The 56467-nt window shown below is 66.4% G+C and carries 55 protein-coding genes (2 of these 55 running past the window's edge); 33 read left to right on the forward strand and 22 right to left on the reverse strand.

Annotated features, from left to right (window positions below):
* On the forward strand, positions 1-718 hold the 3' portion of the coding sequence (locus tag AC1RPL_RS02635; RefSeq protein ID WP_493067699.1) for an FAD/NAD(P)-binding protein. Its footprint begins 629 nt before the window's first position; only the last 718 of its 1347 coding nucleotides appear in the window; the start codon falls outside the window, past its left edge; the stop codon is at positions 716-718.
* Position 719: 1 nt separating this feature from the next.
* Here AC1RPL_RS02635 and AC1RPL_RS02640 read toward each other — a convergent pair whose 3' ends face one another.
* A complete protein-coding gene (locus AC1RPL_RS02640) occupies positions 720-1007 on the reverse strand; it encodes a hypothetical protein (protein WP_493067700.1) in 288 nt (95 codons plus the stop codon).
* Between the two features lie 198 nt (positions 1008-1205).
* On the opposite strand from AC1RPL_RS02640, the gene hppD reads away from it, so the two are divergent.
* From hppD to AC1RPL_RS02660, 4 genes are all read left to right on the forward strand, one after another.
* On the forward strand, positions 1206-2243 hold the full coding sequence (gene hppD / locus AC1RPL_RS02645) for a 4-hydroxyphenylpyruvate dioxygenase (RefSeq protein ID WP_493067701.1): 1038 nt from the start codon (positions 1206-1208) through the stop codon (positions 2241-2243).
* Positions 2244-2452: 209 nt separating this feature from the next.
* Entirely contained in the window at positions 2453-3730 is a 1278-nt protein-coding gene (gene hmgA / locus AC1RPL_RS02650; RefSeq protein ID WP_493067702.1) for a homogentisate 1,2-dioxygenase, read from the forward strand.
* Positions 3731-3882: 152 nt separating this feature from the next.
* Positions 3883-4236, forward strand: coding sequence for a Rieske (2Fe-2S) protein (locus tag AC1RPL_RS02655; protein WP_493067703.1), 354 nt, complete (start codon positions 3883-3885; stop codon positions 4234-4236).
* A gap of 79 nt (positions 4237-4315) precedes the next feature.
* Positions 4316-5467 carry an isovaleryl-CoA dehydrogenase gene (locus AC1RPL_RS02660; RefSeq protein WP_493067704.1) on the forward strand — a complete coding sequence of 384 codons (1152 nt, stop codon included), beginning with the start codon at positions 4316-4318 and terminating at the stop codon, positions 5465-5467.
* 138 nt (positions 5468-5605) lie between these two features.
* On the opposite strand, the gene AC1RPL_RS02665 is transcribed toward AC1RPL_RS02660, so the two are convergent.
* Complete coding sequence (locus AC1RPL_RS02665) at positions 5606-5821, reverse strand: hypothetical protein (protein WP_493067705.1); 216 nt, start codon at positions 5819-5821, stop codon at positions 5606-5608.
* Positions 5818-6126, reverse strand: coding sequence for a DUF1579 family protein (locus AC1RPL_RS02670; RefSeq protein ID WP_493067706.1), 309 nt, complete (start codon positions 6124-6126; stop codon positions 5818-5820). Before AC1RPL_RS02670 ends, AC1RPL_RS02665 begins: the two co-directional genes overlap by 4 nt.
* A gap of 117 nt (positions 6127-6243) precedes the next feature.
* Here AC1RPL_RS02670 and AC1RPL_RS02675 point away from each other — a divergent pair, with 117 nt between their 5' ends.
* Positions 6244-7062, forward strand: a complete 819-nt coding sequence (locus AC1RPL_RS02675; RefSeq protein ID WP_493067707.1) for a helix-turn-helix domain-containing protein — start codon at positions 6244-6246, stop codon at positions 7060-7062.
* A 51-nt stretch (positions 7063-7113) separates the two neighbouring features.
* Here the strand turns inward: AC1RPL_RS02675 and AC1RPL_RS02680 are convergent, their stop codons facing one another.
* The gene (locus AC1RPL_RS02680; RefSeq protein ID WP_493067708.1) at positions 7114-9183 is read right to left on the reverse strand and encodes a M13 family metallopeptidase; all 2070 of its coding nucleotides are present in this window, start codon (positions 9181-9183) and stop codon (positions 7114-7116) included.
* Between the two features lie 127 nt (positions 9184-9310).
* Between AC1RPL_RS02680 and AC1RPL_RS02685 the strand changes: the two genes are divergently transcribed.
* From AC1RPL_RS02685 to AC1RPL_RS02715, 7 genes are all read left to right on the forward strand, one after another.
* Positions 9311-10927, forward strand: coding sequence for a carboxyl transferase domain-containing protein (locus AC1RPL_RS02685; protein ID WP_493067709.1), 1617 nt, complete (start codon positions 9311-9313; stop codon positions 10925-10927).
* Positions 10928-11076: 149 nt separating this feature from the next.
* Complete coding sequence (locus AC1RPL_RS02690; protein WP_493067710.1) at positions 11077-11436, forward strand: endonuclease domain-containing protein; 360 nt, start codon at positions 11077-11079, stop codon at positions 11434-11436.
* Between the two features lie 9 nt (positions 11437-11445).
* Positions 11446-11949: a nuclear transport factor 2 family protein gene (locus tag AC1RPL_RS02695; RefSeq protein ID WP_493067711.1), complete on the forward strand. Its 504-nt coding sequence runs from the start codon at positions 11446-11448 to the stop codon at positions 11947-11949.
* A complete protein-coding gene (locus tag AC1RPL_RS02700) occupies positions 11946-12254 on the forward strand; it encodes a DUF3088 family protein (RefSeq protein ID WP_493067712.1) in 309 nt (102 codons plus the stop codon). The genes AC1RPL_RS02695 and AC1RPL_RS02700 overlap by 4 nt, the downstream gene beginning before the upstream one ends.
* Positions 12255-12378: 124 nt before the next feature.
* On the forward strand, positions 12379-14304 hold the full coding sequence (locus AC1RPL_RS02705; RefSeq protein WP_493067713.1) for an acetyl/propionyl/methylcrotonyl-CoA carboxylase subunit alpha: 1926 nt from the start codon (positions 12379-12381) through the stop codon (positions 14302-14304).
* Positions 14305-14400: 96 nt separating this feature from the next.
* A complete protein-coding gene (locus AC1RPL_RS02710) occupies positions 14401-14856 on the forward strand; it encodes a MaoC family dehydratase (protein WP_493067714.1) in 456 nt (151 codons plus the stop codon).
* On the forward strand, positions 14853-16067 hold the full coding sequence (locus AC1RPL_RS02715) for a flavin monoamine oxidase family protein (protein WP_493067715.1): 1215 nt from the start codon (positions 14853-14855) through the stop codon (positions 16065-16067). The genes AC1RPL_RS02710 and AC1RPL_RS02715 overlap by 4 nt, the downstream gene beginning before the upstream one ends.
* Before the next feature lie 228 nt (positions 16068-16295).
* Here AC1RPL_RS02715 and AC1RPL_RS02720 read toward each other — a convergent pair whose 3' ends face one another.
* The 10 genes from AC1RPL_RS02720 to AC1RPL_RS02765 all read right to left on the reverse strand — a co-directional run bounded on the left by AC1RPL_RS02720 (position 16296) and on the right by AC1RPL_RS02765 (position 30673).
* Positions 16296-17765, reverse strand: a complete 1470-nt coding sequence (locus AC1RPL_RS02720) for a flavin-containing monooxygenase (RefSeq protein ID WP_493067716.1) — start codon at positions 17763-17765, stop codon at positions 16296-16298.
* Between the two features lie 52 nt (positions 17766-17817).
* Entirely contained in the window at positions 17818-22038 is a 4221-nt protein-coding gene (locus AC1RPL_RS02725) for a translocation/assembly module TamB domain-containing protein (protein ID WP_493067717.1), read from the reverse strand.
* Complete coding sequence (locus AC1RPL_RS02730) at positions 22038-24347, reverse strand: autotransporter assembly complex protein TamA (RefSeq protein WP_493067718.1); 2310 nt, start codon at positions 24345-24347, stop codon at positions 22038-22040. Before AC1RPL_RS02730 ends, AC1RPL_RS02725 begins: the two co-directional genes overlap by 1 nt.
* 109 nt (positions 24348-24456) lie before the next feature.
* The gene (locus AC1RPL_RS02735) at positions 24457-26490 is read right to left on the reverse strand and encodes a malate synthase G (RefSeq protein ID WP_493067719.1); all 2034 of its coding nucleotides are present in this window, start codon (positions 26488-26490) and stop codon (positions 24457-24459) included.
* A gap of 78 nt (positions 26491-26568) precedes the next feature.
* On the reverse strand, positions 26569-27018 hold the full coding sequence (locus tag AC1RPL_RS02740; protein ID WP_493067720.1) for a MarR family winged helix-turn-helix transcriptional regulator: 450 nt from the start codon (positions 27016-27018) through the stop codon (positions 26569-26571).
* 203 nt (positions 27019-27221) lie between these two features.
* Positions 27222-27458 carry a hypothetical protein gene (locus AC1RPL_RS02745; protein WP_493067721.1) on the reverse strand — a complete coding sequence of 79 codons (237 nt, stop codon included), beginning with the start codon at positions 27456-27458 and terminating at the stop codon, positions 27222-27224.
* A gap of 4 nt (positions 27459-27462) precedes the next feature.
* On the reverse strand, positions 27463-28878 hold the full coding sequence (locus AC1RPL_RS02750) for a coniferyl aldehyde dehydrogenase (RefSeq protein ID WP_493067722.1): 1416 nt from the start codon (positions 28876-28878) through the stop codon (positions 27463-27465).
* Positions 28875-29627 (reverse strand): SIMPL domain-containing protein, encoded by a 753-nt coding sequence (locus AC1RPL_RS02755; protein ID WP_493067723.1) that lies wholly within the window; start codon positions 29625-29627, stop codon positions 28875-28877. The genes AC1RPL_RS02750 and AC1RPL_RS02755 overlap by 4 nt, the downstream gene beginning before the upstream one ends.
* A gap of 28 nt (positions 29628-29655) precedes the next feature.
* The gene (locus AC1RPL_RS02760; protein WP_493067724.1) at positions 29656-30423 is read right to left on the reverse strand and encodes a prepilin peptidase; all 768 of its coding nucleotides are present in this window, start codon (positions 30421-30423) and stop codon (positions 29656-29658) included.
* Complete coding sequence (locus tag AC1RPL_RS02765) at positions 30413-30673, reverse strand: hypothetical protein (protein ID WP_493067725.1); 261 nt, start codon at positions 30671-30673, stop codon at positions 30413-30415. Before AC1RPL_RS02765 ends, AC1RPL_RS02760 begins: the two co-directional genes overlap by 11 nt.
* An 85-nt stretch (positions 30674-30758) precedes the next feature.
* Here AC1RPL_RS02765 and AC1RPL_RS02770 point away from each other — a divergent pair, with 85 nt between their 5' ends.
* Both AC1RPL_RS02770 and AC1RPL_RS02775 read left to right on the forward strand, forming a co-directional pair.
* Positions 30759-31946: an acetyl-CoA C-acyltransferase gene (locus AC1RPL_RS02770; protein ID WP_493067726.1), complete on the forward strand. Its 1188-nt coding sequence runs from the start codon at positions 30759-30761 to the stop codon at positions 31944-31946.
* An 80-nt stretch (positions 31947-32026) separates the two neighbouring features.
* On the forward strand, positions 32027-32314 hold the full coding sequence (locus AC1RPL_RS02775; RefSeq protein WP_493067727.1) for a hypothetical protein: 288 nt from the start codon (positions 32027-32029) through the stop codon (positions 32312-32314).
* Here the strand turns inward: AC1RPL_RS02775 and AC1RPL_RS02780 are convergent.
* Positions 32311-32706: a lysozyme inhibitor LprI family protein gene (locus AC1RPL_RS02780; protein WP_493067728.1), complete on the reverse strand. Its 396-nt coding sequence runs from the start codon at positions 32704-32706 to the stop codon at positions 32311-32313. The two genes, AC1RPL_RS02775 and AC1RPL_RS02780, sit on opposite strands and share 4 nt — an antisense overlap.
* A 279-nt stretch (positions 32707-32985) precedes the next feature.
* The gene (locus AC1RPL_RS02785; RefSeq protein WP_493067729.1) at positions 32986-33462 is read right to left on the reverse strand and encodes an SH3 domain-containing protein; all 477 of its coding nucleotides are present in this window, start codon (positions 33460-33462) and stop codon (positions 32986-32988) included.
* Between the two features lie 112 nt (positions 33463-33574).
* On the opposite strand from AC1RPL_RS02785, the gene AC1RPL_RS02790 reads away from it, so the two are divergent.
* Positions 33575-34573 (forward strand): 2-hydroxyacid dehydrogenase, encoded by a 999-nt coding sequence (locus tag AC1RPL_RS02790; RefSeq protein WP_493067730.1) that lies wholly within the window; start codon positions 33575-33577, stop codon positions 34571-34573.
* 162 nt (positions 34574-34735) lie between these two features.
* Complete coding sequence (locus AC1RPL_RS02795) at positions 34736-35155, forward strand: PilZ domain-containing protein (protein ID WP_493067731.1); 420 nt, start codon at positions 34736-34738, stop codon at positions 35153-35155.
* A 53-nt stretch (positions 35156-35208) separates the two neighbouring features.
* Here AC1RPL_RS02795 and AC1RPL_RS02800 read toward each other — a convergent pair whose 3' ends face one another.
* From AC1RPL_RS02800 to AC1RPL_RS02810, 3 genes are all read right to left on the reverse strand, one after another.
* On the reverse strand, positions 35209-36612 hold the full coding sequence (locus AC1RPL_RS02800) for an NAD(P)H-dependent flavin oxidoreductase (protein WP_493067732.1): 1404 nt from the start codon (positions 36610-36612) through the stop codon (positions 35209-35211).
* Positions 36613-36676: 64 nt separating this feature from the next.
* On the reverse strand, positions 36677-37810 hold the full coding sequence (locus tag AC1RPL_RS02805; protein WP_493067733.1) for a glycosyltransferase family 4 protein: 1134 nt from the start codon (positions 37808-37810) through the stop codon (positions 36677-36679).
* Between the two features lie 173 nt (positions 37811-37983).
* Positions 37984-38853 carry an alpha/beta fold hydrolase gene (locus AC1RPL_RS02810; protein WP_493067734.1) on the reverse strand — a complete coding sequence of 290 codons (870 nt, stop codon included), beginning with the start codon at positions 38851-38853 and terminating at the stop codon, positions 37984-37986.
* Positions 38854-38871: 18 nt separating this feature from the next.
* Here AC1RPL_RS02810 and AC1RPL_RS02815 point away from each other — a divergent pair, with 18 nt between their 5' ends.
* From AC1RPL_RS02815 to AC1RPL_RS02865, 11 genes are all read left to right on the forward strand, one after another.
* Positions 38872-40248 carry a protein adenylyltransferase SelO family protein gene (locus tag AC1RPL_RS02815; protein WP_493067735.1) on the forward strand — a complete coding sequence of 459 codons (1377 nt, stop codon included), beginning with the start codon at positions 38872-38874 and terminating at the stop codon, positions 40246-40248.
* Between the two features lie 151 nt (positions 40249-40399).
* Positions 40400-41815, forward strand: a complete 1416-nt coding sequence (astD, locus tag AC1RPL_RS02820; RefSeq protein WP_493067736.1) for a succinylglutamate-semialdehyde dehydrogenase — start codon at positions 40400-40402, stop codon at positions 41813-41815.
* Positions 41816-42047: 232 nt separating this feature from the next.
* Entirely contained in the window at positions 42048-42755 is a 708-nt protein-coding gene (locus tag AC1RPL_RS02825) for a Bax inhibitor-1/YccA family protein (protein ID WP_493067737.1), read from the forward strand.
* A 6-nt stretch (positions 42756-42761) separates the two neighbouring features.
* Entirely contained in the window at positions 42762-43040 is a 279-nt protein-coding gene (locus AC1RPL_RS02830; RefSeq protein ID WP_493067738.1) for a TFIIB-type zinc ribbon-containing protein, read from the forward strand.
* A 150-nt stretch (positions 43041-43190) separates the two neighbouring features.
* The gene (locus AC1RPL_RS02835) at positions 43191-44480 is read left to right on the forward strand and encodes a glycoside hydrolase 5 family protein (protein ID WP_493067739.1); all 1290 of its coding nucleotides are present in this window, start codon (positions 43191-43193) and stop codon (positions 44478-44480) included.
* A gap of 64 nt (positions 44481-44544) precedes the next feature.
* Positions 44545-45048 (forward strand): PilZ domain-containing protein, encoded by a 504-nt coding sequence (locus tag AC1RPL_RS02840; protein ID WP_493069070.1) that lies wholly within the window; start codon positions 44545-44547, stop codon positions 45046-45048.
* Between the two features lie 80 nt (positions 45049-45128).
* Positions 45129-45914, forward strand: a complete 786-nt coding sequence (gene cobA, locus AC1RPL_RS02845; RefSeq protein WP_493067740.1) for a uroporphyrinogen-III C-methyltransferase — start codon at positions 45129-45131, stop codon at positions 45912-45914.
* Positions 45911-46207 (forward strand): DUF2849 domain-containing protein, encoded by a 297-nt coding sequence (locus tag AC1RPL_RS02850; protein ID WP_493067741.1) that lies wholly within the window; start codon positions 45911-45913, stop codon positions 46205-46207. The genes cobA and AC1RPL_RS02850 overlap by 4 nt, the downstream gene beginning before the upstream one ends.
* 1 nt (position 46208) lies before the next feature.
* Positions 46209-47840 carry a nitrite/sulfite reductase gene (locus AC1RPL_RS02855; protein WP_493067742.1) on the forward strand — a complete coding sequence of 544 codons (1632 nt, stop codon included), beginning with the start codon at positions 46209-46211 and terminating at the stop codon, positions 47838-47840.
* 126 nt (positions 47841-47966) lie between these two features.
* On the forward strand, positions 47967-48392 hold the full coding sequence (locus AC1RPL_RS02860) for a DUF934 domain-containing protein (RefSeq protein ID WP_493067743.1): 426 nt from the start codon (positions 47967-47969) through the stop codon (positions 48390-48392).
* Entirely contained in the window at positions 48385-49149 is a 765-nt protein-coding gene (locus AC1RPL_RS02865; RefSeq protein WP_493067744.1) for a phosphoadenylyl-sulfate reductase, read from the forward strand. Before AC1RPL_RS02860 ends, AC1RPL_RS02865 begins: the two co-directional genes overlap by 8 nt.
* 152 nt (positions 49150-49301) lie before the next feature.
* Here AC1RPL_RS02865 and AC1RPL_RS02870 read toward each other — a convergent pair whose 3' ends face one another.
* Positions 49302-51782, reverse strand: a complete 2481-nt coding sequence (locus tag AC1RPL_RS02870; protein WP_493067745.1) for an ATP-binding protein — start codon at positions 51780-51782, stop codon at positions 49302-49304.
* A 79-nt stretch (positions 51783-51861) separates the two neighbouring features.
* On the reverse strand, positions 51862-53355 hold the full coding sequence (locus AC1RPL_RS02875; RefSeq protein WP_493067746.1) for a replicative DNA helicase: 1494 nt from the start codon (positions 53353-53355) through the stop codon (positions 51862-51864).
* A gap of 83 nt (positions 53356-53438) precedes the next feature.
* Here AC1RPL_RS02875 and AC1RPL_RS02880 point away from each other — a divergent pair, with 83 nt between their 5' ends.
* The 5 genes from AC1RPL_RS02880 (at position 53439) to AC1RPL_RS02900 (ending at position 56399) form a co-directional block, all read left to right on the forward strand.
* Complete coding sequence (locus AC1RPL_RS02880) at positions 53439-53924, forward strand: UPF0262 family protein (protein WP_493067747.1); 486 nt, start codon at positions 53439-53441, stop codon at positions 53922-53924.
* 2 nt (positions 53925-53926) lie between these two features.
* A complete protein-coding gene (locus tag AC1RPL_RS02885; protein WP_493067748.1) occupies positions 53927-54619 on the forward strand; it encodes a GH25 family lysozyme in 693 nt (230 codons plus the stop codon).
* Positions 54616-55056 carry a cytidine deaminase gene (locus AC1RPL_RS02890; RefSeq protein WP_493067749.1) on the forward strand — a complete coding sequence of 147 codons (441 nt, stop codon included), beginning with the start codon at positions 54616-54618 and terminating at the stop codon, positions 55054-55056. The genes AC1RPL_RS02885 and AC1RPL_RS02890 overlap by 4 nt, the downstream gene beginning before the upstream one ends.
* A gap of 196 nt (positions 55057-55252) precedes the next feature.
* Positions 55253-56017 carry an SDR family NAD(P)-dependent oxidoreductase gene (locus AC1RPL_RS02895; protein WP_493067750.1) on the forward strand — a complete coding sequence of 255 codons (765 nt, stop codon included), beginning with the start codon at positions 55253-55255 and terminating at the stop codon, positions 56015-56017.
* A gap of 13 nt (positions 56018-56030) precedes the next feature.
* On the forward strand, positions 56031-56399 hold the full coding sequence (locus AC1RPL_RS02900) for a VOC family protein (protein ID WP_493067751.1): 369 nt from the start codon (positions 56031-56033) through the stop codon (positions 56397-56399).
* Here the strand turns inward: AC1RPL_RS02900 and AC1RPL_RS02905 are convergent.
* Positions 56396-56467, reverse strand: partial view of a glycosyl hydrolase 115 family protein gene (locus tag AC1RPL_RS02905; protein WP_493067752.1) — the end only. 2505 nt of this gene lie beyond the right edge of the window; only the last 72 of its 2577 coding nucleotides appear in the window; its start codon lies off the right edge, out of view — the gene reads right to left on this strand; the stop codon is at positions 56396-56398. The two genes, AC1RPL_RS02900 and AC1RPL_RS02905, sit on opposite strands and share 4 nt — an antisense overlap.

Consider the following 56467-nt stretch of genomic DNA (forward strand, 5'->3'; position numbering starts at 1 on the left):
CGTCGCTCTCTCCCGCCGCGGCCTGCTTCCCCGCAGCCATGCGCCCGGCAGCGACTGGCAGAAGCTCGCCGAGCGCCCCGCGTCCACCGCCTCGAAACTGCTCCAGGCGGTACGCGAACGCGGCGAGGCGATCGGCTGGCGCAACGCCGTCGACGAGCTACGCCCCTTCACCCAGGCGATGTGGGGCAATGCCAGCGAGGCCGAGCGCGGCCGCTTCCTGCGCCATCTCCGCCCCTGGTGGGACGTCCACCGCCACCGCCTCGCGCCGGAGGTCCATGCGCGCCTGATGGCGGTGATCGAGCGCGGCCAGCTCGACGTGATCGCCGGCAAGACGCTCGGCTTCACGGAAAAGCCCGACGGGATTGAAGTGACGCTGCGACGTCGCGGCGGCGATACGGTCGAGACGATCAGCGCCCAGCGCATCGTCAACTGCACTGGTCCCCTGGGCGACCTCGCCCGCACCGAGGAGCCCCTGCTCCAGAAGCTCGCCGCGCGCGGGATGATCCGCCCCGACGCGGCGCATCTGGGCATCGATGTCGACAATCAGGGCCAGACGATCGATGCGCTGGGCCGGCCCAACGGCACGCTCTATGCGCTCGGGCCGATGACGCGCGGCGCCTTCTGGGAAATCGTCGCGGTCCCCGACATCCGCACCCAGACCTGGAGCGTCGCGCGCCGCCTGTCGAATGCGCATTGGGTGGGCGGCGAGGGACTTTAATCTAGTCGATCGCAGTCACGAATTTGAGCTGAAAACCGCGCGGCACGTTGATCCGGTATTGAATGCCGTTGGCACCGCCGGCGACGCGCACCCATTGCGCATTGGGCAGCGGGATCCAGCTGCCGCCTGCGTTGGTGGAGACTTCCGCGACCGTCAGCGACGTGCTCTGCGACGGCGAGACATAGAAGCTAGCCATGTTCGAGTTGACCACGCCTTCGAGGAAGCCCTCGACCTGCGGTCCGATCTGGAACTGCCAGTTTGCCGGCGCGTCCACGTTCACGATGTCCATTTCACCCTCCCTTGATCGACGCATGCGTCACGCATTTTCTAACGGAATTGGTCTTGCCTTTGGGCGGCAGTCTGATCGAAATTGGAGGATTGGCCGGGCCATCCGCTCCGAAGTGGCGAGGCCTCGGATAACTAGTATCAATTGACACTAACTGCACTTCGGACTAGCCCGCGCATTCCATTCTCGGAGCGTGCATCCATGACCGATCCTGCAAACCCGCTCGGCCTCAACGGCTTCGAGTTCGTCGAATTCACCTCGCCCGATCCCGAGGCGATGGGCAGGCAGTTCGAGATGCTCGGTTTCGTCCCGACGCACCGCCACCCGACCAAGAACATCACCCGCTACAAGCAGGGCCGCATCAACCTGATGCTCAACCGCGACGAGGCCGGCCGTGTCGCTTCCTTCCGCGGCGAGCACGGTCCCTCGGCCAGCGCGATGGCCTTCCGCGTCTCCGATCCCGCCAAGGCAATGGAATGGGCGCTCGCGCACGGCGCCAAGCGCACCGATGAGGACGACACCGTCATCCAGGGCATCGGCGGCTCCTACCTCTATTTCATCCAGGACGGCATCGACCTCTATGCCGACTGGGCGGCGTTCGACGGCTGGGAAGCCGCCGAAGCAGCCAACAATGTCGGCCTCGACCTGCTCGACCACCTCACCCACAATGTCCGCCGCGGCCAGATGCGGGTGTGGTCGGAGTTCTACAAGACGCTCTTCGGCTTCGAGGAGCAGAAGTATTTCGACATCAAGGGCCAGGTGACCGGCCTGTTCAGCCAGGCGATGATCGCCCCCGACAAGGCGATCCGCATCCCGCTGAACGAGAGCCAGGACGACAAGAGCCAGATCGAGGAGTTCATCCGTGAATATAAGGGCGAAGGCATCCAGCACCTCGCCCTCACCACGCCGGACATCTTCGACACGGTCGAGCGCCTGCGCGCCCGCGGCGTCAAGCTGCAGGACACGATCGAGACCTATTACGAGCTTGTAGACAAGCGCGTGCCCGGGCACGGCGAGGACCTGGAACGTTTGCGCAAGAACCGCATTCTCATCGACGGCAATGTCGGCGACGAGGGCATTCTTCTGCAAATCTTTACCGAGAACATGTTTGGTCCGATTTTCTTCGAGATCATCCAGCGCAAGGGCAATGAAGGCTTCGGCAACGGCAACTTCCAGGCGCTGTTCGAAAGCATCGAGCTGGACCAGATTCGCCGCGGAGTAATTAAGGTTGACGCATAGCCGTCACCCCGGCGAAAGCCGGGGTCTCGTGCCACGGGCCGCTCGCATGCAGCCTGAGATCCCGGCTTCCGCCGGGATGACGAAATTGAGTTTGGAGAGGGGAGCCGGGATCAACCTGGCCCTAAAGCCGCAGAAGGATGAGGGGGCGCCGCAGGGCAGCCCCCTCATCCAACTCCACCGAAAAGCCAATAAGGTCTAGGGAACGGCGCATGCCCGACTATTTCCCCGGTTTCGGCAATCATGTCTCGACGGAAGCGGTGCCCGGCGCGCTCCCGGTCGGCCGCAACTCGCCCCAGAGGCCCGCCTTCGGCCTTTATGCCGAGCAGCTCTCGGGCACCGCCTTCACCGCGCCGCGCCACGAGAACCGCCGCTCCTGGCTCTATCGGCTGCGCCCGAGCGCCGAGCATCCGCCCTTCATCCGCTACGAAGGCGCCGCGCGCTTCGCCCCGGGCACGGTGGACGATCCCCTGCCCCCCAACCGCCTGCGCTGGAACCCCGTCGAGGCGCCCGCCCCCGGCACCGACCTGATCGACGGCATGACCACCATGCTCGCCAACCGCGACCCCGCCGACCTCGAGGGTGTCGCCGTGCATGTCTACGCGGCGAACAAGGACATGGAGACCCGCGTCTTCTTCGACGCGGACGGCGAGCTGCTGTTCATTCCCCAGGCCGGCCGCCTGACGCTCCTCACCGAGCTGGGCAAGATCGACATCGCCCCCGGCCAGGTCGCCCTCGTCCCCCGCGGCGTCCGCTTCCGTGCATTGCTGCCCGATGGCTTGGGCTCCGGCTATGTCGCCGAGAACCATGGCGCGCTGTTCCGGCTGCCCGACCTTGGGCCCATCGGCGCCAACGGCCTCGCCAACCCGCGCGACTTCGAGACCCCCGTCGCCTGGTTCGAGGATCGCGACGAGCGTTTCGAGGTAATCCAGAAGCATCTTGGCTCGCTTTGGACCACGACACTCGACCACAGCCCCCTCGACGTCGTCGCCTGGCATGGCAACTTGGCCCCCTGGCGCTACGATCTCGCCCGGTTCAACACGATGAACAGTGTGAGCTTCGACCACCCCGATCCCTCGATCTTCACCGTCCTGACTTCCCCATCGGATGGGCCCGGACGCGCCAATGCGGACTTCGTGATCTTCCCGCCGCGCTGGATGGTCGCCGAGGACACGTTCCGCCCGCCCTGGTTCCACCGCAACATCATGTCCGAGGCAATGGGCCTGATCACCGGCGCCTATGACGCCAAGGCCGAAGGCTTCGCCCCCGGCGGCCTGTCGCTCCACAATCTCATGGCCGGCCATGGCCCCGACGTGGCCAGCTGGCAGGGCGCGTCGAACGCCGACCTTAAGCCGCACAAGATCGACGGCACGATGGCCTTCATGGTGGAGACCTGCTGGCCGTACAAACCGACGCGCTACGCCCTCGACCGCGCCCAGCCGGATTACGACGCGGCCTGGGAGGGGTTCCCGAAGGCGAAGCTTCCATGAAAGTCCTCCCCGAGCTTGCCTCGGGGAGGGGGATCGCTCGCGAAGCGAGTGGTGGAGGGGCCGGCGCGGAACGCGGCGGTAACCCGCCGCGCCCCTCCACCACCGGCTGCGCCGGCGGTCCCCCTCCCCCAGCGAGCTGGGGGAGGAATTAAGTGGAACGCCTCACCGCCACGCCCCCCAACGTAACCCTCGGCCCGATCGACCTGATCCCCGACGGCACCGCCCGCAACTTCGTCCTCGAGATGCGCGCCGGCCGTTTCCACGGCTTCGTCGTCCGCCAGGGCGAGGCCGTGCGCGGCTATGTCGATCTGTGCGCGCACATGGCGCTGCCGCTCACCAACACGCTCGACGACTATCTCACCCCCGATGGCAGCCATATCCAGTGCAGCTGGCACGGCGCGCTCTACCGGATCGAGGACGGTGTCTGCGTCGGCGGTCCGTGCACCGGCGCGCGGCTCCGCCCCTGGCCGGTGACGGTGGTCGAGGGCAGGATCGTGACCGCCTGATCGCCCTTGCGCCCTCACTCGAAATGCGGGATTAGAAGCGCAAATAGGTCAGCACTACTGACTATCTCGGAGAGAGCCCATGGACCCCAATCTCGACTTCGGCCTCGGCGAAACCGCCGACATGATCCGCGAGACCACGCAGCGCTTCGCCAAGGACCGCATCGAGCCGCTGGCCGCCAGGATCGACGCCGAGGACTGGTTCCCCCGCGACGAGCTGTGGCCGGCGATGGGCGAGCTCGGCCTGCACGGCATCACCGTCGAGGAGGAGTTTGGCGGCCTGGGCCTGGGCTATCTCGAACATGTCGTCGCGCAGGAGGAAGTCGCCCGCGCCTCGGCCTCGATCGGCCTGAGCTACGGCGCGCATTCGAACCTCTGCGTCAACCAGATCCGCCGCTGGGCGAACCCCGAGCAGAAGGCGAAATACCTTCCCAAGCTGATCTCGGGCGAGCATGTCGGCTCGCTCGCCATGTCCGAGGCCGGTGCCGGCTCCGACGTGGTCAGCATGAAGCTGCGCGCCGAGAAGACCGACCGCGGCTATGTGCTGAACGGCACGAAATTCTGGATCACCAACGCAGCTTACGCAGACACCCTCGTAGTCTATGCGAAGACCGGGGAAGGCTCGCGCGGCATCACCACCTTCCTGATCGAGAAGGACATGCCCGGCTTCTCGATCGGCCAGAAGATCGACAAGATGGGCATGCGCGGCTCGCCCACCGCCGAGCTGGTGTTCAACGATTGCGAAGTGCCCGAGGAGCAGGTGATGGGCCCGCTCAACGGCGGCGTCGGCGTGCTGATGAGCGGCCTCGATTATGAGCGCACCGTGCTCGCCGGCATCCAGCTCGGCATCATGCAGGCCTGTCTCGACGTGGTCCTGCCATACATCCGCGAGCGCAAGCAGTTCGGCCAGGCGATCGGCCATTTCCAGCTGATGCAGGCCAAGGTGGCGGACATGTACGTCGCGCTCAACAGCGCTCGCGCCTATGTCTACACGGTGGCGAAGAATTGCGACGCAGGGCGTACCACCCGCTTCGACGCCGCCGGCGCGATCCTGCTCGCGTCGGAGAATGCCGTGAAGGTCTCGCTCGAGGCTATCCAGGCGCTGGGCGGCGCCGGCTATACCAAGGACTGGCCGGTCGAGCGCTTCGCCCGCGACGCCAAGCTTCTGGACATCGGCGCCGGCACCAATGAAATCCGTCGCATGCTGATCGGCCGCGAGCTGATCGGAAACTAATTCCCTCTCCCATTGGGACAGGGAAGGAGCGCGAAGGCGCGGAAGGCTGAGGCTCGAGAGGCAAGATCACCCTCACCCTTCCCACTCGGCTTCGCCTCGCGGGCCCCTTCCCGCTCCCTTGGAAGCGGGGGCAAGCTCTCACCGCCGGCTATATTCCAGCCGCACCATCAGCATCTCCTTGCCGTCGCGCGGCTCGAAATACTCATAGGTGAAGTGATCGGCATCGGCGATGCGCAGCACTTCGCGCACCGGGATCGCCCGCTTGCCCTGCCCCACCGCCATGCTGCCGCGAAACGCATAGACACCCGAGGCATCCCGCCCGCCCTCGGCGACGATCAGCCCGGGGAAGTTCACGTCATCCAGGTGCTGAAATAGCGCCCGGTGGCGTTGTCATAGCCGATATAGCCCAGCCCCTCGAACGGCTTGGCCGGGTCCGGAATGCGCAAGGTCTGGCGCAGCTGGCGGCCGAGCACCACCGCGAAGCTGGCGCTGCCTAGGTCGACCTTGGGCGCGGCGCCAGGGGCGGTCCAGAAGGACTGGCGCACCGACCATTCACCCACCAGGCGGGCAAGCGCTTCGTGCTCGGGATCGGGCGCGGTCTGCGCCTGGGCTGGCGCGAGCATCAGGGCGGCGATCGGCAGGATCAGGGCAATGCGCATTCTCGGCTCCTCGACAGGCCGGAGCATCTGGCAACTGCCCGCGCGCAGGATCAACTACCTCGCAGGTCATTGTTCCAAACCCCGCATCATCCGCTATCGTGCGGGGAGGAGGGTTGGATGGCACCGGCAGCGAAGGAAGACCGCCCCCCGCTCGGCGTGCTGCTGCGCGAATGGCGTGGCGCGCGGCGGATGAGCCAGCTCGACCTCGCGCTCGAAGCGGGGCTGTCCACCCGCCACCTCGGCTTCATCGAGACGGGCAAGTCCCGGCCGAGCCGCGACACCGTCGCCCGCCTTGCCGATGCGCTGCGCGTGCCCTTGCGCGAGCGCAACGCCCTGCTGCTCGCCGCCGGCTATGCCCCCCATCACCCGGAGAGCCCGCTCGCCACCCCGGCGCTCGAGCATATGCGCCAGGCGATCGACCTGATCCTCCAGCATCAGGAGCCCTATCCCGCCTTCGTGCTCAACCGGCATTTCGACGTGCTCGGCGCCAATGAAGCCGCGGTGCGGATCAACACGCTGGTGATGGGCGACAGGCCCAGCGTCCACGCCAATCTGCTCCACCAGATCTTCGACCCCGCCGACTTCCGCCGCGTGATCCTCAACTGGCCCGAAGTCGCCGCGCGCTTCATCCGCCAGCTGCACGAGGAGCTGGTCGCCGCTCCCTTCGACGCACGCGCCCGCGCGCTGCTCGACCAGGTGCTCGCCTATCCCGACGTCCCGCAGGGCTGGCGGGTCCGCGACATCGCCGCCGAGCCCGCCCCGATCGTGACCCTTGCCTTTGCCAGCCCCGAAGGGCCGCTGCGCTTCTTCGAGACGATCACCACCTTCGCCGCCCCGCGCGACGTCACGCTCGACGAGATCCGTATCGACTGCGCCTTCCCTGCCGATGCGCACACCGCCAAGGTCTGCGCGCGGCTGGCCGGGCACGCTACCTGAGCAGCGAACGCGGGACCGCCTCCCCGAGACACGCTCGAGGACCCGACCCTATCACCAGATCTTCACGCGCTTGTCCGGCGCCAGATACAGCTTCTCGCCCGACTGGACGTTAAACGCCGGATACCAGGCGTCCAGGTTGCGCACGGTCAGCGCGCGCCAGCGCCCCGGCGCGTGCGGATCGGTCGCCACTTCGGCGCGCAACGCTTCCTGGCGCTGCTTCTCGCGCCAGCTCTGGGCGAAGGCGAGGAAGAAACGCTGGTCGCCGGTCAGCCCGTTGATCACCGGCGCTTCCTTGCCGTTCAGCGACGCGTGATACGCCTCATAGGCCGCGGTCAGCCCCGCCACATCGGCGATATTCTCGGCCAGCACCTGGTTGCCGTTGAGCTTGAGCCCCGGCAGCACTTCGTAAGCGCTGTACTGCGCCGCCAGTGCCGCGCTCGCCGCCTGGAAGTGCTTAAGGTCCTCGGGCGTCCACCAGTTGCGCAGCTTGCCGGCGCTGTCGAAGCTCGATCCGGTATTGTCGAAGCTGTGGCTGATCTCATGGCCGATCGTCGCGCCGATCGAGCCATAGTTCGACGCCGCATCCGCTGCCGGATCGTAGAAGGGCGCCTGCAGGATCGCCGCCGGGAAGTTGAGCGCGTTCTGCAGCGGCAGGTTGACCGCGTTGACCGTCTGCGGCGTCATCCACCACTCGCCCTTGTCCACCGGCTTGCCGATCTTGGCGAGCTGGTGCCTGGTCTCGGCAAGGTCGGCGCGCAGCAGATTGCCGACGGGATCATCGGCCTTCACTTCGAGCGAACCGTAATTCCGCCAGGTTTCCGGGTACCCGACCCCCACGCGCATCGTCTCGATTTTCTTGCGCGCCTCGGCCTTGGTCGCCTCGTCCATCCAGCTGAGCCCGGAGACGCGCTTGTCGAACGCCGCCTTGATGTTCGCGACCATGTTCTGGATGTCGGCCTTGGACGAGGCCGGGAAATAATCCTTCACATAGAGCTGGCCGACCGCGTCGCCGAGATTGTTGTTCACACTGGCGATGGCGCGCTTGTCGCGCGGGCGCATCACCTGCTGGCCGCGCAGCTGCTTCGAGAAGAAGTCGAAGCTCGCCTGGTCGAACTTGGTCGGCAGCACCGCAGTGACCTGGTTGATCTGGTGGAAGGTCAGCCAGTCCTGCCATGCCTCGATCGGCTCGCCGGCGACCAGCTTGGCCAGCTTCACCGTCGTCTCGGGATGCCAGACGATGAACTCCTGCTGCCCGCCAAGCCCGGCGGCGGCCCAAAAGCCGTCCCAGTCGATCCCCGGCGCCTTGGCGGCGAAGTCCGCCTTCTTCCACCAGTTATCCGCCTTGTGGACGTCCTGGCTGGCGACGATGTCGGTATGCGCGGTGGCGATCTTGGTCTCCAGGTCGAAGACACGCGCCGCGCGGGCGGCGGGATCGCTCATGCCGGCGAGCGTGAAGATCTTGAGCAGATATGCCTTATAGCCCTCGCGCGCCTTCTTCATCTCGTCCGTCGCGGAGAGATAATAGTCGCGGTCTTCCAGCCCCAGCCCGCCCTGCAGCACGTACGGCACCGTCACATCGGGCTTGTCGAGCGCCTGGCTCACCCACAGGCCGAACAGGTTCTCGGTATGGAAATTGGTCGCGTTGAGCGGATCGACATCGACGCGGACATTGCCGCCCAGCGCCTTGGAAAGCGCCGCCCGATCCTTGATCGCCGCGATCGCATCGAGCTGCGGCTTGAGCGGCGTCAGCCCGCGCGCCTCGATGCCGCCCGTGTCGGTGAAGCCCTTGTACCAGGCGGCGATCTGCCCCTGGTCGGTGCCGGCAGCCGCGTTCGCCTTCAGCGCCGCATCGATGATCGCGCGGTTGTTGGCCTCGGCCTTGTTGAACACGTCGAGGAACATGCCCGTCGCGGTGCGGTCCGCCGGGATCCCGGTCTTGGTCCGCCAGCCGCCATTGGCGTATTCCTCGAAATCATCGCCCGGCTTCACCTGCTTGTTCAGGCCGACCAGGTCGACGCCGACGCCGGTGCCTGCCGCCGCTGTGGTGCCGCTGCCTGAACCGGAGGGCGTGCAGGCAGCGGTCGCGAGCAGCGCCGCGACAAGGAGGATATGGGTCTTCAAGGCGACTCTCCTGTGTTGCTGTATGGCTGGGGTGCTACTCCCGCTTCGGGCTTTTCGCCAGCACCTTCCCATGCCAGTCTCCTGGGTGTATCGAGAGGAAAACTAGGACAGGAAGGATGCCCTATCTATGAGCGCCCCGGTGCTCGATTCGAGGGTTGCGGCGGACGCTGAGGATTTCCGCGCCCGCGCCGCACATAACCGCGCCCTGGCGGACAAGCTCCGGGCCGATGTCGCGCAAGCCGCGCTCGGCGGCAGCGAGTCTTCCCGTGCGCGCCACACCGCCCGCGGCAAGCTCCTGCCCCGCGAGCGCGTCGAGCGCCTGCTCGATCCGGGCAGCCCCTTCCTCGAGATCGGCCAGCTCGCTGCCTGCGACATGTACGAAGGCCCAGACGGAACACCGGAAGTCCCCGGCGCCGGCATGATCGCCGGCATCGGCCGCGTCTCGGGCCGCACCGTGATGATCGTCTGCAACGACGCCACGGTGAAGGGCGGCACCTATTATCCGATGACGGTCAAGAAGCACCTCCGCGCCCAGGAGATCGCCGAGCAGAACCGCCTGCCCTGCATCTACCTGGTCGATAGCGGCGGCGCCAACCTGCCCCACCAGGCCGAAGTCTTTCCCGATCGCGATCATTTCGGCCGGATCTTCTTCAACCAGGCCAACATGTCGGCCAAGGGCATCCCGCAGATCGCCTGCGTGATGGGCAGCTGCACCGCCGGGGGCGCCTATGTCCCCGCGATGAGCGACGAGAGCGTGATCGTCCGCGAACAGGGCACGATCTTCCTCGCCGGCCCGCCGCTGGTGAAGGCCGCGACGGGCGAAGTCATCTCCGCAGAAGAGCTGGGCGGCGGCGACCTCCACGCCCGCAAGTCCGGCGTGGTCGATCATCTGGCCGAGAACGACGAGCATGCGCTGACCATCGTCCGCGACATCGTCAGCCACTTGCCCGCCGATCGCACGCCGGACATCGCCCTGCTCGATCCGCGTCCGCCGAGATATGATTCCGAGGAACTCTACGGCATCATCCCCGAAGACGTCCGCGCGCCCTATGACGTGCACGAGGTCATCGCGCGGTTGGTCGACGGCAGCGAGTTCCACGAGTTCAAGGCGCTCTACGGCACCAGCCTGGTCTGCGGCTTCGCGCATATCTGGGGCATGCCGGTCGGCATCATCGCCAATAACGGCATCCTGTTCTCGGAAAGCGCGCAGAAGGGGGCCCATTTCATCGAGCTCGCCTGCCAGCGCCGTATCCCGCTGCTGTTCCTCCAGAACATCTCGGGCTTCATGGTCGGCGGCAAGTATGAGGCCGAGGGCATCGCCAAGCACGGCGCGAAGCTGGTCACCGCCGTTGCCACCGCGACCGTTCCCAAGCTTACCGTGCTGATCGGCGGCAGCTTCGGCGCAGGCAATTATGGCATGTGCGGCCGGGCCTATTCGCCGCGCTTCCTGTTCAGCTGGCCCAACAGCCGGATCTCGGTAATGGGCGGCGAACAGGCGGCTTCCGTCCTGGCTACCGTGCATCGTGACGCCGAGAAATGGACGCCGGCGGAAGCCGAAGCCTTCAAGGCTCCGATCCGCCAGCGCTACGAGGACGAAGGCAACCCCTGGCACGCCACCGCCCGGCTATGGGACGACGGCATCATAGACCCGGCCCAGACCCGCGACGTCCTCGGCCTGGCCCTGGCGGCAACGCTCAACGCCCCGATCCCCGAGCGCCCGGCGTTCGGCGTGTTCCGGATGTGATGGCCGCGTCGGTACTGCCTCCAATTCCTCCCCGGAACGGGGAGGGGGACCGCGCGGCGAAGCCGCGTGGTGGAGGGGGCCCACGCCAGCCCAAGATCCTGCGCGCCCCCTTCAAGGACGTGCGGAAGGCCCGCGCGGACCGGAAGAAGATGTCGCTTCCAGAAGCATTGCTCTGGCAACAGCTCCGCAAGGAACCCGGTGGCTTCCTGTTCCGTCGCCAGAACCCGCAAATCGGTTACCGTCTCGATTTCGCGTGCCTCAAGGCGCGCCTCGCCATCGAAGTGGATGGCGAATATCACGGTCGTGGTGACCGACCGCAACGAGATGCCATCCGGGATCAGCGTCTGGCAGAAATCGGCTTCCACACGCTCCGCATCCCGGCGACCGAAATCCTGAAAGACCTCGATGACGTCATCACCGGCATCGTCCATGCCTGCCGCGCGCGGGCCCCCTCCACCACCGGCCTCGCGGCCGGCGGTCCCCCTCCCCGTTCCGGGGAGGAATTGTAAGGAAAGCCCATGCGCAATCTCCTTCTGCCCCTCGCCCTCCTCACCCCCCTCCCCGCCCTCGCGCAAACCACCACCGCTCCCAAGCTCCCGCCCGCCAACCCGCTCCCCTACGAGGACGCCGAAGCCGCCGCAGTGCTTGCCCCGATCAATGCGATGTTCGCCGGTCTCACCGCGCGGGACGCCGCCGCGATCCTCGCCCAGACGCGGCCCGAAGGCGGCGGCACCGTCGCGATCGAGCAGGTCGATGGCGCGCGCACGCTACGCCATCTGAGCTGGGACGAGTTCACCGCGGGCATCAAGCCCGGTCCGGAGAAGATGGAAGAGCGCCTGACCATGCCCGCCATCGAAGTCGACGGCGACATCGCGATGGTCTGGTCGCCCTATGTCTTCCTGATCGACGGCAAGGTGCAGCATTGCGGCGTCGATCATTTCGACCTCGTCCGTGAAAAGGGCGCGTGGAAGGTCCTCAGCGTCACCTGGACCCAGCGCAAGACGGGCTGCCCCACCCAATGAGCCGCGACACGCTCTTCCTGCTCGACACCGAATGGGCCGACCCCGCCTATGGCGGCGAGCGGACCTTCTACTGCAAGGAATGCATGATCGTGGAGGGCCTGCTCGCCACCTTCCCAGAGCGCGCCGCCAATATCGATATCGTCCGCGTCCCCTGGCCCCGCCCGCGCGCTGCAGTGATCGAAGCGCTCGGCGCGGAAAACCAGAACCTGCCGGCGCTCATCTGGAACGGTGGCTTCGCCAACGAGATCGAGGCCCTGCTCGCCGCCCTCGCCACCCGCCACGGTTTTCCGGAGCGCCACCCATGAGCACTGGCAATGTAGGATTTTCCATGCTGGAACGCGTCTCGGGAGCCCTCGGCGCCGGCCTCCCGAGACGCGTTGGGACTATCAAGAGATTCAAGATAATGCACAACCAGTTGGTTGAATGTCGATGATCCAGTCGCTCCTCATCGCCAACCGCGGCGAGATCGCCTGCCGCATCATCCGCACCGCCCGCGCCATGGGCATCCGCACCGTCGCCGTCTATTCGGACGCCGACGCGAAGGCGCTGCATGTCCGCCAGGCCGACGAGGCGGTCCATATCGGCCCGTCGCCGGCGCGCGAGAGCTATCTGGTCGGCGAGAAGATCATCGCCGCCGCAAAGCAGACGGGTGCCGAGGCGATCCACCCCGGATATGGCTTCCTTTCCGAGAACGCCGATTTCGCCGAGGCCGTGATCGCCGCCGGCCTGGTCTGGGTCGGCCCCAGGCCCGACTCCATCCGCGCCATGGGCCTGAAGGATGCCGCCAAGGAGCGGATGATCGCCGCCGGCGTGCCCGTCACCCCCGGCTATCTCGGCGAGAACCAGGACCCCGCAACCCTCCAGGCCGAGGCCGACAAGATCGGCTATCCCGTGCTGATCAAGGCCGTCGCGGGCGGCGGCGGCAAGGGCATGCGCCGCGTCGACGCGGCCGCGGACTTCCTCGACGCCCTCACCTCCTGCAAGCGCGAAGCCGCATCCTCGTTCGGCGACGACCGCGTGCTGATCGAGAAATACATCCTCTCGCCGCGCCACATCGAAGTGCAGGTATTCGGCGACAGCCACGGCAACGTCGTCCACCTGTTCGAGCGCGACTGCTCGCTCCAGCGCCGCCACCAGAAGGTGATCGAGGAAGCCCCCGCTCCGGGCATGGACGAGGACACCCGCGAGGCGATCTGCGCCGCCGCCGTCCGCGCCGCCAAGGCGGTGGACTATGTCGGCGCCGGCACCATCGAATTCATCGCCGACGCCAGCGAAGGCCTGCGCGCCGATCGCATCTGGTTCATGGAAATGAACACCCGGCTGCAGGTCGAGCATCCGGTGACCGAGGAGATCACCGGGCAGGACCTGGTCGAGTGGCAGCTGCGCGTCGCCTCCGGCGAGCCGCTCCCGCTTGCGCAGGACGAGCTGGAGATAAACGGCTGGTCGATCGAAGCGCGGCTCTACGCCGAGAACCCGGACAATGGCTTCTTGCCCCAGACCGGCGTGGTCGGCGAGTTCCGCCCCTTCGGCTATCCGCGGATCGATGCGGGGGTCGTTGCCGGCGATTTGGTCACGCCCTTCTACGACCCGATGATCGCGAAGATAATCGGCAGAGGCGGCGATCGCGAGTCGGCGCGCGCCGATCTTCTTTCGGGGCTCGACAAGCTGACCACTTGGCCGCTTCGTAACAACGCGGCCTTTCTGTACCGTCTCGTCGACCATCGCAGTTTCGCCGAAGGCGACGTCCATACCGGTTTCATCGCCCAGCATCTCGACGCGCTGACCGCGCCGCCCGAACCATCGCGCCGTTTGCTCGATGCCGCAGCGAGCAGCCTGGCGGAGCGCACCGGCATGTTGCCGGACCTGGAGCATGTGTCTCGCCCCGATGCGCTTGTCAGCCCATGGACGATCTGTGTCGGGCTGCGGCTTAACGCACCCGATCGCCGCGACGTGCGCTTGTGGGATGACTCGAACAGCTATGCGGGCCGGATCGGCGTCGGTGACGGCTCCGCGGCGCACTGGACGCGGGGAGACGGAATTCTCGCAGTCGAGCACGGCAGGACCTATTATTTCTCACTGGATGCGCCGCGCCATGCCGGCGCGGGCGCCACTGCGAACGGCGCGATCCTCGCTCCGATGCCGGGCCGCGTCACCGCAGTCGAGGTCGCCGCCGGCGACACCGTGACAAAGGGCCAGCGCCTGGTCACGCTCGAGGCGATGAAGATGGAGCATGGTCTCACCGCCCCGTTCGACGGCAGTATCGCCGAACTCAACGCGACGCCGGGCGCGCAGGTGAGCGAAGGCACGCTGCTGGTGAAGGTCGAACGGTACAACGAAACCAACCCGTCACCCTGAACTCGTTTCAGGGTCCAACCCTCCACCGGGGATACCGCTTGTGGCGCATTGGATGCTGAAACAAGTTCAGCATGACGAGGTATGAGGCGAGAGAAAATGGCAGGCAGGTTCTACGACGAATGGCAGGTCGGCGACATCATCGCCCACGAACTGCGCCGCACGGTGACGGAGACGGACAACCTCCTCTTCTCGACGATGACGCACAACACCCAGCCGCTGCATCTCGATGCGGAGGCGGCGCGGGCGAGCGAGTTCGGCCAGATCCTCGTTAACGGAACCTTCACCTTCAGCCTGATGGTCGGCGTCACCGTGGGCGACACCACCGCCGGCACGCTGGTCGCCAATCTCGGCTATGACGAGCTGCGCATGCCCAAGCCCGTCTTCATCGGCGACACGCTGCGTGCGGAGAGCGAAGTGACCGAGTTGCGCCCCTCCAAGTCCCGTCCTGGCCAGGGCATCGTCACCTGGAAGCACCGCATGCTCAACCAGCGCGATGAAGTGGTCTGCGAGTGCCTGCGCTCGGCCCTGCTCAAGAGCCGGCCGGCGGCGTGAAGGACCATGCCGACATCGTCGTGATCGGCGGCGGTGCGGCCGGTGTCGGCGCGCTGCGCACGCTGGCCGATGCCGGCAAGGACGTGCTGCTGCTCGAAGCGCAGGACCGACTCGGCGGCCGTGCCCATACGGTCCATATCGCCGGCATGCCGATCGACATGGGCGCGGGCTGGCTCCATTCGGCGACCAAGAACCCTTGGGCAGCCATCGCCGAGGCGCGCGGTTTCGCCATCTATCGCTCCCCGGCGCGCTGGGGCGAGCAGTGGCGCGGGCTCGGCGCCAGCAAGGAAGAGCAGCAGGCGCTCTGGGCGGCGTTCGAGAGCTTCATGGAGGCGATGCACAACCCGCCGCCAAACGACTGCGCCGCCGACCTGCTGCCCCCGGACAGCGAATGGAACCCGGCGCTCGATGCGCTTTCGGGCTATATTAACGGTGCTCCGATGCGCGAGATGTCGGTGACCGACTGGCAGGCTTATGAAGAGGCGTCGCTCGACATCAACTGGCGCATTTGCGACGGCTATGGCGCGCTGGTCTCCTCGCATGCCGCCGCGCTGCCGGTAGCGCTGGCAACTCCGGTGACGGCAATCGACACCTCGGCCAAGCAGCTCCGCATCGAGACGCCGCGCGGGGTCATCACGGCCAATGCGGTGATCGTCACCGTCTCCAGCAACGTCCTGGCGAGCGGTGCGATCAGGCTGCCGGGCCATGATGCGATCCTCCACGCCGCCGCGCAACTGCCCCTCGGCCTCGCCGACAAGCTGTTCTTCACCCTGGAGGATTCCGACGAGGTGGACGACAACGCCCACCTGCTCGGCAATCCCCACAGCGCCGTCACCGGCACCTACACGCTCAAGCCCTTTGGCCGCCCGCTGGTCGAGTGCATGCTCGGCGGCGACGGCGCGCGGGCGATGGAGAAGGAAGGGCTGAACGGCGCCGCGGAGTTCGCCATCGGCGAGCTGGTGAACCTGCTCGGCAGCGACTGGCGCAGGAAGCTGCGCTTCGTCGCGGGCTCGGCCTGGGGGCGCGAAACCTATGTCCTGGGCGGCTACAGCCACGCCCGCCCCGGCCAGCACGGCGCCCGCAAGGTTCTGCGCGAGGGCATGGATCCTCGCATCCGCTTCGCCGGCGAAGCCACATCGGACGGTGAATTCTCCACGGCCCATGGCGCGTACAACACCGGCGTCGCGGCGGCGAAGGCGTGGCTGTCCTGATCCCCGCGAAGGGGAAGCCTGAACGGATCGACGACCAACGCTTGTAATGTAGGATTTCGCCTGCTCCATACTGGTGGATGCAGGCCCGCTTCCCTTGCCCAGCCGATCGCGTGCGCCGTGCGCACCCGTGCGGGAAGGGAACGGTCCCCCCGTAGTGTATGCTTCGTAAACTTCCGCGCGCCGCGCAGAGCCCGAATCAGCTACGGCCCGCTGCCGGAGAGGCGGAAGTCACGCCGCTTTCTTCGCCGCCTTCGGCACGGGGTTGGAGAATTCCATCTCCTGGTCGATCCCGCCGAACCGCAGCGCCATCACGTCGCGGGCATAGTTCTGGTTGAGCCGCCATGGCTTGCGCTTGCCCTGGCGCGGCAGCTTGTCCGCGGCACGCTGGACATAGCCCGAGGTGAAGTCGAGGAACGGCATTTCCTCCACCGGCGCGGCGATGCGGGGCGTTACCTGGCGCATGCCCCGCTTCTTCATCGCGTTGAGCAGGCGAGTGACATAATTGGCGGTCAGGTCGCTCTTCAGCGTCCAGCTGGCATTGGTGTAGCCGAACGAGATCGCGAAATTGGGCACGTCGGCGAACATCATGCCCTTGTAGGTCATCGCGTTGCCGGTCTCGAACAGCTTGCCGTCGACGGTGATCGGCATCCCGCTGAACAGCTGGATCTCCAGCCCGGTCGCGGTGATCACCAGGTCCGCCGGCAGTGTCTTGCCCGAGCCGAGCTGGATGCCGTCCGCGGTGAAATGGTCGATCGTGTCGGTCACCACCTCGGCCTTGCCGCCGCGCAGCGACGCGAACAGGTCGGCGTCCGGCACCAGGCAGACGCGCTGGTCCCAGGGGTTGTAGCTTGGGGTGAAATGCGTGCCGACATCATAGTCCGCGCCCAGTTCGTCGCGGACCATCTGGACGATCCGCTCCCTGGTCTTCTCCGGGTTGTTGCGCGCCAGGCGGTAGAAGAATTGCTGGAGCAGCACATTCTTCCAGCGGGTGAGCCCATAGGCGGTCATCGCCGGCAGCCGCTTGCGCAGCCAGTTGGCGACTTTGTCCTCGGACGGGCGCGAGACGATATAGGTCGGCGAGCGCTGGAGCATGGTGACGTGCTTCGCCTGCTTGGCGAGCTCGGGTACCAGGGTCACCGCCGTCGCGCCGCTGCCGATCACGACGACGTTCTTGTCCTTGTAGTCGATATCGTCGGTCCAGAATTGCGGATGGACGATCCGTCCCTTGAAGTCCGCCACTCCGGCGAAGTCCGGCGTGTGGCCGCGCTCGTAGTTATAATAGCCGGTGCACAGGAACAGGAAGCCGCAGGTGAAGGTCAGCGTCTCGCTGCCCCGCTCCGCCGTGACTGTCCACAGCGCCTCTTCGCTCGACCAGCTCGCGCTCGTGACCTTGGTCGAAGTGCGGATATGGTCGCCGATCCCATGATCGCGCACCGTCTCGTCGAGATAGTTGAGGATCGCGGGCCCGTCGGCGATCGCCTTGCTGTCGGTCCAGGGACGGAAGGAGAAGCCCAAGGTGAACATGTCCGAGTCCGATCGGATGCCCGGATAGCGGAACAGGTCCCAGGTCCCGCCCAGCCGCTCGCGTCCTTCCAGGATCACATAGCTGCGGTCCGGGCTGTTCGCCTGGAGATGCCAGGCCGCACCGACGCCGGAGATGCCGGCTCCTACGATCACGACGTCGAAATGCTCGGCCACGTGCCTCTCCCGCGGTTCTGTTTACACCACTGTAAGCAGAAAACGCGCGGGCTCAATAATCCCGTGAGTATTTGAGGCTGACGCTCGATCCGCCGAACGTCCCCGCCGAGGAGAGCAGGCTGAGCGTGCGGCTTAGCGAGATCTCGAGCTGGGTGGCGGTGAAGCCGCGCGCATCGGTGATGATCTCCACGTAGATGTCGTTGGTGATGTACTTACCCGCCGCCAGCGCGGTGCCGCGACCGCTGACATCGTCGGCACCGAGGATGCGCAGCCGGTCGATTCCGGTGGCCGACTTGAGCTGGCCCAGCGGATTGAGCCCGCCGCCCGAGCCGCTCAACGACTGCAGCGCAGCGGCGAGCTGGATCGCCTCGGTCGCGCTCAGATTGGTAACGTTGGTGCCGAAGAACAGCCGCGACAGCACTTCCTCCTGCGGCAGGCTGGGCGAGGAGCTGAACGCGATCTGCGGCATCTGCGCGGTGCCCGATACGGTGAGGATCGCGGTGACGCCCTCCGCCGTGGTGTTGCCTTCGATGTCCACGGTGGGGTTGCTGAACTCCGCGCCCTGGAAACGGATCGTGCCGCGCGTGATCGTGAAGCGCCGGCTCGCGAAGCTGTATGTGCCACGCACGATCTCCAGGTTGCCCCGGATGTCCGGTGCCAGCGTGGTGCCGCGCACGGTGATCCGCGAGCGCCACTCCGACTCGAGCCCCATGCCGGTGACGAACAGCCGGTTGTCGGCATCGATGCGCAGGTTGAGGTCGAAGTCGCCGAACGAGCGCAGCACCCGCGTCGGCTTCTGGTCGGCGTCGACGATATCGCTCTTGCGGCGCACGCCGGTCAGCTCAGGCACTTCGGCGGCGCCCTGGCGGATGATCTGGTAATGCGCCTCCGGGATGGTCAGCCGGCCCTCGATCTTCGAGACATCGGGGTTCTTGGTGATCGTGACCTTGCCTGTCGCCGTCGCCCCCAGCGCATCGCTGCGCGCCAGCCGGGCATTGTCGAAATCGGCGGTGAACAGCAGCGGATAGCCGTTTGCCGACGACAGGCTGATCTTGCCCTGCGCCTTCACCGTGCCGTCGCCCGCCTTGGCGGTGAGCGAATTGAGGATGAACGCGTCGTTCGAGAAATTGCCGTCGATCTGCATTGCGGTCAGCCGCGTGCCGAAATTCTCGTTCTCGTAGTGGAGGTTGGTCGCGCGGACTACGCCGCTGAGCCGCGGCTCTTCCACCTTGCCCGAGAAGTCCGCCGCGATGCCGATCGGCCCGTCGAGCTGCTGGCCGGTGAGCCCCGCCAGCGAGAAGGGTACTGCCGCAGGACCATTGTAGCGGATGCCGCCGGCCAGCGGCGCGGCGAACATGCGCTCGGTCCAGCTCCCCGCCTCGGGGCCGAGCGGGCGCAACGTGGCGACGACACGGCCGATCGTCGCGCTGCCACGCCGGATCAGCGCGCGCGCATCGCCTCCATCGGGCAGCAACTTGCCGACGAAGCTGACGTCCACCGCGGTCGATACGCTCGCCAGGCTGGCGCGGGTGAAGTCCTTGATCTCCAGCCGCGCATCGGCGCTGGGAAATGCCGCGGGCGAGGTCTGGGCGAAGTCGAGGCTGCCCGTCGCCGTGCCGCCAATGCCGAGATCGGGGACGAAGGCATTGATCACCGCCAGGTCCAGGCTGTCGAGCCGGGTCTGCAGCACCATGCCCTTGCCATAGCTGCCGCCGATCCGCGCGCTGCCCTTGTCGAACTCGATTTTGGTGGGGAGCAGATGATAGGTCCCCTCGCGGATCGCGATACGCGCCGGCTGGGTGGTATGGAAGTTCACCCCACTCCCCTGTCCCTGCAACGCCACCAGCCATTCGTTGGGCGCAAGCTTGGCATTGGCGGCGACCTGGAAGGGCACTCCGGTCGATCCATTGGCGAAGACCTGTGCGGTGCCGCTGCCGCCGGCGTACTGGATCTTCGCCCGCCCGGTCTTGAGCACGAACTTGCCCTGGCGCAGGTTCGCGACCTGCACGTCACCGGTGATCTCCGGCGTGTCGGCCAGCACGACGCTGCCGTTGATCAGCGCGCGACCGATAGTGAGTTCCGCATTGCCGGGAATCTTCGCGTTCGAAGCGGTCGCCTTCACATCGGCGCGCTGCAGCTTTCCCTGCGCCGACAGGGCCGCCCGACCGACCACGCCCGATCCGTTGAACGCCAGCTCGCCTTCGAACGGTCCGGCGGCGGTCTGCGCGACCTTGCCGGTGATATCCATGCCGGCGAACCGCCCGGAATTGATGTCGATCGCCAGCCGATTGCCCGTGCGCACCAGCACATCGGCGTTGAACGGCCCGTAATCGGTGTCGCCCATGGCCAGTACCGCCCAGGCATTGCCGCGCCCGCGGACCTGCGCCTCGAGATTGACCAGCCCGATGCCGAGCCCCGGCTTCGCCGCCTTGAGCAGCACCACCGGCGCGTTGAGCGTACCCGTCACGCGCGCGGTGAGCGGGCCATATTGGTCGGACACCGCATCGGCATTGATCAGGATCGGCCCCGCGGGGTCGTAGCGCCCCGATCCGCGCAGCACGCGGAACTGCGGCGCCTTCATGCGCACGTCGCTGATCGCAATCACGCCCTTGGGATCGAGCACCAGCCGCGCCGAGGCGACGGCATTGCCGCCCAGGAACTCGCGCGCGCCATCGCTGAATATCTTGCGGGTATTGCCGGCGATATGCCCCTTGATCCCCCAGCCGCCGCCCGGCGCTGCATAGAGCTGGGCGTCGGTCTTCAGATCGACGATGCCGACCCCGTCGATCTGATAGTCGTTCACCCGCCCCTTGAGCGCGCCAGTATAGCGGCCGGTGCCGACATCGGCGGCGATGATCGCAGTCGCATCGATCTTATCCGAGCGCAGGCGGAGATTGTCGGAGAGTATCTGCTGCCCCGAAATCGCCAGGTCGCCATTTACGGTCAGGTTGGTCACCAGCCCGCCCGCCGCCGCGTTCAGCCCCGAAACCCGGGCCGCCCGCGCCCGCACCGGCACCAGGATGCGATCCGCATCCACCCGCGCCCGCCCCTCGGCATACAGCTTCTCGGCCACCGTCTCGCCAAAGCCCAAAGCCGCGGCAGAGAGCTTGTAATCGACCACAGGCCGGTTGAACGCGCCGTCCAGTGCCAGCGAGGCGCGCACCGATCGCCCGACCAGGTTGGGCGCGACCGCGCCCGCCTTGAGCAGGATCGCGTCCACCTTGAGGTCGTGGAACTGGTTATGTCCAAGATCGACCTGCCCCTTGGCCTCCACCGAAAGCGCATCCGAGTGGAGCTTGACCACACCGTCCGCCATCCGGTCCGCCCATTTGGCGTCGAGGTCCAGCATGAGCTGCGGCGAAGCCAGCCGCTCGACCGGCCCCTTGAGCCACAGCCCGGGATGCAGCGGCCCGCGCAGCTGGAAGCGGCCATTGGTCGCGACCAGGTCGAGATTGGCCAGCTCGCTCCCGCCCAGCGTACCCAGTGCCTTGCCCTGCCAGCGCGTCCAGTCGCCCTTGCCCGCCACCGCCAGCGTAAGCGGTGCATCGAGCCCGGCCAGCCCGGCGACCAGCCCCTTGGCGGGTGCAGCGAGCTTCAGGTCGATACCGAGCTTGTTCTTGTCCGGCGTCGCGTCGAGCGTGAGGGCCAGCTTGTCCCCGCCGGCCACACCCGGCGCGCTCAGCGTACCGCCATCGAGCACCAGCTGCGCCCGCCCGTCGGCCAGATGCGCCTTGCCCGCCAGCCGCCCGAGATAGCGCGCGCGGCCATCGACTTCCTTGGCGATGTCGATCCGCGCGATGTCGAGCCGGCCGATATCGATGTTCAGATCGGGCAGCAGCGGCGCATTGGGATCGCCCGATGGCTTGAGCGCGGGCAGCCGGAGCAGCTTCACTTCGGGGCTGGTGGCGCTGCGCACGTCGATCCGGTTCTTAAGATAGGCGAAGGGCCGCCAGTCCAGCCGAATTTCACGCGAGGTCGCGAACACGCCCTTCGTGTCGCGCACCTGCACATCGCGCAGGATCATCGCGCCGTAGAGCGATCCGTCGATCCGACCGATCTTGAAATTCAACCCCGATCCCAGCGTCAGCCGGGCGATCTGGTCGGCAACGAAACGCCGCCCCGGCTGAGTGTTGATCCCCAGCATCAGCGCGCTCACCGCCAGCGACAGCCCCGCCAACGCGATGCCGGTCCATTTCGCCACGCGCTGCCAAAGCGGCCTGCGCACCACCACGACCTCGGGCTCGGCCGCCGCCTGGGGAGTGTCCTCGGCCATCAGAAGGCCTGCCCGATCGAGATGTACAGCGCGATCTTCGACTCGTTCGGCTTGCGGTTGATCGGAGTCGCCACGTCGACGCGGATCGGGCCGAAATTGGTGTAGAGCCGCCCGCCGATGCCCGCGCCGAAGCGCATGTTCTTGCCGGTCGGGTAGATGCCCTCATAGACCTGACCGGCGTCGATGAACGGGACGATGCCGTAGTTACCGAAGCGATAGCGCGCCTCGAGCGCGAACTCGTTGAGGCTGCGCCCACCCACCGGCTTGTCGTCGGGCGAGCGGGGACCGAGCTCCTGATAACCGAAACCACGCACCGACCCGCCGCCGCCGGCATAGTAACGCCGCGAAGGCGGCAAATCGTCCCGCGCAATCCCGACGATCGATCCGACCCGAGCGCGTCCTGCAATCACGATGCTGCTCGAGACCGGCTGGTAATAAGTGCCCTCCAGCATGAACCGCGCATAGGGCCGCACCGAACCGCGCACCGAAGTCTCCGGGCTGGCATTGGCCTTGATCCGGAAGCCGCGAGTCGGGTTGAGCAGATTGTCCGAGCTGTCATAGCCCAGGAAAAGCGGCAGCGCGCCGATCAGCCAAGTGCCGCGGTCGCGCTGGTTGGTGTTGTAGTTCCAGCGATCCTCATTGGTACCGATCAGCTCGGCGCCGTAGAAATAGGTCCAGCGCTTCTGCCAGATCGGCGTCGAATCGCGCGACCAGCGTATCGCCAGCGTACCGGTATAGGCCTCGTAGGCGTCGTAATCCTTGTGGTTCGCCGCCGCGCTCAGCTGGAAGGTCCTGTCGCGCTGCCCGGCATTGGAACGGCGGAAGGTCGTGGTCAGGCCCTGCTCCTGTGTGCCGACCACACCCGATACGATCAGTGCGCCTTCGGGCGGGAACAGGTTGCGGTGGGTCCAGCTACCGGTCAGGCGGATACCCTCGCCCGTCGAATAGCCGATCTCGGCGGCGAGCGTGCGCGGGCGGCCGGGGTTCTGGCGCACGAGCAGATCGACCACTTCGGTGCCGTCCGGCCCCGGCTGGGCGGTGCGCACCGGCTCGACCGAGACGGTGGAGAACAGGCTGGTGGCGATCATCGCCGCGCGCAGGTCATCGACCGCGCGCACGTCATAGAGCTCGCCCGGCTTGTATCGCCGCAGTACGCGGATGTGATCGGCGCCGAACGCCGGCGTACGCACGCGGCGCTGGCGGCGCGTGCGTCGTTCGGTGGTGACGGTCGTGCTGGTGTCCGCGCTGCCCGCAGGATCGGCGCTGCCCTCGCCACGGCCCGCCATGTTGGTCGAGCCGACTTCGGCGCGGATATCGCCGAACACCGCGCGCGGACCCAACGCGATCGGCAGCGTGTAATCGCCGATCTGGGTCTCGTCATCAAGCAGGATGTCGCGCTGGCCGACCTTGAAGAAGGGATAGCCCTGTTGCGGCAGCTTGAGCGCCACATTGGCCTCCGCACCCTGGATGCGCTCCGCTTCGATCGGATCGCCGGGGTTGAGGTTCAATTCGCGCAACAACAGCCCCGGCGGCACGGTCGGATCGCTGTCGATCTTCACATCGCCCAGCCGGTAGAGCGGCCCCGGCGTGACGCTCACCGTTGCGCGGACCCTGCCCTGTTGTTGGGGATCGGGCTCGACGGTGGAGATCGCGGTGGCGTCATAATATCCGCGCGACTGGAGCAGCCGCACCGCCAGCTTCTCGTCCTCGCGCGCGCGCGCCGCGACCATCGCGGTGTTCGCCGCGCGTCCGCCGCCATTCTCCAGAGCGGAAAGATCCTCGAACAGGTCCTCCAGCCCCAGCGCAGACAGGCCCTCTTCCCGCGTCGAATAGCGGATCGTCACAGTCTTCTTGTCGGAAACCTTGTCCTCCACCGCCGGTTCGACCTTGAACTCGGAAAGCGGCGGCAGCGGCTTCGCGAACTCGACATCCTCGGCGGGCGCAGCGGCAAAGGTCTCTTCTGCCTGTTGCTGGATCTGCTGCGTCGCTTGGCCCTGGGTGGCAGGCGTCGGCGCCGGTGTGCCGCCCGTCGGCGATGGCAGCGCTTCAAGCGGCGCGTTGATGTCCCCCTCGATCTTGGGCATCGCCGCCTCGAACTGCTCGTCCGGGACGATCGGGCTCTCGTCCACCGGCGGAACGACGACCACTGTGCCTTCCTGGGTATTGCCCGGCGTCGGGGTAGCGGAAGGTGCGGGCGCGGGGCCGGAGGGCGGCGCGCCCTGCCCCGGCTTGGGGTCGGAAATCTGGGCGTGCGCAATGCCCGGCACGAATGCCGTGCCGGCGAGCGCCGCCAGCCAAATCCGCTTCACCCCTTTACGCAACTGGCTCCCTTTCGAGCCGTGTCCTAGCCCGGCCCTCTCGCAAGCGTAACGACCCAAACGCACTTTGGGTCCGGTCTTTTGCGATTAACCAAGGTTTTCAGCGCGCTATCGCCTTGGCTTCGGCGCGAAATCTGTGGAGAAGTGGTTCTGTATAGCCGTTCGGCTGTTCCAGTCCCTCGAAGACCAGCGCCCGCGCCGCCTGGAAAGCCAGGCTCCTGTCCTCGTTCCCCGCCATTGGCCGGTAGAGCGGATCGCGCGCATTCTGCCCGTCGACCTTCGCAGCCATCCGCTCGAGCGCCGCGTCGATATCCTCGGCGCTCGCCACGCCGTGGAGCAGCCAATTGGCCATGTGCTGCGACGAAATACGCAACGTCGCGCGGTCTTCCATCAGCCCGACGTCATGGATGTCGGGCACCTTGGAACAGCCGACGCCCTGGTCGATCCAGCGCACGACATAGCCGAGGATGCCCTGGGCGTTGTTGTCGAGTTCCAGCGCGACTTCCTCGGCCTGCCAGTTGCGCCCGATCGCCAACGGCACGGTGAGCAATAGATCAAGGGCGGGGATCGCCTCGCCAGCAATCTCCGCCCGGCGCGCGAACACATCGACCTGGTGATAGTGCAGCGCGTGCAAGGTCGCAGCCGTCGGGCTCGGCACCCAGGCGGTGTTTGCGCCGCTCATCGGATGCGCGACCTTCTGCGCGAGCATGTCCGCCATCCGGTCGGGCGCCGCCCACATGCCCTTGCCGATCTGCGCCTTGCCCGAGAGCCCACAGGCGAGCCCGATGCGGACATTGCGGTCTTCATAGGCCTTGATCCAGTCGGCGCCCTTCATCTCGCCCTTGGGCACCATCGGCCCGGCGTGCATACTGGTGTGGATCTCGTCGCCGGTGCGATCGAGGAAGCCGGTATTGATGAACACGATCCGGTCGCGAACCGCATGGATGCACGCCGCCAGATTGGCCGAGGTCCGCCGCTCCTCGTCCATCACGCCCACCTTGATCGTATGGCGCGGCAGGACGAGCAGCTCCTCGACCGCGTCGAAAAGCGTGCTTGTGAAGCCGCATTCCTCGGGCCCGTGCATCTTGGGCTTCACGATATAGATCGAGCCCGTCCGGCTGTTGCGATACCTGCCGAGGCCGCGAATGTCGTAGAGCGCGATCGTGCTGGTCAGAATCGCATCAAGCACCCCCTCCGGTGCCTCGCTGCCATCGGCCAGACGCGCCGCCGGCGTCGTCATCAGATGGCCGACATTGCGCACGAACAGCAGCGAACGGCCCGGCAGGTCGCCGCGATCCGGGTTGAGTCGCCGTGTGAGCGTCCTGCCGCCCTTGTCGAAGCTCTCCTCCAGATCGCCCCGCATCAGCCCCAGCCAATTGGCATAGGCCGCAACCTTGTCCTCGGCATCGACCGCGGCGATGGAGTCCTCCAGATCGACGATTGCCGTCAGCGCGGACTCGAGCACCACATCGGCGATGCCAGCAGGATCGTCGCGCCCGATCGGATGGTCGCGATCAATGACTATTTCGATGTGCAGCCCGTTATTGCGGAACAGCCAAGGCCCGACCTGCTGACCAGGATCGGCGAGCACCGGTTCGCTCGACAGCCCAGCCCAGCTCCCGTTCGCCAGCGGCACGGCCTTGTCGAGAAGCGCCTTGGCATAGGCGATCACCTGCGCGCCGCGCTCGGCGTCATAACCGGCCGGCTTCGCCGCCCCGGGCAGCGCATCGGTGCCATAGAGCGCGTCGTACAGGCTCCCCCAGCGCGCATTGACGGCGTTGAGCACGAAGCGCGCGTTGAGCGCCGGCACGACGAGCTGGGGCCCGGCCATCGTCGCGATCTCGGCATCGACATGCTGTGTGCCGATCGCGAACGGCGCCGGCTCTTCGACCAGATAGCCGATCTCGCGCAGGAACGCCTCTTCCCCGGACCGCCCCGGCTGCGCATCGATCGCTGCCTGGATCGCATCGCGCTTGGCCAGCAATGCGCGATTCTCCGGCGCAAACCGGGCGAAGATCTCCGCCACGCCCGCCCACCAGCCATCCGCCGCGATGTCGAGCCCCGGCAGCACCTGTTCCTCGACGAAACGCGCGAGCGGCTCGGCGACGGAAAGGCCCGAACGAATGACGGTCATGAAAATCCTCCTGCGGACACATTACTAGCGTTCGCCTGGGGAGGGCATGCCCTGCTTAGGCGATAGCCATGCCCAGGATCAAGGCTTCTCCTCGATCGCCTCGACCGCAGCCTCGATCCGGTCGAGCATTTCGCGCAATTGCAGCCGCTCCTCGCGGGTGAAGCCGGCAAAGACCTTGCGCTCCAGTTCGATCGCCTTGGGAGCGATCTCCTCGTACAGTTCCCAACCCGCCTTGCTCAGCGCCAGCAAATGCGAGCGCTGGTCGCCGGGATTACTCGCCCGGCTGATCAGCCCGCGCTCGGACAGCGCAATCGCGGCGCGACTCACCGTCACCTTGTCCATCCGCGTCCGCCCGCACAGCGCCTGCTGACTCATCGCCCCGCCCTCGGCGAGGATCGTCACCAGCCGCCATTCGGGAATCTTGAGCCCAAACAGCGCGCGATAGGCGCTCGCCACCGCATCTGACACCGCGTTGGAGGCGAGGGAAAGTCGGAAGGGCAGGAAATCGTCGAGCTTCAACGCGGTCATACGCTCACCTTCGGCAACGATGTTGAGTTGCGCAACTGACAACGCTGACCAGTTGCAATTTATGCAATGCTACCGGTAACATTACGCAATTGCGATATGATCCGCTGCGATGCACAAAGATCAGGCCTTTCAGGCATCCTCTCCTAAGACTTTCACGGCCGTCCTTCGGGGCGGCCTTTTTTTTGTGCGCGATCCGGCGGAATTCAATCGTGCAATTCGCCTTGGCCGACAGCCTTGCCTCCTCGCCGCTTCTGATCCTCGATATTCGCCATCGCGTCGGCCTTGGCCGGATCGAGCAGGAACGCGAAGGCCAGGCCCAGCCCCAGCGCGATGCCACCCATGCGGCCCTTGCCGCCGGAGCTTTTCACCCAGCGTAGCGTCCACGGCATTGCAGCGAAGAACACCGCGATCAGCCCGAGCGCCACCAGCCCCTGCGTCACGCGCTCATCCCTTCATCTGCCGCTTGATCGTCGCCTGCGTCGCCTTGCCATAAGGCGGCTTCATCCCAGCGAGCTTGGCGATGTCGATCCTCGGCTGGCTGTACACAGCCTTGGCGTGGCTGAACGTCCGGAAGCCGATCTCGCCATGATAGGCACCCATGCCCGACGGGCCGATGCCGCCAAAGGGCAGCTCTTCCTGGCTGACATGGAAGATCACGTCGTTCACCGTGGCGCCGCCCGAGATCGTCCGGTCGAGCACCTGGCGCCGCTCGGCCTTGTCCTGCCCGAAATAATAGAGCGCCAGCGCCCGGTCGCGCCGGTTCACTTCGCCGATCGCGTCGTCGATCCGCCCATAGCTGCGTATCGGCAGGATCGGCCCGAATATCTCCTCCTGCATCACGGTCATGTCGTCGGTGGCGCCGCGGACGATATGGAGCGGCAGCTTGCGCGAATTGGACGTGCCGAAGTCCTCGCCCGCCGGATTGACGGCGATCACCTCGGCGCCCTTGGCGCGGGCGTCCTCGATCCAGCCGGTGAGCCGTTCATAATGCCGGTCGTTGATCACCGCGGTGTAATCCGGATTCGACAGCAAGGTCGGATACATACGCGAAGCCGCGGCGAAGAGGCCGTCCACCATCGCCGCCTCCTTATCCTCGGGCACCAGCACATAATCGGGCGCCAGGCAGATCTGGCCGGCATTCAGCATCTTGCCCAAAGCCACCCGCTCGGCCGCCTGGGCGATATCCGCCGACCGACCCACCAGCACCGGCGACTTGCCGCCAAGCTCCAGCGTGACCGGCGTGAGGTTGTCGGCCGCCGCATACAGGATATGCCGCCCGATGCCGGTCGCACCCGTGAACAGCAGATGATCGAGCGGTAGTTCTGCGAACGCCTTGCCGACCTCCGGCCCGCCGCTGACGAAGGCGAGCTCGGCGGGATCGAAATACCGCGCGCCCAGCGCTTCCATCAGCGCGGCGACCGCCGGCGTATATTCGCTGGTCTTCACCATCGCCCGGTTGCCCGCGGCGAACACACCGGCCAGCGGGCTCATCACCAGCTGCACCGGGAAATTCCACGGCGCGATGATACCCACCACGCCCTTGGGCTGATATTCGATGCGGCCCCGCCCCCCGAGCAGCCCGAGTGGAAACATCACCGGCTTGCGTACCGGCTTGGACCACGCCTTGAGGTGCTTCAACGCATGCTTGAGCGGCCCTACCGAGGCGGCGATATCGGTGATCATCGATTGCTCGCGGCTGCGATGTCCGAAATCCTCGCTCAGCGCATCGCAGAGCTTGTCGGCATTCTCGGATACCATCGCGATCGCGCGCTCCAGCCGGTCGCGCCGCGTCTCCAGCGGCACCGGCAGCTCGGCCATGAAGGCGACGCGCTGCGCATCGAGCAGGTCACGGATGCTCATCGCACCACCTCGAAGGTCAGCACCAGCCGGGCGTTGGTCACCACTGCCTTGGGGGAGATGGCGATCGTCACCGGGGTGGCCATATTCGGGAGCCTGCCGATGTCCTCGGCCACGATGCCGTCCACCCCAATCACCCGTGCATCACTGTCGGATGCGCGAAGCAGCCGTCCGAGCTTCACGCCGGAAGCAGCGGCGATCGCTTCGGCCTCCGCCGTGCCGTTGGCCACGGCGGCGACCGTCGCCCGCTTGTGCGCGGCGCGTTGGTCGAGGATATCGAAGCTCTCCAGCTTGGCGCCCGTCGCACCTTCGCGGGCCGCCAGCCCAGTGAGTGTACCCGCCTTGTCCGCCGGCATCGCCGTCACCGTGACGTCCAACTCGGCGATATAGCCCAAGGTCGCGCACGGCCCGGTGGAAAGCCGTGGCGCGTCATAGCGGTCGCCGTTGCCGCAATCCTTCCCGCGCACCTCGGTCATTTCGAGGTCGCCGGTATGGCTCTGGAGCTTCACGCCCGCGACACTCGCCAGCGCCTTCTCGATCCCGGTCTTGCGGCCGGCGAGCGCGCGGCTCGCGTCATCCGGCTTGGCGCCTTCGCCCCGCACGCGATAGGTGATCGTCGCAGTCTCCGGTGCAGTCTCCACCGATCCGGTGGCGAGCACCTGGATCGTCTCGGGCTCGCGATCCTGCGCCGCCGCACCCTGTCCGATCATCATGCCGAGCAGGATTCCCGTTCCCAGCACCAAGCACCGCATGTCTCGCTCTCCCTCTTTGGAGCAGAGCCTAGACCGGCATCGGCCCCAACGCCAAGCCAAGCCACACGGCGAACGCCGCCGCAGCCAGCATCACGCCGAACGGCAGCCTGTCGGTCGCGGTCACGCGCCGGCCGCCGAGCATCAACCCCAGCACGCCTGCCAGCCCGATCAGGCAAGCGGCGAGCAATACCAAGGGCAGCGCGTGCCAGCCGAGCCACAGTCCGATCCCGCCGAATAATTTGGGGTCGCCCCCGCCCAGCCCCTGCCGTCCGCGCACCCGCCGATAGCCCCAGGCGACCAGCCACAGCACGCCGAAGCCCGCCGCGCCGCCGATCAGCCGCTCGTCCAGCGGCGGGTTGAGGCCCAGCAACCCCGTCGCCAGCCCTGTCGCGGCGAGCGTGGCGGTCAGCGCATTGGGCAGCCACAAGGCCGCCACGTCGAGCGCCGCCAGCGTCAGCAGCAGCCAGCCGAACACCGCGCCCGCCGCCCCAGCCGGATCGGGCGAGGCCAAAGCAGCCGCCACACCGATCGCGCCGCCGATCAGCTCGGTCAGCAAATGGCTCGTCCGTATCGGCACGCCACAGCCTCGGCAGCGGCCGCGCTGGAGTAGATAGCTCAGCACCGGTACCAACTCGCCCGCGCGCAGGCTCTTGCCGCAACTGTCGCACTCCGATCGCCCGCGCGAAATCACGCGCCCCGCGGGCCAGCGGATCGCCAGCGTCGCGATGAAGCTGCCGAAGACCAGCCCCAGCACGCCGAGCAGCACTGCCCAGCCCCAGGCCGGATCAATCGTCATCATGCGGCTTTCGCTTGCGGATCAGGTACCGCCAGACGCCGAAGCAGTTGATCCCGAACAGCACGATGTTCTGCGTCCACAGCGGCTCGTCCTTGGTCATCAGCGCGCCGGCGATCCAGGCGATGCTCGAGGTGACGAACAGCGCGAAGCCTCGCCCGGTCCAGCGCCGCCCGAGATCGAGCGAGACCAGGAAGGCAGCGATGATTCCGCTGATCGAGGCATACCATTTGAGAATATCGATCAGGGTCATGATTCGTCCTCATGCCGGGCCACGCGACTTTTGCAAACCGTCGCATCAGTTACTAGATCGGCGCCAACACATGAGAGGATCCAATATGTCCGCCGACCCCGTCGTCATCGCCTCCTATGCCCGCACGCCGATGGGGAGCTTCCAGGGCGCGCTGAGCGATGCAACCGCCACCGATCTCGGTGCCGCCGCGGTTGGCGCCGCCGTCGAACGCGCCGGGCTGAAGGGCGATGCGATCGAGCGCATCTATATGGGCTGCGTCCTCCCCGCCGGCCTCGGCCAGGCTCCGGCCCGCCAGGCGGCGCTCAAGGCCGGCCTGCCCAACCACATCGAAGCGACGACCGTGAACAAGATGTGCGGATCGGGCATGCAGGCGGCGATCATGGCCGCAGAGGCACTCGCCGCCGGCTCCGTCGATCTGCTGATCGCGGGCGGCATGGAGAGCATGACCAACGCGCCATATCTGTCGCTGCGCCACCGCGCCGGCGCCCGCATCGGCCATGACGTGCTCAAGGACCACATGTATCTCGACGGGCTCGAAGATGCCTATGAGCCGGGCAAGCTGATGGGCAATTTCGCCGAGGAAGTGGCGCAGGAATATCAGTTCACGCGCGCTGCCCAGGACGATTTCGCCATTGCCTCGCTCGAGCGCGCCAAGGCCGCCCAGGCGAGCGGCGCCTTCGACCGCGAGATCGTTCCCGTCGAGGTGAAGACCCGCAAGGGCGTGGTTTCCGTCACGTTCGATGAGCAGCCCAGCAAGGCCGACCCCGCCAAGATCCCCACGCTCAGGCCCGCCTTCTCGAAGGACGGCACGATCACCGCGGCCAATGCCTCGTCGATCTCGGACGGCGCCGCCGCGCTGGTGATGACGCGGATGAGCGTCGCCGAGAAGCTGGGTCTCACGCCGGTCGCCCGCGTCGTCGCCCATGCCGCGCACGCGCACGCCCCGGCGCGCTTCACCACTGCTCCGGTGTTCGCGATGCAGAAGGCGCTGGCCAAGGCCGGTTGGGCGACGGGCGATGTCGACCTGTTCGAAGTCAACGAAGCCTTTGCCGCCGTGGCGATGATCGCGATGAAGGAGCTCGGGCTCGATCATGGCGTGCTCAACGTAAATGGCGGCGCCTGTGCGCTCGGCCATCCGATCGGCGCCAGCGGCGCGCGGGTGCTCGCCACGCTGCTCTCGGCGCTTGAGACGCGCGGCGCCCGCCGTGGCCTCGCCTCGCTGTGCATCGGCGGCGGCGAAGCGACTGCGATGGCAGTGGAATTGCTGGACTGACGTCTGCACCACCCGCACCCGCCCTTTAATCCGTCATCCCCGCGAAGCGGAGATGACGAGAAAACGAAACGAAGGGACGAATGATGGTCTTCGACTTACGAGGCGCGCTGCTCAAAAAGGCCGAAGTAGAATCTGCGCGCCTCGACGATTTCGAGTTCCGGCTACGGGCAAGGACGATGCGCCTGCTCGCCCCGCTGCTTGGCGTGGAAGTCGAGCAATTGGTCCGCCGCATCGCCCTGGAATCGGACGAGGCAATCCTCGTCACGCTCCCCGAGAACGCACAGGCCTGGTTCGAAAACGCCCGCATCGAAGCCCGCCGACAGTTGATCGACGAATGCGGAGACCCGACGCCCCACAAGCTGGCCTAGCGCTTCGCCAGCACCCTGGCCCGCGCCTTGGTCACCTCGACCCAGCACGTCGCGATTACCACCGGCGCCATCGTCCCGCCGCTATAGCGATCCCCCTTTGCGATGCAGCCGCGATCACGTTCGGCCAGCCACTTGCGCTGGTCGGCCAGCAGCCGTTGCCGCGCCGCCGGTCCTAGCCGGGCACGCAGCGCCGAATAGCGCGCGCTCATCTGTGCATCCGCGACGCGCAGGTCATGCGCCGCGCAATGCTGCATGTCGAAGGTCGTCTCGCACTTGGCCGGCGCGGGATCCTTGAAGGTCGAGTTCTGCATGAACGCGCCGGCGCTCTGGGCATGGGCGCCAGTCGCGATCAGCGATGCCGCGAGCATTGCCGCGGCAAATCGGAAGGTCATTCTCTTGTCTCCTCGCCCGTCGAACGCCCGCGCCCACGGGTTGTTGCCGGGCTTCCGATGTGGATTTTGCCTTTCCATGCCGGTCAGGCTCTTTCTCATTGCGAAGATTCTCACACTGCCCGCCGGGCCGGTTAACGCTGAGATGCGAGACAATGGCCCGCGAAGGACGTCGCATGCCGTTGCCTCATTCAGGGTAATTCCAGGCACGCGGAAAGGCACAATCGCGAAGCGTCATGCGTCGCGACTTTTGTGACTTTCCGTACCCAATCTGGGCAAATCTCAGTTCACCGCTTCGCCCGGATCGGTGCCCCAGATATGGCTCTGTTCGACATAGCCGCCGCGCCCGGCGACGTCGAACCAGCACCAGCCGCTCGAACACCGGCTCACTCGGCCGACCACGCCAGGCGCCGCGCGCCAGCTCACCCGGCCGTTGAAGCGCGGGCCGTCGCGCATCTCGGTGACGGTGCCGATCACCATCGCGGTGCGCACATCGTCGAGCAGATTGGCCTGCATCCACCCTTGGGTACCGTCCGGGTCCTCGACCTTGCGCCACTCGCCATAGAGGGCGATCACCTTCAGCGGCAGGCCGCGCCGCTGGTAGAGCCAGTTCGCCGGGTAGTTGCGCCCCGGGCCGGTGCGCATCCGCGCCTTCTCGGCCTTGATCGAGACGAAATAGGGCGTCCTGCGCTGGGCGAGCGCCGGAACGGCCAGCCCGAGCGTGATGACGCCCAGCACAAGCCATTTCCAAAAACGCATGCGATCCCCGTTCAATTCGCGCCCCTTCAATTCGTGAGCCGGCCGTTTACCCCGAGCATACCCCTGCCATCAACCGTTGACTGGCGCCGCGGCACCGGCCAAGCCGCCCTTTATGGCACAAGGCTCGCGCCCCTCCCGCCCCCGGGTGATCGTCACCCGCGCGCTGCCCGACGGTGTCGAGGCGCGGATGGCCGAGCTGTTCGATGCCAGGACCAATCCCGACGACACGCCAATGAGCCAGGAAGCGCTCGCCGCTGCGATGGCGGATTGCGACGTGCTTGTCCCCACCGTGACCGATCGGATCGACGCGAAGCTGCTCGAAGCGGCACCGGATCGCCTCCGCCTGATCGCCAACTACGGCGCCGGTGTCGGTCATATCGACCTCAAGGCGGCTCGCGAGCGCGGCATCGTCGTCACCAACACCCCCGGCGTGCTCACCGAAGACACCGCCGACATGGCGATGGCACTGATCCTCGCCGTACCTCGACGGCTGGTCGAGGGCGACGAGTTGGTTCGCACCGGCGGCTGGAAGGGCTGGGCGCCGACCTCGATGCGCGGCCACCGGATCGGCGGCAAGAAGCTCGGCATCCTCGGCATGGGCCGGATCGGCCAGGCGGTGGCGATGCGCGCCCGCGCCTTCGGCCTGCAGATCCATTATCACAACCGCCACCGCCTGCCCCAGGTGCCGGAAGCGCAGCTGGGCGCCACCTGGCATGAAGATCTCGATTCGATGCTCGAGGCAGTCGATATCCTGACCATCCACACACCGCACACCGATGCGACTGCCGGCCTGATCGATGCGCGCCGGCTCGACCTGCTCGGCCGCCAGGGCTGGCTGATCAACACCGCCCGCGGCGAGATCGTCGATCCCGAAGCAATGATCGCCGCCCTCGCCGATCGCCGCATCGCCGGCGCCGGGCTCGACGTCTATGTGAACGAGCCCGCCGTGGACCCGCGCCTGATCGCGCTCGACAATGTCGTGCTGCTCCCACATCTCGGCTCGGCGACGTTCGAGGGGCGCGAGGATATGGGGGTCAAGGTGATCGCCAATATTCGCGCTTGGTCCGACGGCCATCGTCCGCTCGACCAGGTGCTCGACGGCTGGCTGTAGCGTTTATCTTATAAATACTTGCCATTACTTGGCCGATGTCTCCGATCCGGAGCAGGTTTCGGTCCGTTAACCAGACCCGGTAAGGACCTGACAAGGGATCCGCTGCGTAATTCCACCTACGCAATGCCCCCTAGGATGGGGCACATAGTCGGGGGACATCCGATGCTACCCAGAGAATCCCGGCGGGAGGTCGTCATTCCCGCCCAGATGCGCAGCAAGGGAGGATGGAGCGACGTCACCATCCGCAACATTTCGCCGCACGGCATCATGCTGCTGGCACCGTTCCCGCCCAAGCCGGGCACGCTGGTAGAGGTCCGCAAGGCCTCGCTGGCGCTGGTCGGCCGGGTCGTGTGGGTGAAGGGCAAGACACTCGGCGTCCAGCTGATCGAGCGGCTGAACTTCACCGCGCTGTTCCGCGCGGCGAACGAGGCTTCGGCGACCAGCCAAGGTCCCGTTCCCGAAACCACCGCCGCCGCGCTGCCCTTCACGAGCACGCGCGCCGGCATCACCGCCTGGCTGCTGGCCGGCATCACCATTCTATTCGCCAGCGGCTGTGCCGCTGTCGCGCTTTTGCAGATTTGACCAAAGCTTCCTGACGATCCCCGAGATGCGGCCCAAGCCGCGCCGGAAACCCCTCAGTCGCCCGTCAGGATCCGGTCCACCAGCTGCTTCACCGTCGGCACGAACCCGTTCGAATAGAAGGGATCGCGCTTGAAGTTATAGGCAGCGTGCCCCGCAAACATCAGATTCTCGTCGGTCGGGCCGCCATGTGCGATGTCCTGCAGCGTCTTCTGGATACAGAAGCTGCGCGGATCGGCCAGCCGCCCGGTCGAGTTGGTCTCGCTGTCCGCCCATGACGAGAAGGCGCACTGGCTGAGGCAGCCCATGCAATCCGCCTGGTCCTTGCGGATGATGCCCTTCTCCTCCTCGCTGACGAACACCAGCGTGTTGTCGGGAGTCTTGAGCGCCGAGGTGAAGCCGTTGCCGAACCATTGGCGGGCACGCAGCAGGTCGTTGCGCGTCACCCAGAAATTCTTGCCCTTCACACCCACGTCGAGCTGGAAAGTGTGGTCGCCCGCCTCTTCCGTCGAATAGGGAATCTGGCGCTCCGAGCGCGCCTCCAGGCTACGCAGGAACGGGTTGCGCACCGCGCTGGAGTAGAAGCCGGTCGGCGAGAAACGGTGCAGCAGCACCTCGCCTTCCTCGATTTCCATCAGCTTGGATTTCCAACCCTGCGGAATCGGGCTTTCCTGGGTCAGCAGCGGACGCGTGCCGAACTGGAACGCGATCGCTCCGAGCTCGGGATTGTCGATCCAGTTGCTCCAGTCCCGGAGGTACCAGACGCCGCCGGCCATCACGATCGGCACGCTGTCCGGAATCCCGCCTTCGCGCATCACATCGCGCAGTTCCTTGACGCGCGGATAGGGATCCTGCGGCTTGAGCGGGTCCTCGGCGTTCGACAGGCCATTATGCCCGCCGGCGAGCCAGGGATCCTCATAGACCACCGCCGCCAGCCATTCAGCCGCCTTCGAATAGGCTCGCTTCCACAGCGCGCGGAAGGCACGCCCGGAGCTGACGATCGGCAGATAGTTGACGTTGTAAGACGCCGCGATCTCGCTGAGCTTGTAGGGCATGCCGGCACCGCAGGTGACACCCGCAACCATGCCCCTGGTACGCTCCAGCACGCCGTGCAGCACGCGCTGCGCACCGCCCATTTCCCACAGCACGTTGATGTTGATCGCGCCCTTGCCGTCACCGATCTCGAAGGCCTTCTTGACCTGCTGGACGGCACCTTCGATCGCGTATTGAATCAGCTCTTCATGGCGCTCGCGTCGCGTCAGCGCGCGATAGATCTGGGGGATGATCTTGCCTTCGGCGTCATAGCTGTCGGCGTTGACCGCGGAGACCGTGCCGATGCCGCCCGCGGCGGCCCAGGCGCCTGCGCTGGCATGGTTGGTGGCAGCCACGCCCTTCCCCCCCTCGACGATCGGCCAGACCTCGCGGCCGTTGTACAGGATGGGAGACAGACCCTTGAACACAGTACCTCCAACAAAAATTCGCGCGACGCTAGACGGATCAGACACAACAAGCGAGCAACATTCGTTATTGCAATGCGTCAGGCCGTCCCATCGCGGCGCCGTAGAGCCGCGCATACGCGGCAATCATTTCACCCTCGTCGAACAACGCACGGGCGCGCACTCGGTTCTCTTCGCCGACATACCCGATTTCCTCGGGGTGCTTGGCGAACATCTCGATCCGATCGCGCAGCAGCACTTCGGTGCGTTCCGGCGACAAATAATGCACGTTGCGCGTGCCGACCATGGTGGGGATATCGCCCACCATCGGCGCGATCACCGGCAGGCCGGCGGCCATCGCCTCGATCACCGAGATCGGCGCCTGCTCGCTCCTGGACGACATCGCGAAGACGTCGAAGAGGCCCATGTAACGATGTGGTTCGGGCAGGAACCCCGTCAGGATCACATCGTCCTCGATCGCCATCGCCTCGGCGGCGTCCAGGATGTTCTGCCGCTCGGGCCCTTCGCCCACGATCACTAGCTTGAAGCGCGTATTGAGCCCCGCCACCGCGCGGACCAGCATCGGCAGGTCCTTGACCGGCCTGAGCCCCGCAACGCAGCCCACCACCAGCGTGCCGGGCTTCTTCTTCTTGAGCTCGGGGATCAGGTTTGGATCGGGTTTGCCGGCATAGAGCATGGTCGGCACGCCATTGGCGATGCGCAGCAGCCGGTCGCGCGGCTGGCGCCACTGCTTGAGCGCGATCTTTTCCAGCACTTCGGACGGCACGACCAGCGCATTGGCAGCAGGCAGAGCGATCCGGCGATACATGTTGCGCACCGGATTGAGCCGCTCGGCCTCGTCCTGGTTGAACCCATCTTCGTGATGGATCACCGGCGGCAGCCCCTTGCCGAACACGCGCGCCGCCATCACCCCATCGATCGCGCCCCAATTATAGGTCAGCACCAGGTCGAAGCGGCGCATGTAGCGCGCGATCGCCTCATACCGCCCGACGGAGGGCTTGCCTGAAAGCGGCGGCGGATCCTGTGCGATCTCGTACTTGATCCCCTTGGCGATCATCTCGCGTGCGGCGAGTTGGTCGGGCATCGCCGAGACGATGGTATGCCGCGCCTTGTCGCCGAACGCGTTCATCAGCCGAACGGCACGCGCTTCCTTGCCGCCAAGGTTGAAGGTCGAGTGGAGGTGGAGGATGTGGATGGGCATCGTTGGAAGGCTCGATAGCCAATCCGTCATCCCGGCGAAAGCCGGGATCTCAGGCGGCGGGTACGCGCTTCTTATTCTTCGTCACCCTGAATTCGTTTCAGGGTCCAGCTCTCCACAGGCGATATCCTTTGAGGCGCGTTGGATGCTGAAACAAGTTCAGCATGACGAATGGCCTAAGCGACGACCCTCGCCAGCAGCCGCTCGATCCCCGCCATCGCCTCCGGCTCGTCCAGCGTCGGCGCATGGCCCACGTCCGGTATCGTCACCAGCTCGGCACCCTTCACCCGCTTGACCATCTTGGCCGCCGTCTCCTCGCTCAGGATGTCCGAGCGCGCGCCGCGCACGATCAGCAGCGGGCGCCCCGCGATGGCGTCGATCGTCGGCCACATGTCCGGCCCCGCCTCGCCCCCCGGCAGGCGGAAGGGCTCGGCGATCTTCATGTCGTAGTCGAGCACGATGCGCCCCGAGCTGTTCACCCGGTAGAGCCGCTTGGCCATGCGCAGCCAGTCCTCGATCCCGTTCTTCGGGTAGACATCGGCGTTGCCGCTCGCCAGCGCCCGCGCCGCGTGCATCCAGGTGGGGAACCACACCGCCTTGCCGACATAGGTGCGGATCCGCGCCAGCCCGGCCGGATTGATCTCCGGCCCGACATCGTTGAGCACCACGCCCGCCAGCTTGTCGCGCTCGGTGGCGGCGAGCAGCATCGTCACCAGCCCGCCCAGCGACGTGCCGACCGCGACGAACCTGTCGATCTTCAGCTCGGTGAGCAGCGCCTCGACATCCTGGAAATAGGTAAGCGGCACATAGGTCATCGGGTCCTTTGCATAGCCGCTCTCGCCGCGCCCGCGGAACTCGATGCACAGCACCCGCCACTGGCCCGCCAGCCACTCGGCGAGCGCTTCATAGTCGCGCGCATTGCGGGTCAGCCCGGGAAAGCAGAGCACGGGCGGCTTGTCCGCCGGGCCCGCATATTCGCGATAGTGGAGACGAATCCCGTCCCGCGACCACCAGAACCCGTCGGAATAGTTGCGTCGCTCGGCCATCCGTCCCCATATCGCCGCATGGACTTCACTCCGCAACAGGCGATCCTCGAACTTGGCGATCGGTTCTACGACCCGGTCGCTGCCGCGCGCTTCCCGCAGACGATCCTGCGCTACCGCAACGGTCGCGCCGCCGCGCAAGTGGGGCTGGACGGTCTGGGCGACGCGGAATGGATCGCCCATTTCGGCCGGTTCGAGCCGCTGAAGAACAGCCTCCAGACCCCGCTGGCGCTACGCTATCACGGTCATCAGTTCCGCGTGTACAATCCCGAGATCGGCGACGGCCGAGGCTTTCTGTTCGCGCAGATGACGGACTGTCGTGGCCGCCTGATGGACCTCGGCACCAAGGGATCGGGCCGGACGCCCTGGAGCCGCTTCGGCGACGGCCGCCTCACGCTCAAGGGCGGCGTCCGCGAGATCCTCGCCACCGAGATGCTCGAGGCGCTGAACGTCGAGACCAGCCGCACCTTCTCGCTGATCGAGACAGGCGAGGAGCTCCACCGCGGCGACGAGCCCTCGCCCACCCGTTCCTCCGTGCTCGTCCGCCTCAACCACGGTCATATCCGCATCGGCACCTTCCAGCGCCTCGCCCATTTCAAGGAGACCGAGGCTATCGAGCAGCTCGTCGCCTATGTGCTGCGACACTATTATGGCGAGGAGCCCGGCGGGGATGGGCCCGCGCGCCTGCTCGCCCATGTCGTCGAGCGCACGGCGACAATGGCCGCGCGCTTCATGGCCGCCGGCTTCGTCCACGGCGTGCTCAACAGCGACAATATCAACGTCACCGGCGAGAGCTTCGACTATGGCCCGTGGCGCTTCGCCCCTTTTTGGGAAAAGACGTTCACCGCCGCCTATTTCGACCATGCCGGGCTCTACGCCTTCGGCCGCCAGCCCGAGGCGATCTATTGGGACGCGATGCAGCTCGCCATTTCGCTGCGCCAGATCGCCGACGAGGAACCGCTGATCGCCGCGATGGACATCTTCCCCGAAGTCTATCAGCGCGAAGTCGCCAGCGCGCTGCTCTGGCGCCTAGGCGTCACCCCGCGCGGTACCGAGGCTGATCGCATCCTCGCCAACGTCCTCGAAAAGGCATTGGCGGAAACGCTGGTCCCGCTCGACGAATTCTTCTTCGATGCGTTCGGCGGCGACCTTCCTGCCCATTATGGCGAAGCGTTCGACGATCTGCGCGGCCAGCTTGCCTTCTACCAGCCCCGCAAGGCGCGCGATCACGCTTACTGGTCGGGCGCACCCTGCTCGATGCTGATCGACGAGGTGGAGGCGATCTGGGCGGCCATCGCCGAATCGGACGATTGGGAGCCGCTCCATGCCAAGGTCGCCGCGATCCGCCAGATGGGCGAGGCGCTCCAAGGTTCCGGCCAAGGTCCCAGCGATGCGTAGCATCGTCGGAGAGGGTGCCGAGGGGAGACTCTGCGCCGTTCCGGCAGTGCATAGCTATCGTCAGAAGGCGCCGGGGGAGGCACTGGCCTAGCCGCCAAAATTCGTGCAAGAGCGCGTAACTATTCCTGAAAGCCCCATTCTTCCCAAATCGATGCCCGGCATGGAAATCATCTCGACCGAACCCGCGACCGGCGCCGTCCTGTGGCGCCAGATGAGCGGAGACGCCGATACGGAAGTCGCGGCCGCGCGCGCCAGCTGGGCCGCCTGGGCCGCCCATCCGCTGGCCTATCGCATCGAGGCGCTGCGCCGCTTCGCCAATGTCGTTCGACAGAAAGCGGACGCCTTTACCGACCTGCTCGCCCGCGAAACGGGCAAGCCGCTCTGGGAAGCGCGCACCGAAGTCGAGACGGTGATCGCCAAGGTCGACATCTCGATCACCGCCTTCTCCGAGCGCACCGGCCAGCGCCGCATCGATGCGCCGATGAACACGCGCCTGGCGCTGCGTCACAAGCCGCACGGCGTGCTGGCGGTGCTCGGCCCGTATAATTTCCCGGTCCACCTGCCCAACGGCCACATCGTCCCCGCTTTGCTCGCCGGCAACGCGGTGGTGTTCAAGCCGTCGGAGAAGACCCCCGCCTCGGGCGCCTTCCTGGTCGATTGCTACCGCGCCGCCGGTATCCCCGAGGGCTGCATCCGCCTGCTGATCGGCGGGCCGGACGAAGGGAAGGCGCTCGCCGGCCATCCGGACATTGACGGCCTGCTGTTCACTGGGTCGGCCAATACCGGCATCGCGCTCAACCGCCAGTTCGCCAACAAGCCCGAGAAGATCCTCGCGCTCGAGATGGGCGGCAACAACCCGATCGTGGTCTGGGACACGCCCGATCTCTACTCGGCCGCCGTGCTCGTCGTGCAGTCCGCCTTCACCACTGCCGGCCAGCGCTGCACTGCCGGACGCCGGCTGATCGTCGACGAGAAGCTGTTCGATCCGCTGATGGTGGAGCTCAACAAGCTGATCGGCCGCCTGATCATCGGCGAGCCGCATGCCGATCCCGCCCCGTTCATGGGCCCGGTGATCGACAATGATTCGGCCGACATGCTCACCGAGAGCTTCCTGGCCCTCTCCACCATGGGCGGTCGCCCGCTGCGCCACATGGAGCGCCCGATCGAAGGCCGCCCGTTCCTCACGCCCGGCCTGATCGACATGACCGGCGCGAACGAGAAGGTCGATGTCGAGCTGTTCGGCCCGATCCTCCAGATCTTCCGCGTGAACAGCTTCGAGCAGGCGATCGCCGAGGCCAACGACACGCGCTACGGCCTCTCGGCCAGCCTGGTGTCGCAGGATCCCAAGCTCTACGACCAGTTCTGGGCCAATATCCGCGCCGGCATCGTCAACTGGAACCGGCCGACCAACGGCGCTTCCTCGGCGGCGCCCTTCGGCGGCGTCGGCTGGTCGGGCAACCACCGCCCCAGCGCCTATTACGCCGCCGATTACTGCGCCTATCCGGTGGTCTCGTCGGAGAGCGAGTCCGCCCGCGCCTCGATGGGTGTCGGCCTGCGCGACGCCTAGGGTTCTGAAGGCGAGCAACAATTCGTTACAATCCGGGCGTTGAAGCGCCACAACCGGTCGCCTACATTCCAGACGCGGACCGGGCCCCTCTGGCGAGGGCTTTCAAAAGCCCTCGTGATGTCGGACCGCATCGAGCGCGCTCGGTGCAGGTTCGGACGGCTAGTCCCCCTTCCCCCACCGAGACTGAACCGGGCGCCGCTCGATCGAATATTTTCGATTGGAGTCTTCGCACGTGAACCCTCTCTACCAGATCCCCCGCACCGGCGCCGCCGCGGCGCGCTTCGACGAGGGGCTGCGCCAGCATATGCTGGGCATCTATCGCAACATGGGGATCGGCCTGGCGATCACCGGCCTCGTCGCGCTTGCCGTGGCGAGCACGCCGGCCCTGGTCGCGCTGATCTTCGGCACCCCGCTCAAGTGGGTGGCGATGTTCGCGCCGCTCGCCTTCATCTTCTTCTTCCAGTTCCGCATCGAGCGGATGAGCACAGCCGGCGCACGCACGGCCTTCTTCGCCTTCGCCGCGGTGATGGGTGTGTCGATGGCCGCGATCTTCCTGGTGTTCACCAACGCCAGCATCGCCATGGCCTTCTTCGCCGCTTCCGCGATGTTCCTGGCACTGAGCCTGTTCGGATACACCACCAGGCGCGACCTTACCGGCATGGGTACCTTCCTGTTCGTCGGGCTGATTGCCGTGGTGCTGATGAGCATCGTCAACCTCTTCATCGGCTCGACGATGCTGCAGATGCTGTTCTCGGTCGTTGGCGTCGTCGTCTTCGCCGGGCTCACCGCGTGGGACACGCAGCGCCTGAAGAGCGAATACGCCCATTACGGCCGCAGCGAAGCCGCCGAGAAGCTCGCGATCATGGGCGCGCTGTCGCTCTACCTGAACCTGATCAACATGTTCCAGCTGCTGCTGAACCTGACCGGTGAACGGGAGTAACGCGCCATGACCAGCTTCACCTGCCCCGTCGACGGCGCCGTGCTGGTGCCGGTCGAGCGCTCGGGGATCGAGATCGATCATTGCCCCAGCTGCCGCGGCGTGTGGCTCGACCGGGGCGAGCTCGACAAGATCATCGAGCGCAACGCCGCCACGGCGCCGATCGTCGCCTCGGCTTCGCCACCGCAATATCGCGACGAACGTCCGCGCCATGACGACCGCCAGGGCCATGGCGGCCATTATCCGCACAAGAAGCGCAAGTCGTTCCTCGAGGAATTGTTCGACTGATCCCTTCCCGGCCCGCGTGCTGGCGCAGTCACGCGGGCGGATGGGTGCGGCCTTTCTCTCCCCCCTTTTGCGAGGCCGCACCCGTCCAACCCACTTCCTCTCCGCGCCATGCGGCGGTTATGATGTGACCGCTAACAGGGGAGGAAGACCATGATCACTCGCAGGTCCGTGCTCGGATCGGCAGCTGGCGCGTTGGCCGGCGCTGCGCGCCCCTTCCCCGCGACTGCTGCGCCCGGCGATTTCGTCACATGCAAGGGCACGGCCCTGTTGCTCGGCGGCAAGCCCTATCGCTTCGCCGGCAGCAACATGTGGTACGCCGCCTGGCTCGGGGCCGATGCACCCTGGGGCAATCGCGATCGGCTGCGCCGCGAACTCGATACCCTCGCCCGAATGGGTGTCCGCAATCTCCGTATCGCCGCCTCCGCCGAGGATTCGCCGCTCAAGAATTCGGTGAAACCCGCCTTCCGCACGCGCGGCAGTACCTGGAACCCTGCGCTGGTCGATGGCCTCGCCTACGCCCTCGCCGAGATGGGCAAGCGCGACATGAAGGCAGTGCTCTATCTCACCAATTTCTGGGAATGGTCGGGCGGGATGATGACCTACCTGTCCTGGGTGAATGGCGGGAAGTATCTCGACATGAACGACCCGGCCCATCCCTGGCCTGAATTCCCCGACATGGCCGCGCAATTCTACGCCAGCAGCGAGGCGGTCGCCCTCTTCCACGACTATGTTCGCGCTACCGTGAAGCGCCATGCCGGCGATCCGGTGATCATGGCGTGGCAGCTCGCCAACGAACCCCGCCCCGGCGGCAGTCCCAAGTCCGCCGAGCCGCTCCTCCCCCCCTACGATGCCTGGATTCAGGGCACCGCCAAGCTGATCAAGTCGCTATCACCCCGGCATCTCGTCTCCACAGGCAGCGAAGGCCTGAAGGGCTCGATCGAACGCCCCGATGTCTACAAGGCGGCACACGCCTTTCCCGAGATCGACTATTGCACCGCCCATATCTGGCCGCTCAACTGGGGTTGGGTCGATGCCAAGGACATCGCCGGCACCAACGCGGCGAGCTTCGCCAAGGTGCGCGAATACATCGCTCAGCACATCGCGCTCGCCGCCGATCTCGGCAAGCCTCTAGTGATCGAGGAGTTCGGCTATCCGCGCGACGGCGGCGGCTACGACCCGGAAAGCGCGACCCGCTTCAAGGACGGCTATTACAAGCTGATCTATGACGCGGTGGAGGCTAATCCCCGCATCGTCGCGGGCTCGAACTTCTGGGCCTGGAACGGCGAAGGCCGCCCGGTGCACGGCGACCACCGCTTCCGCCCCGGCGATACCGCCTGGCTCGGCGATCCGCCGCATGAACCGCAAGGCTGGTACGGCGTTTTCGACAGCGACGCCTCGACGCGCGCGGTCATAGCAGCACATGCGGCGGCACTTGCCTGAGTCATTCCAAATATGGTTCTCGCAGCGTTAACTAACTTATACTAGCAACCTTTTGAATATGAACATGTTTCCCCGCTATGAATATCAGGTGGGCATTTTGAGACCGCGGGATGAACGCCATAGCGTCCTCATCCGCGGCCGCATGCGGGCCGAGGGCCCCTTTGTCGACGTCTGCATCCGCAACGTCTCGAAGAACGGCATGATGCTCCAGGCGCCACGGGCCCCGCAGCGCGGTACCTATGTCGAGGTGCGCCTGCCCGAGGATACGGTGGTCGGTCAGGTCATCTGGGCGAGTGACCGCCGCTTTGGTATCAGGACGCGCGAGCGGGTGCCGGTCTGGCGCATGCTCGGCCGCCCCTCGCCGATCGAGCGCGGCAAGGATGCGCCTCGCGTCGGGATGACGGTCGGCGGCGCGGCCGTCCGGGCACACGCCAATGCCCGCGTCGCCGGGCGCAGCATGGAATTCGTCTTCCTCGCGCTCGCCGTCAGCGTGATCGCCGGTTTCTTCGCGTTCCTCGGCTATGAGGCACTGGCGGGCCTCACCGCGCAGATCACAACGCACCTTTGACGCGCGCGGGAAAGTTTCCCTAGTCCCTTCCCAAGCAACCTTCCGTTGCCCCTCGCGCGCCCGGAGCCCATTTGCCACCCATGGCAACGCTCCTCGATCCCACCGCGCGCGGGCGCGTGATTCTCGTTGGCGCTGGCCCGGGCGATCCGGGCCTGCTGACCGTGCGCGCCGTCGAAGCGCTCAAGCAAGCGGACGTCGTCGTCCATGACGGCCTGGTCGATCCGCGCGTCCTCGATCTCGCCCCCCAGGCGCACCGCATCTCGGTCGCCAAGAGCCGCTCGAAGCACACCGTGCCGCAGGAGGCGATCAACGCCCTCATCGTCGCGCATGTGAAGACCGGCGCGATCGTCGTGCGGTTGAAGGGCGGCGACCCGTTCATCTTCGGCCGCGGCGGCGAGGAAGTAGAAGCCGTACGCGAAGCCGGCCTGCCCGTCGAAGTCATCCCCGGCATCTCCGCCGCACTTGGCGCCGCCGCAGAAGTCAACCTCCCGCTCACCCATCGCGACTGGTCGAGCGCGGTCAGCTTCGTCGCCGGCCAGTGCAAGGGCCTCAAGGACCAGGACTGGTCGGGCCTCGCCGGCAAGGGCCGCACGCTGGTGATCTACATGGGCGTCGCTACCTGCCCGGACATCTCCGACAAGCTGATGGCCGATGGCGTCGCCCCCGACATGCCCGTCGCCGTGCTCGAGCGCGGCACGCTGGAGGGCAGCCGTGCGCTGCGCACGATCCTCGCCGATCTCGGCCCGATGGTCGAGCGCGAGAAGGTGAAGAGCCCTGCGATCATCGTCGTCGGCGAAGTCGTGCTGCTCGCCGACGCGCAGGACAAGCTCGCCGCCTGGGCGAAAGCATCGGAGGCGCTCGCATGAAGCTGCTCACCGGAAACGATCTCGCCACCGGCGACGTCACCTGGTGGACGGGCTCCGGCTGGTCGCGCCATGTCGAGGATGCCGCCGATGTCGGCGACCAGGGCGAGGCGATCGCGCATGCCGAGGAAGGCGCCCGCCGCGTCAACGGCCCCTATGTGATCGACGCGTCCGAGACGCCCGAAGGCCCGCGCCCCGCCCACATCAAGGACCGCATCCGCGCCCTCGGCCCCACCGTCCGCCCGGACCTGACGTTGAAGCCCGCCGACCCCAATGCCGGCAGCTGGGTGATCTGAAATGTACAAATACGACGAATATGACCACTCCATCGTCGCTTCCCGCGTCGAGGAATTCCGCGACCAGGTGCAACGCCGCCTTGCCGGCCAGATCACCGAGGACCAGTTCAAGCCGCTGCGGCTGATGAACGGCCTGTATCTCCAGTTGCATGCATACATGCTGCGCGTCGCGGTGCCCTATGGCACGCTCGACAGCCGCCAGATGCACATGCTGGCGCACATCGCCCGCAAGTACGACCGCGGCTATGGCCATTTCACCACGCGCCAGAACCTGCAGTACAACTGGATCAAGCTCGAGGACGCGCCCGACATCCTCGCCGAGCTGGCGACGGTCGAGATGCATGCCATCCAGACCAGCGGCAATTGCATCCGCAACATCAGTTCGGACCAGTTCGCCGGCGCGGCCGCCGACGAGCTGACCGATCCGCGCCCCTGGGCCGAGCTGCTGCGCCAGTGGAGCACGTTCCACCCCGAGTTCAGTTACCTGCCGCGCAAGTTCAAGATCGCAGTGATCGCCGCCCAGGAAGACCGTGCGGCGATGCGCCTGCACGATATCGGCCTGCAGATCGTCGAGCGGGACGGCGAACTGGGCGCTGCCGTGTATGTCGGCGGCGGCATGGGCCGCACCCCGATGATCGCGCCGCTGATCAAGGACTTCGTACCCTTCGACGACTTCGTCAGCTATCTCGAGGCCTGCCTGCGCGTCTACAATCGCTACGGCCGCCGCGACAACATCTACAAGGCCCGCATCAAGATCCTGATCCACGAGATCGGCGCCGAGAAATACGCTGCCGAGGTCGAGGAGGAATTCGCCGCGGTGAAGGCGCTCGGCATCGATCCGCCCCAAGCCGAGTTCGACCGCATCGCCGCCTATTTCGCCGCGCCCGCCTATGATGCGGACGCGCCCGACACGCTCGACCGCAGCGACCCCGATTTCGCCGTCTGGCTCGACCAGAACGTCTCGGCGCACAAGCAGCCCGGCTATGCGATCGTCACGATCAGCCTCAAGCCGATCGGCGGCATCCCCGGCGATGCCAGCGCCGACCAGATCGACCTGATGGCCGATCTTGCCGAGAAGCTCAGCTTCGACGAGCTGCGTGTCACCCACGCCCAGAACATCGTCCTGCCGCATGTCCGCAAGGCCGATCTCTACGCGCTCTGGCAGCAGCTGCGCGACGCCGGCCTGGCCGAACCCAATCTCGACCTGATCAGCGACATCATCGCTTGCCCGGGCCTCGATTATTGCAGCCTCGCCAATGCCCGCTCGATCCCGCTCGCGCAGAAGATCGCCACGCGCTTCTCGGACATCGGCCGCCAACGCGAACTGGGCGAATTGAAGCTCAAGATCAGCGGCTGCATCAACGCATGCGGCCATCACCATGCCGGTCACATCGGCATCCTCGGCGTCGATCGCAGGGGGGTGGAGAATTACCAGCTATCGTTCGGCGGCTCAGGCGCGGAGGATGTGTCGCTCGGCACGATCACCGGGCCCGGCTTCTCCGAGGACGGCATCGTCGATGCGATCGAGAAGGCCACCAATGTCTATCTCACCCAGCGTGAGAGCGGCGAGCGTTTCCTCGACACCTATCGCCGCCTCGGCATGGCCCCGTTCAAGGAGGCGATCTATGGGTGAGCCAAACCAGATCCGCGCCTTCATCGCTCCCCTCCCGCTTGCGGGAGGGGGCTGGGGAGGGCCTGTAAATTCCAATGGGAAGGCCATCCCCTCCCCTAACCCCTCCCGCAAGCGGAAGGGGGACATATGACCAACTTCCTTCGCTACCGCGACGACGAAGCGCATGAGGAGCCTGCGGTCACGCTCGACAGCTTCCTCGGCCAGTCCAACGCCACCGCCGTCCGCATCGAGAGCGGCGAGGATGCGCGCGCGCTGCTACCCCATCTCGATCGCCTTGCCCTGGTCGAAGTGAGCTTTCCCAAGTTCCGCGACGGCCGCGGCTATTCCACCGGCCGCATCCTGCGCGAAGCCGGCTATACCGGCGAGTTGCGCGCCCAGGGCGATGTGCTGGTCGACCAGATTCCGCTGATGCGCCGCTGCGGCTTCGACAGCTTTGCGCCCGAAGCGCCGGTGGACGAAGCCGTGCTCGCCGCGTCGCTGGCCCGCTACGACTATCACTACCAGGCCGCCGCCGATGCGTTCGTGCCGGTATGGAAGCGCAGGCATGGCTGAGCTCGCCCGCAAAGTAGACCGGCTGGACGTCGCCCCGCGCTGGACCGCGGCCGATGCGATCCGCCTCAACAACCTCTTCCGCGGCACCGACACGCCGGAGGTGCTGCGCGAAGTGCTGGGCAACCACATGCTCGGCGATGTCGCCCTGGTTTCGTCCTTCGGCGCCGAGAGCGCGGCCTTGCTCCACCTCGTCGCCCAGGCCGATCCGAACGTGCCCGTCATCTTCCTCGATACCGGCAAGCATTTCCCCGAAACGCTTGCCTATCGCGACGAGCTCGCGGCGTTCATCGGCCTCACCAACCTCCAGATCATCGGCCCCGAGGCCGAGGTGATCGAGAAGCGCGACGCCACGGGCCTGCGCTGGTCCTATGATCCGGACGGCTGCTGCGAGATCCGCAAGGTGATCCCGCTCGAAAAGGCGCTGGCCCCCTTCGACACGAGCATCACCGGCCGCAAGGCGTTCCAGGCCAGCACCCGCAACGCCCTGCCCCGCTTCGAAGTCGACGGAGACCGGTTGAAGTTCAACCCGCTCGCCAGTTGGACCAAGGACGACATCGAAGCCTATTTCGCGGAGCACAACCTGCCCCGCCACCCGCTCGAGGCGCAGGGCTATCTCTCGATCGGCTGCGCGCCCTGCACCAGCGTGGTCAAGCCGGGCGAAGACCCGCGCTCTGGCCGCTGGCGCGGCTGGGACAAGACCGAATGCGGCATCCACACCGCAGTCGAAGACGGCGACCCCAACCAGCCGAGCTTCTGACCCAAACTCCTTCTCCCCTTGTGGGAAAAGGAAGGGGCCCGCTCGCGAAGCGAGTGGGAAGAATGAGGGGGACTAACGCCCTTCGCCACACTTCCCCTCACCCTTCCGCCGACTGCGTCGGCTTCCTCCCTCTCCCACAAGGGGAGAGGGAATTATCTTTCCCGCATGATCCGCTCGATCCGCGTGGTCAGGTCATCCACTGCGAAGGGCTTGGTCAGCACTTCCATGCCATGTTCGATATGGCCGTGGTTGAGCACCGCATTCTCGGCATAGCCGGTCACGAACAAGACCTTGAGGTTAGGCCGTGCCACCCGTGCCGCGTCCGCCACCTGGCGGCCGTTCAATCCACCCGGCAGGCCGACATCGGTGATCAGCAGGTCTATCCGCTCGGCACTTTCCAGGATGCGCAGTCCCGACGGGCCGTCCGCGGCTTCCAGGCAGGAATAGCCCAGCTCGCCCAGTGCATCGACGATCAGCATCCGCACGGTGGGCTCGTCATCGACCACCAGCACGATCTCGCCTTCATGGCCGGTCGTCGCCGCCGTACCGCCGCTTTCGAAGGCCGGCGCTTCCTCGTCGCCGAGATGCCGCGGCAGGTAGACGCACACCATCGTGCCTTGGCCGACTTCGGAATAGATCCGGACATGGCCATGACTCTGCCGCGCAAAGCCGTAGACCATCGACAGTCCCAGCCCCGTCCCTTCACCCAGCGGCTTGGTGGTGAAGAAGGGATCGAACACCCGGTCGAGAAGCGCCTTCTCGATGCCGGTGCCGGTGTCGCTCACGCAGACGGTGACATATTGCCCCGGATCCAGCCCACGCTCGCGCGCGGTGCGGTGATCGAGCCATTTGTTGCCCGTCTCGATCGTGATCTTGCCGCCATCCGGCATCGCGTCGCGCGCATTAATGCACAGGTTGAGGATCGCGTTTTCGAGCTGGTTGGCGTCCACCAGCGTAGGCCATAGGCCGCCCGCGGCGATCGTCTCCACTTCGATCCCCGGCCCCACCGTGCGCTGCACCAGCTCGACCAGGTCGGTCAGCAGCCGGTTGATGACCACCGCCTTGGGGGAAAGCGTCTGGCGCCGGGAGAAGGCAAGCAGCCGGTGCGTCAACGCCGCCGCGCGCCGCGTCGCGCCCTGGCCGGCGGCGAGATATTTCTCCACGTCGCGGCTGCGTCCTTGCGACAGCCGCGTCCCGATCATCTCGAACGCGCCCGAAATGCCTGCGAGCAGATTGTTGAAGTCGTGCGCGATGCCGCCGGTCAGTTGGCCGACCGCTTCCATCTTCTGTGCCTGGCGCAGCGCTTCCTCGGCCTGGTGCAGCCGATCCTGCTCGGCGAGCCGCTCGGTCACGTCGAACACGAACTGATAGGCGCCGAGCTTCTCGCCACTTGGCCCGCGCATCTGGTTGAAGCGCATCTCGTAGAAGCGCCGGTCGCGCGCATCGTCGCCGAACTCACCGATCTCGGTGAACGGCGCGTCGGCGGCGAGCGCCTTGTCCCACACCGCCTGCACTGCCGCCTGGTTCTCCGGCTGCCCTTCGAGCAAGTCCGTCGCCCGCTCGCCCACATGCGGGCGGATGCCGAATATCCGCTCGAACTCGTCCGCTGCCGCGCTGTTGATCGCCAGCCAGCGGCCGTCGAGATCGACCACCTGGATGAAGGCATCGGTGCCCTCGACCAGATCGGCGAACACCTTGCGCTCGGCCAGCGCCTCCGCGACGCGTGTCTCCAGATTCTGGTTGAGTTGCAGCAGCTCCTGTTCCGCAACACGGCGCGCGGTCACGTCCTCGAACAGCACCGCGACCTGATTGCGGCTCGGCGGCTCTATGCGGAAGGCCGAGAGCGAGAGATAATGACCCGTCGCCTCCAGTTCGCGCTCGAAGCGAATCGGCTCGCCGGTGCGCAGCACGCCGCCATAGCGCTCGACCCAGTCGTCCGCCTCGTCCGACACCATCTCGCGCAGCTTTTGCCCGACCACGTCCGGGATGCCGGCATGGCGCGCATAGGCGGCATTGGCCTCGACATGGACATAGTCGCTCAGCGGACCATGCGGTCCGTCGAAGAACTCGATGATGCAGAAGCCCTCGTCCATCGTGTCGAACAAGGTGCGGTAGCGCTGGTCCGCCTCGTCGCGGCGCTTCAACTCACGCCGCGCATCCAGCTGCGCCATGACCTGGCGCGCCAGCACCTTCAGGGTACGCTGCTGCAGCTCGGTCAGCTGCTTGGGCTCGGTGTCGAGCACGCATAGTGTTCCGATCGGCCAGCCTTCCGCCGACTTGAGCAGCGCACCGGCATAGAAGCGCAGATGCGCCTCCCCGGTTACCAGGGGATTGCCGACGAAGCGCTTGTCCTTTGTGGCGTCGGGGATTTCGAGGAACTCGGGCTCCAGCAGCGCATGCGCGCAGAAGCTGGTATCCAGGGGCGTCTCGCGCACGCCCAGGCCCACCTCCGCCTTGAAGAATTGCCGGTCGCTGGCGACCAGGTTCACCACTGCGATCGGCGTTCCGCAGATATCCGCCGCCAGCCGCGCGATCTCGTCGAACGCAGGCTCGGCCTCGGTATCGAGGATGTCATAAGCCTCGAGCGCCTGCAGGCGTTGCCGCTCGCGCTCTTCCAGCGTGGTTTCAGTCATTGGCCCCGGGTACCGCTCTTGTCCGCGCAGTTAAGCGCTTCGTGCCCGATTTTGTTTCGGCCCGCGACCGAAACCCGCATCAATAGCCGCCGGGCGCCAAATCGCTGAACTTGGTGAACTGGCGATCGAAGCGCAGGTCCACCGTGCCTGTGGCACCGTGGCGCTGCTTGGCGATGATCACGCTCGCCTTGTTCGCCACCTGAAGCTGATGGTCTTGCCAGGCCTGGTATTTGGCGATCTCGTCCGGCGTCGAATTGCCGTCGATCCCCTTGGGCGCCTTGAAGTCGTGATAATATTCGTCGCGATAGACGAACAGCACGATGTCGGCGTCCTGCTCGATCGATCCCGATTCGCGAAGATCCGAGAGCTGCGGGCGCTTGTCCTCGCGGCTTTCCACCGCGCGGCTGAGCTGGGAGAGCGCCAGCACGGGCACGTGCAGTTCCTTTGCCAGCGTCTTCAGGCCGCGGCTGATCTCCGAGATTTCCTGCACGCGGCCATCGCCCGATGCCTTGGCCGAGCCGGTAAGCAGCTGGAGATAGTCGACCACCACCATGCCGATCTTGTACTGGCGCTTCAGGCGCCGGGCGCGGGTGCGCAACGCGGCGATCGTCAGGCCCGGCGTATCGTCGATATAGAGCGGCAGCCGCTCCAGGTCGCCCGCCGCCCGCGCGAACTTCATGAATTCGGGGCCGGAGATATTGCCGGTGCGCAGCTTCTCCGACGAAACTTCGGATTGCTCGGACAGGATACGCAGCGCCAGCTGGTCGGCCGACATTTCCAGGCTGAAGAACGCCACCGGCGCGCCGATCGACTTGTCCTCCGGAATGCCCGCCTCGATATCGTCCAGATACCGCTTCGCCGCGTTGAATGCCATGTTGGTGGCGAGCGAGGTCTTGCCCATGCCCGGACGGCCGGCAAGGATCAGAAGATCGGAGCGGTTGAGGCCGCCGGTCATCGCATTGAAGTCAGTCAAGCCCGAGGTGATGCCCGAAACGCTGCCCCCCGAGTTCATCGCGCGCTCGGTATGGCGCACCGCCACGGTGGCCGCACGGGTAAAGCTCTTGGCGCCGGTATCCTCGCCGCCCTTTTCGGCGACTTCGTAGAGCTTCAGCTCGGCCTGCTCGATCTGCTTGGCCGGATTGATCTCTTCACTGGTATCCAGCGCGCTGTCGACCAGGTTGCGCCCCACGGTCACCAGCGCGCGCAGCACGGCGAGGTCATAGACCTGGTCCGCGAACGCCCGCGCGCCGATCAGGCTGGCCGGGTTGCCGGTCAGCTGCGCCAGATAGGCCGGCCCGCCCAGCTCCTTCATCGCCACGTCCGCCTGGAACAGCGGCCTGAGCGTCACCGGCGTGGCGAGGCGGTTGTCGCCCACCAAAGTCGAGATCGCGTCATAGATCCGCCCGTGCAGCGGCTCGAAGAAATGCTCGGGGCGCAGCTTCTGGAGCACGTCCTCCGCCACCCGGTTGTCGATCATCATCGCGCCGAGCAGTGCCGCCTCGGCTTCGACGTTAGCAGGCAGGACCGTGCCTTCGGGGGAATCGGGAATCGGAAGGGGGATCGGTTGCGCCATGCGGACCCTATGCGCGCGGCCCGGCACTTCCGGCAATGCACATGCTTGTGGAAAGCGTTGATTGGCCGCAAAGCATCGCCAACATGTCCGCCGATCCGCGCATCATCGACGTCACGCTGGACGAGCGCACCATCCTGTGGCGCTCGGCCGACATCGAGCAGGAGCGCCGGATCGCGATCTTCGACCTGCTCGAGGAAAACCACTTCGCCCCCCAGCGCCCGCAGGCGGACGGTTATGCCGGCCCCTACAAGCTCCATCTCGCGGTGCAGGAGGGCCGGCTCGCGCTGGAGATCAAGCGCGCGGACGGCGCCCACCAGGAATCGCTGATCCTCGGCCTTGCCGCCTTCCGCCGCCCGATCCGCGATTACTTCGCGATCTGCGACAGCTATTACGCGGCGATTCGCAACGCCACGCCCGCCCAGATCGAGACCGTCGACATGGCACGGCGCGGCATCCACAACGACGCGGCGACGCTGCTCAAGGAACGGCTGGAAGGAAAGATCGAGGTGGATTTCGATACTGCCCGCCGCCTGTTCACCTTGATCTGCGTCCTGCATATCAAGGGTTAGAAGTGCATCTCCGCGTCCTTGTGCGCCGGCTGCGCTTCGTCGTGCCGGCGCTGATCCTGTTGGCCATGCTCGGCTGGAGCGCCTGGCTGTTCGCCTCGCGCTGGCGCCCCTCGCCCGGCGATTTCCCCGTCCAGGGTATCGACGTGTCCGAACAGACCGGTCCGATCGAGTGGTGGACCGCCAAGAAATCGGGGATCGAATTCGCCTATATCCGCGCCACCAGCGGCGCTCAGCAGCGCGACCTGCGCTTCCCCGAGAATTGGCGCTGGACCTTCGAGGCCGGCATCCGCCGCGGCGCGCTCCACGTCTATTCGCTCTGCCAGCTCGCTGCAGACCAGTCGGGCAACTTCATGACTACCGTGGCGCGCTCGGACGACCAGCTACCGCCCGCGGTGGAGATCGATTTCCAGCCCGATTGCCCCGCCCGGCCCGAGCGGCAGGTGGTGATCGGCGAGATCGGTCGCTTCGTGCACGACGTCGAGACGCATATCGGCAAGCCGGCGATCCTGATGGTCTCTCCGGCGTTCGAGGACCAATATCACCTCAGCGACGCCTTCCCGCGCCTGTTATGGGCGCGCCAGGCCTTCTTCCCCCCCTCGTATTTCGCGCGGCCATGGTCGATATGGCAGGCAACGCGCCACCGCCGCATCGAAGGCGTCGGCGCACCGGTCAATTGGGACGTGATGGTTAAATGAGCGAGATTGACTCCAAGGCGCTGATCGAAGCCGCTCGGGAAGCGGCGAAAAACGCCTACGCCCCCTATTCGAACTTCGCCGTCGGCGCTGCGGTGCTGCTAACAAATGGGTCCATTGTGACCGGAGCGAATTTCGAAAATGCCAGCTACGGCCTGTCGCTCTGCGCCGAGACGGTGGCGCTGGCCAAGACGAGCAGCGACGGACGCCTCAAGGACGTCGTCGCGATCGGCGTGATCGGCGGCCGGATGGGCCATGCCGACACCTCCCCGGTCAGCCCTTGCGGACGCTGCCGCCAGATCATCAACGAAGCCGCCCAGCTCGGCGGCCGCGACCTTCCGGTGTTCTGCGGCGGCGCCACCGGCGATGAGATCGCGGAATACACGCTATCCCAGCTACTCCCGGCGGCGTTCGGCCCGCGCGACCTGGGCATGGCCTGAACCCCTTTTCCGTCATCCCCGCGAAGGGGGGACCCAGGGTAACGGAGCGACGTCCTTTGCGACTCTGCATCCCGCCGTCGCGGGGATGACGGTAGGGAGAGGCGAGAACGATACTCACTCACCCGTCAGCTAATATTGACCCCGCCACCCCGCGCATGGGACTAATCTTCGCAAACAAAGTGTTCCGGAGAGACCCATGACCCTGCCCCCGCTCCCCAGCCTTCGCCTCGACGGCAAGCGCGCCCTGGTCACTGGCGCCGGGCGGGGAATCGGTGCCGCCGGCGCCGCACTCTTCGCCCAGGCTGGCGCCTCGGTCACCCTCTGCGCCCGCACCGGCAGCGAAGTCGAAGCCCTCGCCCAGGAACTCCGCGACGCCGGCTGTCGGGCCGACGCCTTTACCCTCGACGTCACCGACACTCCCGCCGTCCGCCGCGAGATCGCCGCCCGCGGCCCCTTCGACATCCTGCTCAACAACGCCGGCGCCAACCGCATCCGCTCGATCACCGAGGTTACCGAAGAGGATTATGACGCCGTCCTCGATCTCAACCTCAAGGCCGCGCTCTTCGTCGCGCAAGCGGTGGCGCAGGGCCTGCTCGACGCCGGCAAGCCCGGCTCGATCATCAACGTCTCCTCGCAGATGGGGCATGTCGGCGGCCCTGGTCGCTCGCTCTACAGCGCCTCGAAATTCGCGCTTGAGGGGCTCACCAAATGCATGGCGATCGATCTCGCCCCGCACGGCATCCGCGTCAACACGCTCTGCCCGACCTTCATCGACACCGCGCTAACCCGCCCGATCCTCGACATGCCCGGCACCCGCGAGCGTGTGCTGGGCCGCATTGCCTTCGGGCGGCTGGGGCGAATGGACGAACTCAGCGGCCCGCTGCTCCTCCTCGCCTCGGACGCCTCGAGCCTGATGACGGGCAGCGCGGTGATGGTCGATGGCGGCTGGACCGCGGGGTGAGTAAGGTCGCGACATGACCAGCCTCGCTACGACCGCGCTGCGCCCCTTCGTCCCTGGCGGCAAGGACTTCGCCCTCTCCAAGCGCTTCTACCAGGCGTTCGGATTCCGCGTCACCTTCGAAGGCGCCGATGTCACCGGCTTCGCCTGCGATTCGGGCGCATTCCTGCTCCAGAACCATTATGACGAAGGCTGGGCCGGCAACTTCATGATGCAGTTGGTGGTCGAGGATCTCAATGCGTGGTGGGAGCATATCCAGTCGCTCGATCTGCCGGGCCAGTTTGGCGTGTCGGCGCCCAAACCGCCCACGCTGATGCCCTGGGGCCTCACCGTCGCCTTTGTCGTCGGGCCCTCCGGCGAGCTCTGGCACGTGGTGCAGGCCTAGCCTCCTAAATAGCTTTCAGGCAGCGCACCCGTCTCCACCACGATGCGCTGGAGAACGACATTGTCGTC

The organism is Sphingomonas sp. GW821-FHT12D09 (assembly GCF_058807215.1).

Bases quoted from the DNA above. Each gene is read 5' to 3' on its own strand.
- AC1RPL_RS02740 (WP_493067720.1), bottom strand. From the start codon at position 27,018: ATGACCGCGTTGAAGCTCGACGATTTCCTGCCCTTCCGACTTTCCCTC.
- AC1RPL_RS02755 (WP_493067723.1), bottom strand. From the start codon at position 29,627: ATGCGGTGCTTGGTGCTGGGAACGGGAATCCTGCTCGGCATGATGATC.
- AC1RPL_RS02895 (WP_493067750.1), top strand. From the start codon at position 55,253: ATGACCCTGCCCCCGCTCCCCAGCCTTCGCCTCGACGGCAAGCGCGCC.
- AC1RPL_RS02710 (WP_493067714.1), top strand. From the start codon at position 14,401: ATGGCAGGCAGGTTCTACGACGAATGGCAGGTCGGCGACATCATCGCC.
- AC1RPL_RS02855 (WP_493067742.1), top strand. From the start codon at position 46,209: ATGTACAAATACGACGAATATGACCACTCCATCGTCGCTTCCCGCGTC.
- AC1RPL_RS02690 (WP_493067710.1), top strand. From the start codon at position 11,077: ATGTCGCTTCCAGAAGCATTGCTCTGGCAACAGCTCCGCAAGGAACCC.
- AC1RPL_RS02725 (WP_493067717.1), bottom strand. From the start codon at position 22,038: ATGGCCGAGGACACTCCCCAGGCGGCGGCCGAGCCCGAGGTCGTGGTG.
- AC1RPL_RS02770 (WP_493067726.1), top strand. From the start codon at position 30,759: ATGTCCGCCGACCCCGTCGTCATCGCCTCCTATGCCCGCACGCCGATG.
- AC1RPL_RS02790 (WP_493067730.1), top strand. From the start codon at position 33,575: ATGGCACAAGGCTCGCGCCCCTCCCGCCCCCGGGTGATCGTCACCCGC.
- AC1RPL_RS02660 (WP_493067704.1), top strand. From the start codon at position 4,316: ATGGACCCCAATCTCGACTTCGGCCTCGGCGAAACCGCCGACATGATC.
- AC1RPL_RS02760 (WP_493067724.1), bottom strand. From the start codon at position 30,423: ATGACGATTGATCCGGCCTGGGGCTGGGCAGTGCTGCTCGGCGTGCTG.
- hmgA (WP_493067702.1), top strand. From the start codon at position 2,453: ATGCCCGACTATTTCCCCGGTTTCGGCAATCATGTCTCGACGGAAGCG.
- AC1RPL_RS02700 (WP_493067712.1), top strand. From the start codon at position 11,946: ATGAGCCGCGACACGCTCTTCCTGCTCGACACCGAATGGGCCGACCCC.
- astD (WP_493067736.1), top strand. From the start codon at position 40,400: ATGCCCGGCATGGAAATCATCTCGACCGAACCCGCGACCGGCGCCGTC.
- AC1RPL_RS02705 (WP_493067713.1), top strand. From the start codon at position 12,379: ATGATCCAGTCGCTCCTCATCGCCAACCGCGGCGAGATCGCCTGCCGC.
- AC1RPL_RS02890 (WP_493067749.1), top strand. From the start codon at position 54,616: ATGAGCGAGATTGACTCCAAGGCGCTGATCGAAGCCGCTCGGGAAGCG.
- AC1RPL_RS02765 (WP_493067725.1), bottom strand. From the start codon at position 30,673: ATGACCCTGATCGATATTCTCAAATGGTATGCCTCGATCAGCGGAATC.
- AC1RPL_RS02750 (WP_493067722.1), bottom strand. From the start codon at position 28,878: ATGAGCATCCGTGACCTGCTCGATGCGCAGCGCGTCGCCTTCATGGCC.
- AC1RPL_RS02670 (WP_493067706.1), bottom strand. From the start codon at position 6,126: ATGCGCATTGCCCTGATCCTGCCGATCGCCGCCCTGATGCTCGCGCCA.
- AC1RPL_RS02685 (WP_493067709.1), top strand. From the start codon at position 9,311: ATGAGCGCCCCGGTGCTCGATTCGAGGGTTGCGGCGGACGCTGAGGAT.
- AC1RPL_RS02900 (WP_493067751.1), top strand. From the start codon at position 56,031: ATGACCAGCCTCGCTACGACCGCGCTGCGCCCCTTCGTCCCTGGCGGC.
- AC1RPL_RS02870 (WP_493067745.1), bottom strand. From the start codon at position 51,782: ATGACTGAAACCACGCTGGAAGAGCGCGAGCGGCAACGCCTGCAGGCG.
- AC1RPL_RS02775 (WP_493067727.1), top strand. From the start codon at position 32,027: ATGATGGTCTTCGACTTACGAGGCGCGCTGCTCAAAAAGGCCGAAGTA.
- AC1RPL_RS02695 (WP_493067711.1), top strand. From the start codon at position 11,446: ATGCGCAATCTCCTTCTGCCCCTCGCCCTCCTCACCCCCCTCCCCGCC.
- hppD (WP_493067701.1), top strand. From the start codon at position 1,206: ATGACCGATCCTGCAAACCCGCTCGGCCTCAACGGCTTCGAGTTCGTC.
- AC1RPL_RS02815 (WP_493067735.1), top strand. From the start codon at position 38,872: ATGGACTTCACTCCGCAACAGGCGATCCTCGAACTTGGCGATCGGTTC.
- AC1RPL_RS02735 (WP_493067719.1), bottom strand. From the start codon at position 26,490: ATGACCGTCATTCGTTCGGGCCTTTCCGTCGCCGAGCCGCTCGCGCGT.
- AC1RPL_RS02780 (WP_493067728.1), bottom strand. From the start codon at position 32,706: ATGACCTTCCGATTTGCCGCGGCAATGCTCGCGGCATCGCTGATCGCG.
- AC1RPL_RS02865 (WP_493067744.1), top strand. From the start codon at position 48,385: ATGGCTGAGCTCGCCCGCAAAGTAGACCGGCTGGACGTCGCCCCGCGC.
- AC1RPL_RS02835 (WP_493067739.1), top strand. From the start codon at position 43,191: ATGATCACTCGCAGGTCCGTGCTCGGATCGGCAGCTGGCGCGTTGGCC.
- AC1RPL_RS02675 (WP_493067707.1), top strand. From the start codon at position 6,244: ATGGCACCGGCAGCGAAGGAAGACCGCCCCCCGCTCGGCGTGCTGCTG.
- AC1RPL_RS02795 (WP_493067731.1), top strand. From the start codon at position 34,736: ATGCTACCCAGAGAATCCCGGCGGGAGGTCGTCATTCCCGCCCAGATG.
- AC1RPL_RS02840 (WP_493069070.1), top strand. From the start codon at position 44,545: ATGTTTCCCCGCTATGAATATCAGGTGGGCATTTTGAGACCGCGGGAT.
- AC1RPL_RS02805 (WP_493067733.1), bottom strand. From the start codon at position 37,810: ATGCCCATCCACATCCTCCACCTCCACTCGACCTTCAACCTTGGCGGC.
- cobA (WP_493067740.1), top strand. From the start codon at position 45,129: ATGGCAACGCTCCTCGATCCCACCGCGCGCGGGCGCGTGATTCTCGTT.
- AC1RPL_RS02640 (WP_493067700.1), bottom strand. From the start codon at position 1,007: ATGGACATCGTGAACGTGGACGCGCCGGCAAACTGGCAGTTCCAGATC.
- AC1RPL_RS02830 (WP_493067738.1), top strand. From the start codon at position 42,762: ATGACCAGCTTCACCTGCCCCGTCGACGGCGCCGTGCTGGTGCCGGTC.
- AC1RPL_RS02785 (WP_493067729.1), bottom strand. From the start codon at position 33,462: ATGCGTTTTTGGAAATGGCTTGTGCTGGGCGTCATCACGCTCGGGCTG.
- AC1RPL_RS02880 (WP_493067747.1), top strand. From the start codon at position 53,439: ATGTCCGCCGATCCGCGCATCATCGACGTCACGCTGGACGAGCGCACC.
- AC1RPL_RS02875 (WP_493067746.1), bottom strand. From the start codon at position 53,355: ATGGCGCAACCGATCCCCCTTCCGATTCCCGATTCCCCCGAAGGCACG.
- AC1RPL_RS02810 (WP_493067734.1), bottom strand. From the start codon at position 38,853: ATGGCCGAGCGACGCAACTATTCCGACGGGTTCTGGTGGTCGCGGGAC.
- AC1RPL_RS02860 (WP_493067743.1), top strand. From the start codon at position 47,967: ATGACCAACTTCCTTCGCTACCGCGACGACGAAGCGCATGAGGAGCCT.
- AC1RPL_RS02850 (WP_493067741.1), top strand. From the start codon at position 45,911: ATGAAGCTGCTCACCGGAAACGATCTCGCCACCGGCGACGTCACCTGG.